At 65.1% G+C, this 57,671-nt stretch carries 44 protein-coding genes, 3 tRNA genes and 2 pseudogenes (2 of these 49 running past the window's edge); 13 read left to right on the top strand and 36 right to left on the bottom strand.

All coding sequences use genetic code 11. The features are described from left to right. A protein-coding gene (locus tag ACVW1C_RS40080) for a CinA family protein (protein ID WP_456762923.1) crosses the window boundary here: on the top strand, window positions 1–161 show its end. Its footprint begins 439 nt before the window's first position; the window shows 161 of its 600 coding nt (coding positions 440–600); the start codon falls outside the window, past its left edge; its stop codon occupies window positions 159–161. A 172-nt stretch (window positions 162–333) separates the two neighbouring features. Then, window positions 334–720, top strand: a complete 387-nt coding sequence (locus ACVW1C_RS40075; protein WP_456762922.1) for a BA14K family protein — start codon at window positions 334–336, stop codon at window positions 718–720. Window positions 721–820: 100 nt separating this feature from the next. On the opposite strand, the gene ACVW1C_RS40070 is transcribed toward ACVW1C_RS40075, so the two are convergent. The 3 genes from ACVW1C_RS40070 to lipA all read right to left on the bottom strand — a co-directional run bounded on the left by ACVW1C_RS40070 (window position 821) and on the right by lipA (window position 2,854). Next, entirely contained in the window at window positions 821–1,288 is a 468-nt protein-coding gene (locus ACVW1C_RS40070; RefSeq protein ID WP_456762921.1) for a type II toxin-antitoxin system RatA family toxin, read from the bottom strand. Then, window positions 1,288–1,827: a DNA topology modulation protein gene (locus ACVW1C_RS40065; RefSeq protein ID WP_456762920.1), complete on the bottom strand. Its 540-nt coding sequence runs from the start codon at window positions 1,825–1,827 to the stop codon at window positions 1,288–1,290. Before ACVW1C_RS40065 ends, ACVW1C_RS40070 begins: the two co-directional genes overlap by 1 nt. A 67-nt stretch (window positions 1,828–1,894) precedes the next feature. After that, the gene (gene lipA, locus ACVW1C_RS40060) at window positions 1,895–2,854 is read right to left on the bottom strand and encodes a lipoyl synthase (RefSeq protein ID WP_456762919.1); all 960 of its coding nucleotides are present in this window, start codon (window positions 2,852–2,854) and stop codon (window positions 1,895–1,897) included. Window positions 2,855–2,986: 132 nt separating this feature from the next. Here lipA and ACVW1C_RS40055 point away from each other — a divergent pair, with 132 nt between their 5' ends. Continuing rightward, window positions 2,987–3,592 (top strand): DNA-3-methyladenine glycosylase, encoded by a 606-nt coding sequence (locus tag ACVW1C_RS40055; RefSeq protein ID WP_456762918.1) that lies wholly within the window; start codon window positions 2,987–2,989, stop codon window positions 3,590–3,592. Window positions 3,593–3,610: 18 nt separating this feature from the next. On the opposite strand, the gene ACVW1C_RS40050 is transcribed toward ACVW1C_RS40055, so the two are convergent. The 7 genes from ACVW1C_RS40050 to ACVW1C_RS40020 all read right to left on the bottom strand — a co-directional run bounded on the left by ACVW1C_RS40050 (window position 3,611) and on the right by ACVW1C_RS40020 (window position 11,352). Continuing rightward, window positions 3,611–6,478 carry a valine--tRNA ligase gene (locus tag ACVW1C_RS40050; protein ID WP_456762917.1) on the bottom strand — a complete coding sequence of 956 codons (2,868 nt, stop codon included), beginning with the start codon at window positions 6,476–6,478 and terminating at the stop codon, window positions 3,611–3,613. 253 nt (window positions 6,479–6,731) lie between these two features. Then, window positions 6,732–7,469 (bottom strand): PopZ family protein, encoded by a 738-nt coding sequence (locus ACVW1C_RS40045; RefSeq protein ID WP_456762916.1) that lies wholly within the window; start codon window positions 7,467–7,469, stop codon window positions 6,732–6,734. Between the two features lie 335 nt (window positions 7,470–7,804). Next, a complete protein-coding gene (locus ACVW1C_RS40040; RefSeq protein WP_456762915.1) occupies window positions 7,805–9,187 on the bottom strand; it encodes a TolC family outer membrane protein in 1,383 nt (460 codons plus the stop codon). 215 nt (window positions 9,188–9,402) lie between these two features. Next, complete coding sequence (locus ACVW1C_RS40035) at window positions 9,403–10,068, bottom strand: protein-L-isoaspartate O-methyltransferase family protein (RefSeq protein ID WP_456762914.1); 666 nt, start codon at window positions 10,066–10,068, stop codon at window positions 9,403–9,405. Between the two features lie 135 nt (window positions 10,069–10,203). After that, window positions 10,204–10,383 carry a hypothetical protein gene (locus ACVW1C_RS40030; RefSeq protein ID WP_456762913.1) on the bottom strand — a complete coding sequence of 60 codons (180 nt, stop codon included), beginning with the start codon at window positions 10,381–10,383 and terminating at the stop codon, window positions 10,204–10,206. Window positions 10,384–10,516: 133 nt separating this feature from the next. Further along, a tRNA-Asn gene (locus ACVW1C_RS40025) sits at window positions 10,517–10,591 on the bottom strand. Between the two features lie 275 nt (window positions 10,592–10,866). Then, window positions 10,867–11,352 carry an anthrone oxygenase family protein gene (locus ACVW1C_RS40020; protein ID WP_456762912.1) on the bottom strand — a complete coding sequence of 162 codons (486 nt, stop codon included), beginning with the start codon at window positions 11,350–11,352 and terminating at the stop codon, window positions 10,867–10,869. Window positions 11,353–11,450: 98 nt separating this feature from the next. On the opposite strand from ACVW1C_RS40020, the gene ACVW1C_RS40015 reads away from it, so the two are divergent. Together ACVW1C_RS40015 and ACVW1C_RS40010 are read left to right on the top strand one after the other, a co-directional pair. Beyond that, entirely contained in the window at window positions 11,451–12,122 is a 672-nt protein-coding gene (locus ACVW1C_RS40015; RefSeq protein WP_456762911.1) for a TetR family transcriptional regulator, read from the top strand. 439 nt (window positions 12,123–12,561) lie between these two features. Continuing rightward, on the top strand, window positions 12,562–12,744 hold the full coding sequence (locus ACVW1C_RS40010) for a hypothetical protein (RefSeq protein ID WP_207839919.1): 183 nt from the start codon (window positions 12,562–12,564) through the stop codon (window positions 12,742–12,744). Window positions 12,745–12,787: 43 nt separating this feature from the next. Here ACVW1C_RS40010 and ACVW1C_RS40005 read toward each other — a convergent pair. The 6 genes and pseudogenes from ACVW1C_RS40005 to ACVW1C_RS39980 all read right to left on the bottom strand — a co-directional run bounded on the left by ACVW1C_RS40005 (window position 12,788) and on the right by ACVW1C_RS39980 (window position 22,897). Then, window positions 12,788–12,861: transfer RNA gene (locus tag ACVW1C_RS40005), tRNA-Cys, on the bottom strand. Window positions 12,862–12,916: 55 nt separating this feature from the next. Next, complete coding sequence (locus ACVW1C_RS40000; protein WP_456762910.1) at window positions 12,917–13,642, bottom strand: tRNA-uridine aminocarboxypropyltransferase; 726 nt, start codon at window positions 13,640–13,642, stop codon at window positions 12,917–12,919. A gap of 37 nt (window positions 13,643–13,679) precedes the next feature. After that, a complete protein-coding gene (locus tag ACVW1C_RS39995) occupies window positions 13,680–16,784 on the bottom strand; it encodes an efflux RND transporter permease subunit (protein ID WP_456762909.1) in 3,105 nt (1,034 codons plus the stop codon). Then, window positions 16,781–19,911: pseudogene (locus ACVW1C_RS39990) on the bottom strand (efflux RND transporter permease subunit). The gene ACVW1C_RS39995 and the pseudogene ACVW1C_RS39990 overlap by 4 nt, the downstream one beginning before the upstream one ends. Before the next feature lie 48 nt (window positions 19,912–19,959). Further along, a complete protein-coding gene (locus tag ACVW1C_RS39985; protein ID WP_456762908.1) occupies window positions 19,960–21,411 on the bottom strand; it encodes an efflux RND transporter periplasmic adaptor subunit in 1,452 nt (483 codons plus the stop codon). Then, window positions 21,401–22,897: an efflux transporter outer membrane subunit gene (locus ACVW1C_RS39980; protein ID WP_456762907.1), complete on the bottom strand. Its 1,497-nt coding sequence runs from the start codon at window positions 22,895–22,897 to the stop codon at window positions 21,401–21,403. Before ACVW1C_RS39980 ends, ACVW1C_RS39985 begins: the two co-directional genes overlap by 11 nt. 578 nt (window positions 22,898–23,475) lie before the next feature. On the opposite strand from ACVW1C_RS39980, the gene ACVW1C_RS39975 reads away from it, so the two are divergent. Next, window positions 23,476–24,510: a cysteine synthase A gene (locus ACVW1C_RS39975; protein WP_173642914.1), complete on the top strand. Its 1,035-nt coding sequence runs from the start codon at window positions 23,476–23,478 to the stop codon at window positions 24,508–24,510. A 110-nt stretch (window positions 24,511–24,620) separates the two neighbouring features. Here the strand turns inward: ACVW1C_RS39975 and ACVW1C_RS39970 are convergent, their stop codons facing one another. Genes ACVW1C_RS39970 through ACVW1C_RS39955 form a run of 4 tightly spaced genes read right to left on the bottom strand, consistent with a single transcriptional unit; the run spans window position 24,621 to window position 29,136 of the window. Beyond that, on the bottom strand, window positions 24,621–25,361 hold the full coding sequence (locus ACVW1C_RS39970; protein ID WP_166205262.1) for an amino acid ABC transporter ATP-binding protein: 741 nt from the start codon (window positions 25,359–25,361) through the stop codon (window positions 24,621–24,623). A gap of 11 nt (window positions 25,362–25,372) precedes the next feature. Beyond that, window positions 25,373–26,893: an amino acid ABC transporter permease gene (locus ACVW1C_RS39965; RefSeq protein WP_456762906.1), complete on the bottom strand. Its 1,521-nt coding sequence runs from the start codon at window positions 26,891–26,893 to the stop codon at window positions 25,373–25,375. After that, entirely contained in the window at window positions 26,890–28,095 is a 1,206-nt protein-coding gene (locus tag ACVW1C_RS39960; protein WP_456762905.1) for an amino acid ABC transporter permease, read from the bottom strand. The genes ACVW1C_RS39965 and ACVW1C_RS39960 overlap by 4 nt, the downstream gene beginning before the upstream one ends. 24 nt (window positions 28,096–28,119) lie before the next feature. Continuing rightward, window positions 28,120–29,136, bottom strand: coding sequence for an amino acid ABC transporter substrate-binding protein (locus ACVW1C_RS39955; protein WP_176531446.1), 1,017 nt, complete (start codon window positions 29,134–29,136; stop codon window positions 28,120–28,122). A gap of 329 nt (window positions 29,137–29,465) precedes the next feature. On the opposite strand from ACVW1C_RS39955, the gene metC reads away from it, so the two are divergent. From metC to ACVW1C_RS39930, 5 genes are all read left to right on the top strand, one after another. Beyond that, window positions 29,466–30,662 carry a cystathionine beta-lyase gene (gene metC / locus ACVW1C_RS39950; RefSeq protein ID WP_456762904.1) on the top strand — a complete coding sequence of 399 codons (1,197 nt, stop codon included), beginning with the start codon at window positions 29,466–29,468 and terminating at the stop codon, window positions 30,660–30,662. Between the two features lie 292 nt (window positions 30,663–30,954). Then, entirely contained in the window at window positions 30,955–31,758 is an 804-nt protein-coding gene (gene cpaB / locus ACVW1C_RS39945) for a Flp pilus assembly protein CpaB (RefSeq protein ID WP_456762903.1), read from the top strand. Between the two features lie 13 nt (window positions 31,759–31,771). Next, window positions 31,772–33,238: a type II and III secretion system protein family protein gene (locus ACVW1C_RS39940; protein WP_456762902.1), complete on the top strand. Its 1,467-nt coding sequence runs from the start codon at window positions 31,772–31,774 to the stop codon at window positions 33,236–33,238. A gap of 27 nt (window positions 33,239–33,265) precedes the next feature. Next, a complete protein-coding gene (locus ACVW1C_RS39935) occupies window positions 33,266–34,006 on the top strand; it encodes a CpaD family pilus assembly protein (protein WP_456762901.1) in 741 nt (246 codons plus the stop codon). After that, the gene (locus ACVW1C_RS39930) at window positions 34,003–35,271 is read left to right on the top strand and encodes an AAA family ATPase (protein ID WP_456762900.1); all 1,269 of its coding nucleotides are present in this window, start codon (window positions 34,003–34,005) and stop codon (window positions 35,269–35,271) included. Before ACVW1C_RS39935 ends, ACVW1C_RS39930 begins: the two co-directional genes overlap by 4 nt. Before the next feature lie 27 nt (window positions 35,272–35,298). On the opposite strand, the gene ACVW1C_RS39925 is transcribed toward ACVW1C_RS39930, so the two are convergent. Together ACVW1C_RS39925 and ACVW1C_RS39920 are read right to left on the bottom strand one after the other, a co-directional pair. Continuing rightward, entirely contained in the window at window positions 35,299–36,123 is an 825-nt protein-coding gene (locus ACVW1C_RS39925; RefSeq protein ID WP_456762899.1) for a tetratricopeptide repeat protein, read from the bottom strand. Between the two features lie 139 nt (window positions 36,124–36,262). After that, on the bottom strand, window positions 36,263–36,508 hold the full coding sequence (locus tag ACVW1C_RS39920; protein ID WP_021079298.1) for a PilZ domain-containing protein: 246 nt from the start codon (window positions 36,506–36,508) through the stop codon (window positions 36,263–36,265). 290 nt (window positions 36,509–36,798) lie between these two features. On the opposite strand from ACVW1C_RS39920, the gene ACVW1C_RS39915 reads away from it, so the two are divergent. Then, window positions 36,799–38,481: a Na/Pi cotransporter family protein gene (locus ACVW1C_RS39915; RefSeq protein WP_456762898.1), complete on the top strand. Its 1,683-nt coding sequence runs from the start codon at window positions 36,799–36,801 to the stop codon at window positions 38,479–38,481. An 18-nt stretch (window positions 38,482–38,499) separates the two neighbouring features. Here the strand turns inward: ACVW1C_RS39915 and ACVW1C_RS39910 are convergent, their stop codons facing one another. The 7 genes and pseudogenes from ACVW1C_RS39910 to ACVW1C_RS39880 form a co-directional block, all read right to left on the bottom strand. Then, a complete protein-coding gene (locus ACVW1C_RS39910; RefSeq protein WP_456762897.1) occupies window positions 38,500–40,242 on the bottom strand; it encodes a peptidoglycan DD-metalloendopeptidase family protein in 1,743 nt (580 codons plus the stop codon). A 261-nt stretch (window positions 40,243–40,503) separates the two neighbouring features. Further along, window positions 40,504–40,842 (bottom strand): lipid-A-disaccharide synthase N-terminal domain-containing protein, encoded by a 339-nt coding sequence (locus ACVW1C_RS39905; RefSeq protein WP_456762896.1) that lies wholly within the window; start codon window positions 40,840–40,842, stop codon window positions 40,504–40,506. Continuing rightward, on the bottom strand, window positions 40,842–41,618 hold the full coding sequence (locus tag ACVW1C_RS39900; RefSeq protein WP_456762895.1) for a glycosyltransferase family 2 protein: 777 nt from the start codon (window positions 41,616–41,618) through the stop codon (window positions 40,842–40,844). The genes ACVW1C_RS39905 and ACVW1C_RS39900 overlap by 1 nt, the downstream gene beginning before the upstream one ends. 67 nt (window positions 41,619–41,685) lie before the next feature. Next, window positions 41,686–42,531 (bottom strand): phosphatase PAP2 family protein, encoded by an 846-nt coding sequence (locus ACVW1C_RS39895; RefSeq protein WP_456762894.1) that lies wholly within the window; start codon window positions 42,529–42,531, stop codon window positions 41,686–41,688. 1 nt (window position 42,532) lies between these two features. Next, window positions 42,533–44,279: pseudogene (locus tag ACVW1C_RS39890) on the bottom strand (ArnT family glycosyltransferase). 61 nt (window positions 44,280–44,340) lie between these two features. Continuing rightward, on the bottom strand, window positions 44,341–46,383 hold the full coding sequence (gene pbpC, locus ACVW1C_RS39885) for a penicillin-binding protein 1C (RefSeq protein ID WP_456763292.1): 2,043 nt from the start codon (window positions 46,381–46,383) through the stop codon (window positions 44,341–44,343). Between the two features lie 107 nt (window positions 46,384–46,490). Then, entirely contained in the window at window positions 46,491–51,698 is a 5,208-nt protein-coding gene (locus ACVW1C_RS39880; protein ID WP_456762893.1) for an alpha-2-macroglobulin family protein, read from the bottom strand. A 289-nt stretch (window positions 51,699–51,987) separates the two neighbouring features. Here ACVW1C_RS39880 and ACVW1C_RS39875 point away from each other — a divergent pair. Continuing rightward, window positions 51,988–52,064 (top strand) — tRNA-Arg (locus tag ACVW1C_RS39875). A gap of 64 nt (window positions 52,065–52,128) precedes the next feature. Here the strand turns inward: ACVW1C_RS39875 and ACVW1C_RS39870 are convergent. The 7 genes from ACVW1C_RS39870 to ACVW1C_RS39840 all read right to left on the bottom strand — a co-directional run. After that, window positions 52,129–53,157 carry a tyrosine-type recombinase/integrase gene (locus ACVW1C_RS39870; protein WP_456762892.1) on the bottom strand — a complete coding sequence of 343 codons (1,029 nt, stop codon included), beginning with the start codon at window positions 53,155–53,157 and terminating at the stop codon, window positions 52,129–52,131. Further along, the gene (locus ACVW1C_RS39865) at window positions 53,154–53,438 is read right to left on the bottom strand and encodes a hypothetical protein (RefSeq protein ID WP_456762891.1); all 285 of its coding nucleotides are present in this window, start codon (window positions 53,436–53,438) and stop codon (window positions 53,154–53,156) included. The genes ACVW1C_RS39870 and ACVW1C_RS39865 overlap by 4 nt, the downstream gene beginning before the upstream one ends. Before the next feature lie 175 nt (window positions 53,439–53,613). Continuing rightward, the gene (locus ACVW1C_RS39860) at window positions 53,614–53,829 is read right to left on the bottom strand and encodes a phage head-tail joining protein (protein ID WP_456762890.1); all 216 of its coding nucleotides are present in this window, start codon (window positions 53,827–53,829) and stop codon (window positions 53,614–53,616) included. A gap of 2 nt (window positions 53,830–53,831) precedes the next feature. Then, complete coding sequence (locus ACVW1C_RS39855) at window positions 53,832–55,574, bottom strand: phage major capsid protein (RefSeq protein WP_456762889.1); 1,743 nt, start codon at window positions 55,572–55,574, stop codon at window positions 53,832–53,834. Between the two features lie 10 nt (window positions 55,575–55,584). Continuing rightward, window positions 55,585–57,000 (bottom strand): phage portal protein, encoded by a 1,416-nt coding sequence (locus tag ACVW1C_RS39850; protein WP_456762888.1) that lies wholly within the window; start codon window positions 56,998–57,000, stop codon window positions 55,585–55,587. After that, window positions 57,000–57,323 carry a hypothetical protein gene (locus ACVW1C_RS39845; RefSeq protein WP_456762887.1) on the bottom strand — a complete coding sequence of 108 codons (324 nt, stop codon included), beginning with the start codon at window positions 57,321–57,323 and terminating at the stop codon, window positions 57,000–57,002. Before ACVW1C_RS39845 ends, ACVW1C_RS39850 begins: the two co-directional genes overlap by 1 nt. Beyond that, window positions 57,323–57,671, bottom strand: the 3' portion of a protein-coding gene (locus ACVW1C_RS39840) for a MerR family transcriptional regulator (RefSeq protein WP_456762886.1). The gene runs 119 nt beyond the window's last position; the window shows 349 of its 468 coding nt (coding positions 120–468); the start codon falls outside the window, past its right edge — the gene reads right to left on this strand; its stop codon occupies window positions 57,323–57,325. Before ACVW1C_RS39840 ends, ACVW1C_RS39845 begins: the two co-directional genes overlap by 1 nt.

Here is a 57,671-nt window from a genome sequence, read left to right as displayed (position 1 = left end):
GGCAGCGCTCGGTGGTCGAGGCGCTGCGCATGCTGATGGAGCTCGCGCGGCCGCCGCAGGCCGCAAAGCCGCGCCGCGAGGCTACCAGCCGGTTACGGCCGCGCGTGGCCCGTTCGCCGCGAAGCCACGCCGCGAAACGCCGGCGGCCGCCACGCGGATAGGCCTGCGCGAGTCGAATCGCGCGAAGGCCAACCTCACACACCCCTGTGTCAACTGCGACCCAGTGCCGCCTATCTCAGGTGAAACTGCGACGTCGCTTCGCCGTTTTCTATTGTTCCAACTCTGCTGTTTGAATTGTTTGTCCAAGCAGCAAAATCCCACAACAAGGAGAAAATGATGAAGTTGGGAACTTTGGTCGTGGCCGCAATCACCTCAGGCGCCATGACGCTGTCGACGATTGCCCCCTCGTTCGCCGCACCGCTCGCGCCCGCGCGGTTACAGGGCCAGCCCACCTCCGTCGAGCACGTGCAGTATCGTCACTGGCATGGCGGCCCGCGTCACGGCTACCGCGGCGGCTACTACGGTCATCGCCATGGCGGTGGTGGAAACGGCGCGGCGATCATCGGCGGGCTTGCAGCCGGCGCGATCATCGGCGGCGCCATCGCGGCAAGCCAGGCCAAGGCCAACAACGACGCCTATTGCTCCCAGCGTTTCCGCTCCTACGACCCGGCTTCGGGCACCTACATCGCGTCGGGCGGCGTGCGGCGTTCCTGCCCGTAACGGCAGCGAACGCATCTACCGTCATCCGTCATGCCCGGCTTCGTGCCGGGCATTTGCGTTCCGGGAAAAAACAACCTCCTCGGCGGACGAGACGGCGTCGCTAGGTCGAGAGCTGGGGCTTGCCGTAGACTTGGTCGGCGCGCTTCTCGAACGCGGCGGCGAAGCGCGAGAATGCGGCGTCGAACATCGAGCCCATCAGCATCGCCAGCATCCGGCTCTTGAATTCGTAGTTCAGGAAAAAGCCGACATCGCATTCGGTCTCCGACTTCGGCTCAAAACTCCAGCGGTTCTCCAGATTGCTGAACGGACCGCGCAGATATTCAACCAGGATCGTCAGGTTGGGCCGGTCGAGCGTCACCTTGCTGGTGAAGGTTTCCCGCACCAGCTTGAACGAGACCGTCATGTCGGCGACCACGACCTCGGTCCCGTCGTCCTTGGGCGTCCGCTGGCGGATCTTGAGCGCCTGGCACAGCGGCACGAATTCCGGATAGCGCTCGACGTCGGCGACCAGATCGAACATTTGAGGTGCGGTGTGGCGGACCCGCCGCTTGCTTGAGAATCGTGGCATCAGTGGATACTCGCACGGTTTTGCTTCAGTGCGAGGCGCTTCAGATAATCGTCCGCCTGTGTCCGATCGGTGAAGCAGACCAGCGATTGATCGGCGCGCAAGCCCTTGAAATATTCGATCAGCTTCGGCCGCTGCTGCTGGCGATAGGTCCAGACATAGCGGAAGAATTCGAGATCGATCTTCTCCGGGCAACCTTCCGCCATCTCGGGGCGAACCTGGCCATAGCTGCCGGCGATCCGCCCCAAGATTCCGAGCATGCAGGTCAGCCGCGGCAGGTCGAACCAGATGATCGTATCGGAGAGCTGCCGGCGCAGTTCACCTGCACCGCTCTTCATGTAGTTCCCATCCATGATCCAGCGCGGTGCTCGCGTGACCTCGACCATACGGCGCTCGAATTCATCCTTGTCGGACGAGACCCAGCCCGGCTTCCAGAACAGCGCGTCGATCGACACGGTCGGGATGCCCGTCATGGCGGACAGCCGTCGCGCAAAGGTCGACTTGCCGGACCCCGACGATCCCATCACCAGAACGCGTTGCATTGGTCCAGTCCAAGGCTCGATCAAGCAACGGCGCGTATTGGCGCCGGCTCACCGCCATTTACAAAATCTAGCGGCCGCGAGCCGTGCGCGCCGCCTGCAACTTCGCAAAATCCTCGCCGGCATGATGCGACGAGCGCGTCAGCGGACTCGCCGACACCATCAGAAAACCCTTGGTATAGGCGACACGCTCGTAGCCCGCGAATTCATCCGGCGTCACGTAGCGCATCACGGCGTGATGCTTGCGCGTCGGCTGCAGGTACTGGCCGATGGTCAGGAAATCGACCTCGGCCGAGCGCAGATCGTCCATCACCTGCAGCACCTCGTGCCGCTCCTCGCCGAGGCCGACCATGATGCCGGACTTGGTGAAGATGGTCGGGTCCATCTCCTTGACCCGCTGCAGCAGCCGGATCGAATGGAAGTAGCGCGCACCGGGACGGACCGTCAGATAGCGCGACGGCACGGTTTCCAGATTGTGGTTGAAGACGTCGGGCTTGGCCGCGACCACGCGCTCCAGCGCGCCGTCCTTGCGCAGGAAGTCCGGCGTCAGGATCTCGATCGTGGTGGTCGGGCAGCGCGCGCGGATGGCGCGGATCGTCTGCGCAAAATGCTCGGCGCCGCCGTCGGCGAGATCGTCGCGATCCACCGATGTGATCACGACGTGGGTCAGACCCAGCTTCGAGACCGCCTCAGCGACGTATTCGGGCTCATGGGCATCGAGCGCGCCGGGCATGCCGGTCTTGACGTTGCAGAACGCACAGGCGCGGGTGCAGGTGTCACCCATAATCATGAAGGTGGCGTGCTTCTTGTCCCAGCATTCGCCGATGTTGGGGCAGCCCGCCTCCTCGCACACCGTGACGAGGCCGTTCTCCTTCACGATCCGCCGCGTATCGGCATAGCCGCGCGTGTTTGGCGCGCGGACGCGGATCCAGTCCGGCTTCGGCGGCGACACGGCATCCGGCCGGTTCACCTTTTCGGGGTGGCGCGGGCGGAGCTGAGTGGTGGAGATGGTGTCGACGATGGTGACCATTTGTGCCTGCAAGTCGCGAGAGGCCATAGCTAATCGGTGTTGACGCGGCTCGCAACCCGCCCTGCGACCCTAGCAGATCAGCCCATATATTGGCAGTCTTGCGGTCCGTTCCACGCCGATTCCCACCTCAAAATGGCTCAAAAACCCCGATCGACCCGTGCGACCGCGCCGCGCCTCGGCAAAGCTCTTAAACGCGCCTTCTTCGATCGCAGCGTCCACGAGGTCGCGCCCGATCTGATCGGCGCGACCTTCCTGGTCGGCGGCGTCGGCGGCATCATCACCGAGGTCGAGGCCTACCATCACACCGAGCCGGCGGCCCACTCGTTCAACGGACCGACCCCGCGCAACCAGATCATGTTCGGCCCGCCGGGCTTCTCCTATGTCTACCGCTCCTACGGCATTCATTGGTGCGTCAATTTCGTCTGCGAAGCGCCGGGCTCGGCCAGCGCCGTGCTGATCCGCGCGCTCGAGCCGACCCATGGCTTGGCCGCGATGCGCCGGCGGCGCGGGCTGGAGGATGAGCGCGCCTTGTGCTCGGGGCCGGGCAAGCTCTGCGAGGCGCTCGGCATCACCATCGCGCACAGCGAATTGCCGCTCGACCGCCCGCCGATCGCGCTCCACGCGCGGACCGAGACGCCCGACATCGTCACCGGATTGCGGATCGGCATCACGAAAGCCGTCGACCTGCCCTGGCGCTATGGGCTGAAGGGATCGAAATTCCTCAGCAAGCGGTTCTGAGCGTCACAGCGTTGGCCGCTATGACGCCCGCTTCAGCAGCTCGATCGCCTCGAGGATCTTGGCGCGGCGCTCCGTTGCTGCCGCGCGCTTTTCCTTCTCTTCCTCGACAAGTTCTTCCGGCGCGTTTGCGACGAACTTCTCGTTGGAGAGTTTGGCGTCGACCCGCTTGATGTCCGCGTCGGCCTTGCCGAGCTCCTTCTCCAGCCGCGCGCGTTCGGCCGCAAGATCGATTACGCCCTTCAGCGGCAGCGCGACGACTTCGCCGCGCACCAGCAGCTGCATGGCGCCTTCCGGCGCGGCGTCTGCGAAGGAAATCTCCGACAATCGCGCGAGGCGCTTGATGGTGTCGTTCCAGCGCTGGGCGCGGTCCCGCGTCTCGTCGGAGGTGGTCACAATCACTAGCGGCGTCAGCGTCGACGGCGGGATGTTCATTTCCGCTTTCACCGACCGCATCGCGGTCACGAGATCGACCACCCAGCCGATCTCGGCTTCGGCTGCGGGATCGCTGAACTCGTCGGCGTCGAGCGCGGCAATCACCGGCGGAATGATCGGATCGACCACCGGACCTGCGGTTGCGATTGCCGCCAGCTGCTCCCCGGTCACGCCCGACTTGCGCGGCCAGGGCGCCAGCACCAGGAGGCCGTCGCGCTTAGCCGTCACGGCCCACAGCTCTTCGGTGATGAAGGGCATGAACGGATGCAGCAGCTTGAGGATCTCGTCGCGGGTCCAGGCGATCATGGCACGGGTCTCGGCCTTGGCCGCGCCCTCCTCGCCCATCAGGACCGGCTTTGCGAGCTCGAGATACCAGTCGCAGAACACGTTCCAGACGAAGCGGTAGATCGCGCCGGCCGCATCGTTGAAGCGATGATCCTCGATCGTCTCGGTCACCTCGCGGGTGACGCGCGAGGTCTCGTGCGCCATCCAGCGGTTCAACGTTTCCTTGGCGCCCTTCGGGTCGAAACCGTCCGGCTTCACGCACTCGTTCATCTCGGCGAAGCGGCACGCGTTCCAGAACTTGGTCGCGAAGTTGCGGTTGGTCTCGACCAGATGCGGAGACAGGCGAATGTCGTGGCCCTGCGCCGCCTCGCGGGTCAGCGCGAAGCGCAGCGCGTCGGCGCCGAAATCGTCGATCACGCCGAGCGGGTCGATGACGTTGCCCTTCGACTTCGACATCTTGGCGCCCTTCTCGTCACGGACGAGACGGTGGATGTAGACGGTCGAGAACGGCGCCTCCTTCATGAAGTGGAGGCCCATCATCATCATGCGGGCGACCCAGAAGAAGATGATGTCGAAGCCCGTGACCAGCGTGTTGGTCGGGTAGTAGCGCGCGACCTCCGGCGTGTCGTCCGGCCAGCCCAGCGTCGAGAACGGCCACAGCGCCGAGGAGAACCAGGTGTCGAGCACATCCTCGTCACGCGTGATGAAGCCCTCGCGCTTGGCGGGGTCGACCGCCATGTCGTGGCCCTGCTCCGGCGTGATGACTTCCTGCTCGACGTAGTAGCCGAGCGCGTTGCCGACCGCCTCCTCCTCGGTTTCGGCGACGAACACCTTGCCGTCGGGCCCGTACCAGGCCGGGATCTGATGGCCCCACCAGAGCTGGCGCGAGATGCACCAGGGCTGGATGTTCTCCATCCACTCGAAATAGGTCTTTTCCCAGTTCTTCGGCACGAAATTGGTTTCGCCCGAGCGCACCGCAGCGATCGCCGGCTGCGCCAGCGTCTTGGCGTCGACATACCACTGGTCGGTGAGGTACGGCTCGATCACGACGTTCGAGCGGTCGCCATGCGGCACCATGTGGGTGTTGGGCTCGATCCGCTCGAGGAAACCGAACTCCTCGAACCTTGCGACGATCTTCTTGCGCGCGGCGAAGCGCTCGATGCCGTGAAACTCTGCCGCGAATTCGTCGGCGCCCGCCGGCAGGCCGCGCAGATAGTCCTCATTGCCGGTGAGATTCAGGCAACCTTCCTGGTCGAGCACGCTGATCTGCGGCAGGCCATGGCGCTTGCCGATCTCAAAATCGTTGAAGTCGTGCGCCGGCGTCACCTTGACCGCGCCCGAGCCCTTCTCCGGATCGGAATAGTCGTCGGCGACGATCGGAATCTTGCGGCCGACCAGCGGCAGGATGACATGCTGGCCAACCAGATCGGTGTACCGCTCGTCGTCCGGATGCACCGCGACCGCGGTGTCGCCGAGCATCGTCTCCGGACGCGTGGTCGCGACCACGATGAACGATTTGGGATCCTCGGGGCTGAAGCTGCGGCCTTCGATCGGATAGCGCAGATACCAGAGATGGCCCTTGACCTCGACCTGCTGCACTTCGAGATCGGAGATCGCGGTGAGCAGCTTCGGGTCCCAATTGACCAGGCGCTTGTCCTTGTAGATCAGGCCCTGGCGGTGCAGCTCGACGAACACCTTGACGACGGCACGCGACAGGCCTTCGTCCATGGTGAAGCGCTCGCGCGACCAGTCGCAGGAAGCGCCGAGGCGCTTGAGCTGGTTGACGATGGTGCCGCCGCTCTCGGCCTTCCACTGCCAGACCCGCTCGAGGAACTTGGCGCGGCCCATGTCGCGCCGGCCCGGCTCCTGCCGTTCCATCAGCTGGCGCTCGACCACCATCTGGGTGGCGATGCCGGCATGGTCGGTTCCGGGCTGCCACAGCACGTCACGACCGCGCATCCGCTCGAAGCGGCACAGGATGTCCTGCAGCGTGTTGTTGAGCGCATGGCCCATGTGCAGCGAGCCGGTCACGTTCGGCGGGGGGATCACGATGGTGAAAGGCGCGGCGTCCTTGCGCTCGGGCCGGCCGGCCTTGAACGCACCGCTCTCCTCCCAGAGCCGGGCCATCCGGAGCTCGATATCGGCAGGCTGGTAGTTTTTCTCGATCATGACAATGCGCTGTGGACCATGGGGGAAAGGGTAGAAAGCCGCCAGAACGCACCGAGTCAACCGGACCGGCACGTCAAAACGGTATTGAGAGCGTTTTCGAGCGAAGCAGACACCGGTTCGCGTGAAGAAACGGGTCGAAACAGGGAACCGGCGTTTCGGGTCTGATCCTATCAGAACCGCAACTCCGGGGCATTTGGGGGCTGAATGAGGGCTGCCAAGCCCCCTGCGGCGGGAGCGACCGCCCGCGGCGGGGCTATCGCCCGCGGGAGACCCGCTCGATCTCGGCCTTGACGATCCGCTCGACCAGCCCCGGCAGATTGTCGTCCAGCCAAGACTTCAGCATCGGCCGCAGCATCTCCTTGACCAGATCCTCCAGCGTCCGAGCATTGTTGCTCAGCACGGTGTTGGCCAGCGAGTTGAAGGCGGATTCGACCGCCCGCATCGTGGTTCCCGAGATGATCTGCTGCATCGGCGCGGTTTCGAGTGCCGGCGGTTCTCGCTCTCGAACCGGTTCTCGCATTGGCTCCGCCCCCCATGTGCGGGCTTCCGTGAACTCGACGTCGTCCTGCGGCTCGACCTTGCGGAACGGCGGCGTGGCCGCCGGCTCCGGCAGCGCCATGTCGTCGGTGAGCTCGAATACGTCGGCTTCGGGTTGCGGCGATGGCCGGATCTCGGCCGCAGGCGTCGCCTCCTCGAGGCTGGCGAGCAGCGAGTCGATGTCGTCCTGACTGTTGCTGGCCGGTGCCGACGCGGGCGGCGGTGGTTTCGGCGCTGACGCGGCGGGCTTCGCGGCCGGGGGCGCTGCGGGCGGCGGGCTCTTCATCGCGGGCTTGGCTGCTGGTGGCGGCGGTTCAACCTTCGGCGGCGGCGCAGCGGCGGCCGCAGGTTTCTCGGCCGCGGCCGGCTTCGCCTCGTCGTCGGCAATGATGCGGCGGATCGACGCCAGGATCTCCTCCATCGAGGGCTCTTGGACCTTCGCAGGTTGCGTCATCTCCGACTCCACATCGAAACTTATTTTACATCAAGCCCGAGAGGATTCGCCGGTTCCGATGAAGCGGGCGGAGATTTTCATTGCTCCCGCCCGACTTGTCCCCAGATCAAGCCCGCCCGAGGCTTTGTGCAAGCTTCGTGTCGCCCAATGCAGCGTAATCACAGGTGGCGTCGCACCTGCCATCACGCAACGCCGGCTCGCCGCGAATCGCCTTGCTGCCCGACAAAACGGTATGTCAGGCCAATTATCGATTGCAAGCAAACGCGCCAGTCTGTGGTCCTGATTAACTCAGAACGACAAACATGGCGCGACAAGCGACGTTGACGTGAAGGTGTTTAGCGGCCGTCGGGCGTGCGCACGCCGGCCCAGTTGTCGCGCACCTGCTGGTAGTGCACGGAGGGATCATAGACGTTGGTCGAAAGGCCCATCACCTGCGGTGACAGCCGGCCAATCGCGCTCAGCACGTTGTAGGATGCAACGACGCGGTCGTGTTGCGCGGTGACGAGTGCGTTGCGCGCATTGACCAGCGCTTGCTGCGCGTTGAGCACGTCGAGCGTGGTGCGCTGGCCGGCCTTGGCCTCCTCGCGCACGCCGTTCAGCGCGATTTCGGACGCGGTCACCTGCGCCTGCGCTGACGCGACCTGCGACTTGCCAGCGACCAACTGGCCCCAAGCGGTGACGACGTTGGCGCGCGCCTGATCCCTGGTCTGTTCGAGAACCAGACGCTGCTGCGCCAGCGATTCCTTCGATTGCCGGATCAGCGAGTATTCGGCGCCGCCCTGATAGATCGGCACCGACACCTGAACCTGCGCCGCCGCATTGAAGAGGCGGTTCACCGACAATTGTTGCTGGTAGCCTTCGCTCACCGTCGCCTGCAACCCGACCGTGGGCAACAGCGCGCCTTCGGCAACCTTGGTCTGCAGGAAGTTGACGTCGACGCCGTACATCGCGGACGTGACGTTCGGATTCTGGGTCAGGCTGAGCTCGACGGCGGCCGCAAGCGTCGTCGGCAAGAAACGATCGACCGGCGAGCCGGGCGCGAGATTCTGCGGTTCGTTGCCGATGATGCGGCGGAAGTTCGACCGCGTCGTCGTCAGGTTCGATTCCGCGGTGAGCTGCTGGGTCTTGCCGGCCGCAAGCTGGGCCTCGGATTGCGCGACGTCCGTCCGCGTCACCTCACCTACGTTGAAACGATCCTGGGTCTGCTTCAGCGTCTGCTCCAGCACCCGCGTGTTGCTGCGCTGGACCTCGACGATCGCAGCGTCGCGCAGATAGTCCATGTAAATGGTGGCGGCGCTCAGCATCACGGTCTGCTCGAGCACGCGCAGACCTTCGCGCGCCGACGACACCTGACTTTCGGCCGCGCGCACCTTGTGCGGGGTCTGCGCATTGTACAGCGACTGGTTCACCGTCAGGCCCGCACTGGCCGGATTTTGGGTGCCGTGAATCGAGGCCTTGATGCCCGTCGGCTGCTGGTCGGTGTACTGATATCCGCCGCTCACGGTCAGCGCGGCTTTCGGACGATAGCCCGAGAGCGCCTGGGGAACGTTCTCGTCAGTCGCCCTCACCAGCGCGCGCTGCGCGTTCAGCTGGGGATTGTTCTGGTAGGACCGCACCAGCGCGGCCTCGATAGTATCGGCGAGCGCGGGCACGGGGCCCATCTCCGCCAACAGAAGGACGGCAGTCGCAGCCGCGGTGATAAGCTTCACCCCACGCATCCCCGGTAATCCAATCATTGTAGTCGCCGTCTCCACACGCAAGTCAGTTCCGGCGGTCGCTTCAGACGAAGTGAGTCCCGCCTCACCTTAGTCCGCAGCTAAGGGCAACGGAACTACCCCGCAACGGAACGCGGTCGAAACTCTTCACGTGGGGCAAACGGGCCACACTTCTGATTCGGAATGGGATTTTATCAGCCAGTGCGCCGCGGTAGCGGTCAGAAGACGAAGGCCGGAACCCGTTCCAATTCAGGCAGCACGGGGGCCGTGGCGTCGAACAGCTCGCGATGCCCGAAATCCCCGTGGGAGCGAGTCACGAGGGTGGCACGCGGCGGTGGCGTCAGGCTGAATACCCCGACCAGCCGCCCCCCCTCCTTGAGCTGGCCGAACAGCCCGGTCGGGGTAACCTCGGTCGCACCGTTGAGAACGATGACGTCATACGGCGCTCCGGTGGCATCACCGTCGGCAGCGGGCGCGGACTTGACGGTCACATTCTGGATGCCGAGCTGGGCGAACGCCGCGGAGGCCTTTGCGGCCAGCGCCGGATCGCTTTCGGTGGCTTTGACCTCTCCGGCAAAGCGCGCCACGATGGCGGCGGCGTAACCGGTCGCGCAGCCGACGACCAGGACGCGGTCGGTCGCCTTGATCTCGGCGGCTTGCAGCATCTTGGCCAGCAACGCCGGCGTGATCAGGCAGCGCCTGGCCGCTCCGCCCTCGGTCACGTCGAGATCGAGGTCCAGATAGGCCAGCGCCTGCTTGCCGGCCGGCACGAACACCTCGCGCGGCACGGTCAGCATGGCTTCGAGAATACGATCGTCGGTCACGTCGCTCGGACGCACCTGACCATCCACCATGTACTGGCGCGCGGTCGAAAAACCGGTCATTGGCGGGACCCTGCAAGTCGCGGCATTGCCGCTGGAGAAGCTAAAACAGGGCCATCTTTTGGAACAAGCTCCGCCAAAACGCAACACGCCGTTGGCGCGCAAAACGCGCCCGCAAAATGCGCGCCGTGGTGCGCCCTATTCGATCGTGACGGCAAGCCGGCCGATCAGACGGACCACTTCATCGAGATGCTCGGAATCATGCTCCTCGACGGCCCTCGCGAGCCGGCGAACGCACTCGTCGTCACTCATGACGGGAGCATCGCTCGGAACAAGCGTCGGCTGCGGCATCGACAGGTCGATCAGGTTAATGGCCATCAAAATCACCTCTCAAGACCCGGCAGGACGAAGTCTCGACGGTTATTGAGTCGATTTGACGACGTTTCTTGTCTGTCCGTAGCGGACCACAGGCTTGTGATGGGTGTTGACGGGGTCTTGATGGGGCCAAAACTGGCTCCCCGGGCTGGATTCGAACCAGCGACCATTCGATTAACAGTCGAATGCTCTACCGCTGAGCTACCGAGGAATAGGCGAACCAAACGTTCGCGAGCGGGCAGCGTATAACAAAGCCTTTCGGCCTTGCAAAGAACCAAATGGGCCTCCGGCGAAACTTTAGCGAGGCACGGTAAACCTCTGCGGTGCAAGGCTTTGCCGGCGTTCCAGGGCGATGCAGGCCTGTCCCGGCTGTCCTGTTATTGGCGCCGCGGGCGCCTGGAAACACCGCCGGCGCGACCATTCCGCCGCGCCGCCGATTCTTCCGCGGCACGCCCCAAAATGCGAAGCGCTTCGCTCGGAAGCGCTCTATCGCGCGGCGATGGCGGCAATGAACAGCGCCGTCGCCGCAAGCGAGGCGATGGTCCGCACGTGGTTCCAGAAGGTCCAGTCGGTCAGGTAGCGCGCCCAGACCGGCGCGGCCGCGGTGCTCGCGGGATCTGTGGCCGCAAGCTGATCGTTCAGCGGCACGTTGAAGACGACAGTGACGACGAACATCCCGACGACATAGAGTCCGCCGCCGCAGATCATTGCAAGCGCGCCCGGCTCCTGCCATCGCAGCCCGCCGAGCACGACCAGCACGGCGCAAGACAGCGTGGTGCCGAGGAAGACCGGCATGAACAGCGAGCGCACGATGTCGATATTGATCGCGCTCATCGCCGAGATGCCGGCGGCCTGGCCGATGCGGCCGAGCGCGCTCATGACGAACGCCGAGAACGCGAAATAGAGCCCGGCAAGCAGGCCGCAGCCGAGCGCGGAAAACCACAGCAAGCCCGAGGTCAGGATATTGCGCATCGCTCCACTTCCACCTCCAAACGCGAGAGATACTCGTATTTGTAAAATGCGATAAACTCTCGTATTTGAGACGTCAACCTCGATTGCGGAGGAGAGAGATGGCGAGACGAAAGGCCGCGCCTGGGGCAGCGGCAAGGGCCGCGCCCGGGGCGGAAGCGCCCCTGCCGGGGCTGGCGCGGCTTGCCCCGACGCAGCAGCGCAGCCGCGAGCGGTTCGAGCGCATCCTCGCCTGCGCGACCGAGATCATGGCGGAGAAAGGCAGCGAGGCCTTCCGCATGAGCGACATCGTCGAACGCAGCGGCGTCGCATTCGGCTCGCTTTATCAATATTTCCCCGACAAGGCCGCGATCATCGGCACGCTGGCGGAACGGCATAATGCGGTCGGGCGCGATTGCGTCAGGCGCGATCTGGCCGCGGTCTCGTCCGCGCGCGACCTGCACCCGGCGCTATGCCGGATCGTCGATAGTTACTACGAGATGTTCATGCGCGAGCCTGTGATGCGCGACATCTGGCAGGCGACGCAGGCCGACCGCGCCCTGCAGAAGCTCGATTCGGACGACATGGCCGTGCTCTCCGGCCTGTTGTCCGACGCAGTCGGGCGGGTTGCGCCCACCTTGCCGGCCGCCAGCCTCACCACCTTCTCGGGACTGACGATGACGCTGATCGCAGCCGCCGTGCGTCACGCGATCACGCTGCCGCCGCGGAAGGCACGACAGGCGCTCATGCAGTTCAAGACCATGTTGCCAGCAGACCTCGCCGGGCTGGCATGACCGCGGCCGCGCCGATGTCGGGAATTTCCCCGGCGCCGAGGCGATAGCCAGCGGGCGTCGACGATCTACCGCGTTCGGGAGCGGCTCGCCGCACCGACGCGTCCCGCTGGCGGACCATGCCGGAAAAGAGCTGAGGATCGATGCGACATGGCCTCGCCGACCATCTTGCGAAGCTTGCCTCCACTGTCACGTCTCCCTAAAATTCCTGCGATATTTGACGGCTATGAATACTGCCGGGAAGCCCGGGAAGAGTTTTTCGCAAGATGTGAATTGTCTCACACGAGGTACGGCCATGCCGACCTAGGTTCACCACGGGGTCATCAGCCATTTGTTTACCAAAGCGGGCGCCATCGTTCTTTTCATAAAATTCGAACGAATCGCTCAATCCGGACCGAAGACAGTTTTGCGATCATGGCGCTCTCGAACCTCGGAGAGCGCGATGAGCGAAGTCGAATTTGATCTGCTGCTGGACGTCGTGCGAACGGCGATCGCGCCTATTGCTCAGGAGGATTTCGTGGCCCAACCGTCGCCCCGTATTCAGCCGCCGCCGCGCGCGGCGAATGACAACCAGGCGCCGTGGCCGCTGATTCCGTTTCCTGAAGGCTGGTACGCCGCAAGCTAATGCGGCTTCTCATTTGTCGGCTGCAAGCCATTGATGAGATGAGTGGAGGCCACGACCAGAATTGAACTGGTGTACACGGTTTTGCAGACCGTTGCGTAACCACTCCGCCACGTGGCCCCTTGCGGCGCACTTCATATACGCCCTCACTGCGATAGGCAACCAAGCCGGACAGCTAACGTCGGCGCTTCCGGAAGTCCCGCTTCTTCGGTTTTGGCGCCAATTCCGGCATTTCGGCCTGCACTTCGCGGAATCTCGCCAGCATCCGCTCGAAACTATCAGTTAACGCTGCCGCGATATCCGGCCGCTTTTCCAGCCCGGCGAGCAGGATCGCGGCCGCCTCGATGGTGGACAGGCCGTCGCGCCGCGGTTCCCGGCGCAGCTTGCCGTACAGCGAGGGCCGTTTCGGCCCGAGAATCACCCGCTGGCACTTCAGCATCCAGGCATTGCGCCACCATAGCGCCTTGGCCTGGCTCCAGGTGCCGTCGAGCAGCACGATGCCCTCGATGTCGGAGAGGATCGCGCGCTGGTGCGGCTCCAGCTCGCCCTTGCGGTTGATCGCGACGATCTCGGCGTCGGTATCGAGATCCTCGACCTTGGCCGAGCCGAGATAGAGCACCGCCCAGCGCGACGGATCGGCCACCGGCCGGCCGAGCGCCTTGGAGAGGCTGGGCCAGGACAGCCCGATCCGCACCACGGCATCCTCAAAGTGCCGCGCGGTGAGCCGCGCGGTGCCGAGCGCCCTGTCCTGCTCCTGCGGGTGCTGCAGGATCAGGAGTTGAATCCGGCTTTTGATCGGCGTGACGCTGTCGCAGATGCACAGCAGCATCGGCTTGCCGCAATGCGAACACTCCGGGATCTCGGTGGCAAGTTCGGTCTTTGCTTCGGTCGGTTCGGACATCGCTTCGCTATACGCGTGCGGAGCCGTTCAATCCAACCTATTCCGCTGGAGCGTGCACGCCCGACGGCGCCGGGCGCCCGCGCAACCGGTCGATCAGCAGATAGATCACCGGCGTGGTGTAGAGCGTCAGGATCTGCGACACGAACAGGCCGCCGATGATCGTGATGCCGAGCGGCCGCCGCAGCTCGGTGCCCGGGCCGGTTGCAATGACCAGCGGAATGCCGGCGAACAGCGCGGCCATGGTCGTCATCAGGATCGGGCGGAAGCGCGCGCGGCAGGCCTCGAAGATCGCATCCCGCGACGACAGGCCCTGATGCCGCTCGGCCTCGAGCGCGAAGTCGACCATCATGATGCCGTTCTTCTTGACGATGCCGATCAAGAGGATGATGCCGACAAAGGCGATCACGGTCAGCGGCGTGTTGGTGACCTGCAACGCCAGCAAGGCGCCGAGGCCGGCCGACGGCAAGGTCGAGATGATCGTGATCGGATGCGCCAGGCTCTCATAGAGCACGCCGAGCACGATATACATCGCGACCAGCGCGCCGAGGATCAGCAGCGGCTGCCGCCCGCTGGTCTTGTTGAAGTCGCCGGCATTGCCGTCGAAGCTGCCGCGAATGCCTTCGGGCATATGCAGTCCGTCGACCGCCTGCTGGATGTTCGTGGTCGCGACCTCCAGCGGCACGTCCGGCAGCAGGTTGAACGACACCGTGGTCGAGGGGAAGCCGCCGGAGTGATAGACCGCGAGCGCCGACAGTCCGCGCTGGTAGTGCACGAGCGCCGACAGCGGCACCTGCACGTCATTGGCGCCGGCGACGTAGATGCGCTCGAGATTCGACGGGTCGCTCTGGAATTTCGGATCGATCTCGAGCACCACCACGTACTGGTTGCGCTGGGTGTAGATGTACGAGATCTGCCGCTGCGAGAACGCGTTGTTGAGCGCGTTGTCGATATCCTGCACGCGGACGCCGAGGCTGGAGGCGATCTTGCGGTCGATCACGAGGTTGAGCTGCAGTCCGCCGGGATCGCGGTCGGCGGAGACATCGGTGATGCCCTCCACCGTCTCCATGCGCTTGGCGACGAGCGGCGCCCATTTCTGCAACAGGTCGAGATCGGTCGAGGCGAGCGTGTACTGGTAGTCGGAATCGCTCTGCCGGCCGCCGGTGCGGATGTCCTGGGCGGCGAACATGAACAGGCGGATGCCCGGCACCATGAACAGATTACGGCGCAGCCGGTCGATCACCTGGGCGGTCGACAGGCCTCCTCGTTCGTCCGGCGGCTTTAGGCTGATGAACATGGTCCCGCGATTGGAGGTGGCGCCCCCCGGGCCGCCGCCGGAGCCGACCGACGAGCCGATGCCGGCGACCGCGGGGTCCGCCATCACGATGTCGGCGAGCCGCTGCTGCAAACCGAGCATCGATTGGAACGAGATGTCGGCGGAAGCGCGGGTCGCCCCGATCACGAAGCCGCTGTCGTCGGTCGGGAAATAGGCCTTCGGCGTCTTGACGTACAGCACCACCGTCAGCGCGACGGTGGCGAAGAACACCACCAGGGTCAGGAAGGGATAGCCGAGCACGATGCGCAGGGTCGACGCATAGAACGCCACGACCCGCGACAGCGTGCCCTCGATGACGCGGTCGTACCAGGTGGCGCGATCCGAGGTCGCCTCCTTGATGTAGTGCGCGCAGATCATCGGCGTGATCGTCACCGACACCAGGGTCGACACGATGATGGCAAACGTCAGGGTCAGCGAGAATTCGCGCAGCAGGCGGCCGACGATCCCGTCCATGAAGATCAGCGGCGTGAAGGCCGCGATCAGCGACAGCGAGATCGACAGCACCGTGAAGCCTATCTGCTTGGCGCCCTCGACCGCCGCCGGATATGGCGCCATGCCCTGCTCGAGATTGCGGTACATGTTCTCGATCATCACGATGGCGTCGTCGACCACGAAGCCGACGGAGATCGCGAGCGCCATCAGCGACAGATTGTCGATCGAGAAGCCGGCAAGCCACATCCCGGCGCAGGTGCCGGCCAGCGCCAGCGGCACCGAGACGCCGGCGGCGATCGTCGGTACGATCCTGCGCAGGAACACGAACACCACGACCATCACGAGCATGGCGGTCGCGAGCAGCGTGAACTGCATGTCCTGGACGCTGGCGCGGATCGTTCCGGTACGATCGACCAGGGTCGAGATCTCGACGCCGGCCGGGATCCACTGCTTCAGTTCCGGCAGCATCCTGCGAACGCCGTCAACGGTGTCGATGACGTTGGCGTCGCCCTGCTTGGTGATCTGGATCAGCACCGCGGGCTGCTTGTTGAACCAGGCGATCGAGCGCGAGTTGCGGACGGAATCCTCGACCTCGGCAACATCCGAGAGGCGGACGAAATTGCCGTTCGAACTCTTGATGACGATATCGCGGAACTCGGCCGCGGTGCGCATCTGCTTGTTGATCGAAAGCGTCTCGCTCAGCCGGTCGCCATTGAAGATGCCGACGGGGCCCAGCGGATTGGCATTGATGATCGCAAGCCGGACGTCGTCGGTCGCGATCCCGGCATTCGCCAGCGACACCGGATTGAGCGCGATGCGCACCGCCGGCTGGTCGGCGCCGCTGACCGTCACCTCGCCGACACCAGGCACCTGCGAGATGCGCTGCGCCAGCACGGTGTCGGCGACGTCGTATATCGCGCTGGTCGAGATCGTCTTCGAGGTCAGCGCCAGCACGAACACGGGTGCCGCGGCCGGATTGGCCTTGCGGAACTTGGGTAGCGACGGCAGGTCGCTGGGTAGATCGGCGAGCGAGGCGTTGATCGCGGCCTGCACGTCGCGTGCGGCGCGGTCGATGTTGCGGCCGATCGAGAACTGCACCTGGATGCTGGTGGTGCCGAGCGAACTCGTCGAGGTGATCTGGTCGACGCCCGAAATGGTGCCGAGCTTGCGCTCCAGCGGCGCCGCGACCGTCGCGGCCATCACCGAGGGATCGGCGCCAGGCCGCGACGCCGACACCCGGATGGTCGGGAAGTCGACATTCGGGACCGACGAGACCGGCAGGAATTCGTAGGCGACGATCCCGACCAGGAACAGCCCGATCGCCAGCAAGGTGGTGCCCACCGGCCGGCGAATGAAGGGCTCGGAGATCGAGATCACTGCATGCCCTCGGTGGCGCCCGCGATCGGCGGGCCGCTGGGACCGGGCTCAGGCACGGCCCGCTCGATCCGGCGGTTGAGCCGGTCGAGCGCGAGATAGATCACCGGCGTGGTGTAGAGCGTCAGCAGCTGGCTCAGCAGCAGGCCGCCGATGATCGAGATGCCGAGCGGGAAGCGCAGCTCGGCGCCGGTGCCGCTTTCGATCGCGAGCGGCAGCGCGCCGAACAGCGCTGCCAGCGTCGTCATCATGATCGGCCGGAACCGCAACAGGCAGGCCTGCACGATCGCGTCATAGGACGACATGCCCTGATGCCGCTCGGCCTCCAGCGCGAAGTCGATCATCATGATCGCGTTCTTCTTGACGATGCCCATCAAGAGGATGATGCCGATCAGGCCGATCACCGAGAGGTCCTGCCCGCACAGCATCAACGCCAGGATGGCGCCGACGCCGGCCGAGGGCAGCGTCGACAGGATCGTGATCGGATGGATGTAGCTCTCATAGAGCACGCCGAGCACGATGTAGATCGTGATGATCGCCGCCAGGATCAGCCAGGGCTGTCCGGCCAGCGAGCGCGCGAATTCGGCGGCATCGCCGGAATAGATGCCGACGATGCTGCCGGGCATTCCGATCCGGGTCTCGATCGCCTTCACCGCCTCGACCGCGTCGCCGAGCGCCTCGCCCGGCGCCAGGTTGAAACTGAGCGAGACCGACGGGAATTGCGCTTGGTGCGAGATCGCAAGCGGCGCCGTGGTGCGGACCAGCGTCGCCACCGCCGACAGCGGCACCTGCGCGCCGTTCGCACCGGGGAGAGATAGAGCTTGTCGAGGATCGAGGGATCGCGCTGATACATCGGCAACGCCTCGAGCACCACGCGGTACTGGTTGGCCTGGCCGTAGATCGTCGAGATCTGCCGCTGCGCGAAGGCGTCGTTCAACGTGTCGGTGACGCCTTGTAAGCTGACGCCGAGCTGGCCGGCGCGCTGGCGGTTGATGTCGAGCGCCGCACGCAGCCCGCCATCCTGCGCCTCCGACGAGACATCGCGGAAGATCGGATCGCGCCGCATCTCGGCGACCAGCTTCTGCGACCATTGCGAGACCTCGGCGGCATCGGTCGCGGTCAGCGTGTACTGGTATTGCGAGCGGCTCGCCTGGGTCGAGATCTGCACGTCCTGCACCGGCTGGAAGTAGACGGTCATGCCGGGGACCGTTGCGATCTTCTGCTTCAGCCGCTCGATCACCTTGACGACGCCGTCACGTCGCTGGTCGAGCGGCTTCAGCGTCATCACCAGACGGCCGACATTGGTGGTCGGATTGACCGAGCCGGCGCCGATCACCGAGACCACGCCGACCACGTCGGGGTCGGCCTTGATGAGGTCGGAGACCGCGCTCTGGCGGCGCTGCATCTCGGCGAACGAAACGTCGGGGCCGGCCTCGGTCACCGCCGTGATCGAGGACGTGTCCTGCAGCGGCAGGAAGCCCTTCGGTGCCAGCACATACATGATGAGCGTCAGCGCGATGGTCGCGAACGTCACCAGCAGCGTCGCGCGCTGGCGCTGCAGCACCCAGAGCAGCGTGCGATGATAGAATTCCACCATGCGGTCGATGAAGCGGCTGACTGCGGCAAGGCCTGGGACCGCCATCTCCTCATGGATGTTCTTGAGCAGCCGCGAGCACATCATCGGCGTCAGCGTCAAGGATACGATCGCCGAGGTCACGACCGCGATCGTCAATGTCAGCGCGAATTCGCGGAACATGCGGCCGACCAGGCCGGACATGAACAATAGCGGGATGAACACCGCGATCAGCGACACCGTCAGCGAGATCACGGTGAAGCCGATTTCGCTGGCGCCCCTCAGCGAGGCCTCCATCACCGTCTCGCCGCCTTCCATGTGGCGGACGATGTTCTCGATCATCACGATGGCGTCGTCGACCACGAAACCGGTTCCGATGGTCAGCGCCATCAGCGACAGATTGTCGAGGCTGAAGCCCGCGAAATACATGACGCCGAAGCTCGTGATCAGCGACAGCGGCAGCGCGACGCCGGCGATCAGGGTCGCGCGTAGCGATCGCAGGAACAGGAGCACCACCAGCGTCACCAGCACCACGCTCAGGATCAGCGTGAACTGCACGTCGTGGACCGAAGCGCGGATCGTCACGGTGCGGTCGGAGACGACGGTCAGCTTGACGCCGGCCGGGACGGCCCGTTGCAGCCGCGGGATTTCGCCGCGGATCTGCTTGACGACGTCGATGACGTTGGCGCCGGGCTGGCGCTGGATATCGATGATGACGGCCGGCGTGCCCTGGTACCAGCCGCCGGTGCGATCGTTCTCGAGCCCGTCGACGATCTGAGCGACATCGCCGATCGTCACCGGCGAGCCGTTGCGATAGGCGATGATGATCGGCCGGTAGGCGTCGGCCGCGGCGATCTGGTCGTTGGCGGCGATGGTGTAGGATTGCTGGGCGCCGTCGAGCGAGCCCTTCGGCCCCGACACGTTGGCGCCGGCGATCGCGTTGCGCAGATCCTCCATCGCGATGCCATAGGCCGCAAGCCGCGCCAGGTCGGCCTGCACGCGCACCGCGGGCTTCAATCCCCCGAGGATCGAGACCCGGCCGACGCCGGAAATCTGGCTCAGGCGTTGACCCAGGATGGTATCGGCAAGATCGCTCATCGCCCGCAGCGAGATCGTGTCCGAGGTCAGCGCCAGGGTCATGACGGGCGCGTCGGCCGGGTTCACCTTGGCGTAGACAGGCGGGTACGGCAGCGTCTTCGGCAGAATGCCGGCCGCGGCATTGATCGCGGCCTGGACGTCCTGCGTGGCACCGTCGATGTCGCGGTTGAGGTCGAACTGCAGCGAGATCTGGCTGACGCCGAACGAGCTGGTCGAGTTCATCGACGACAGCGACGGGATCTGCCCGAGCTGCCGCTCCAGCGGCGCCGTGATCAGCGAGGCCACCACGTCGGGGCTCGCGCCCGGCAGTTGCGTCGTCACCTGCACGGTCGGGAAGTCGACCTGCGGCAGCGCCGAGACCGGCAATGCCCAATAGCCCAGCGCGCCGCCGATCATCAGGGCGATGCCGAGCAGCGAGGTGGCGATCGGCCGGCGGATGAACGGTTCGGAGACGCTCATGGTTGCGTGCTCGCTGTTAGGTCGGACATTACGAAGTCAGGATTCCGGTCATGGCTGCGCCTTCGGCGCGCCGCCCGACTGTTCGCTCCCCGCCGCCGGCGCGGGCGCCGGTCCGGTCTGCCCCTTCTGATCGCCCTCGCTGTGGTCGCGCCGGCCGCGATGCTCGCCGCCCTGCCCATCCTGCTTGGCGTCCTTGCTCTGGTCCTTGCTCCGCCCCTCGCCTTGCGCCCCGCGCTTGCCGTCCGGAGTACGGCTGCGCGTGCGCGGCGCGAGATCGGCCGCCGGCGGCCCGTCGTCCTTGCCGACCACGACCTTGGAGCCATCAGCGAGATTGGCAAAGCCCGTCGTCACGACGCGGTCCGACGTGGTCAGGCCGCTGGCGATGACGGCTTCATGCTCGTTCTGCTGCGTGACCGTGACCGGCTTGGCGGTGACGGTATTGTCCGCGCCGATCACATAGCTGAACGTCCCGGCCGGGCCGCGCTGCACCGCCGAGGTCGGCACCACGATTGCCTGCGGCAAGGTCTCGACCTTGAGCCGGACATTGACGAACTGGCCGGGCCAGAGCTGGTAGCTGGCATTCGCGAGTTCGGCTTTCAGTTTCAGCGTGCCGGTGGTCGGATCGACCTGGTTGTCGATGCCGGTGAGCTTGCCGGTATCGACCACGGTGACGCCATCGTTGCCGAACACGTCGACCGCGAGCTGGCCCTTCGCCGCCGCGGCGTTGACCCGCATGATCTGCTGCTGCGGCAGGCTGAACCACACCGCGATCGGCTGCAGCTGGGTCAGGATCACGAGCCCGGTGGTATCGGAGGCGTGGATGATATTGCCCTGGTCGACCTGGCGCAGGCCGGCACGGCCGGAGATTGGCGCGACGATCTTGGTGTAGCCGAGCGTGGCGCGCGCATTGTCGAATTGGGCTTGGTCGGCCTTGATGACGGCCTCCTGCTGCGCGACCAGCGCACGCTGTGTGTCGGCCTGCTGCTTGGAGCCCGCGTTGGTGGCAGCGAGCTGCTCGTAGCGGGTGAGGTCGATCTTCTGATTAGCGAGCAGCGCTTCGTCCTTGGCTTTCGTGGCCAACGCCTGGTCGTATTGCGCCTGATAAATCGCAGGATCGATCTCGCCCAGCACGTCGTCCTTCTTGACGTCCTGGCCCTCGACGAAATTCACCTTGAGCAGCTTGCCGTCGACCTGCGAGCGCACCGTCACGGTGTTGAGCGCCTTCACCGAGCCGACGCCGTCGAGATAGACCGGCACGTCCTGCACACGCGGCGTGGCCGCGAGCACCGGGACCGGCAGATCGGGCCGCGCGCCCGCGCCGCGCCCGCCGCCTCCGCCTTGCTTGGGCTGGAAAGCGAGCCAACCGAGGTAGCCGAGCCCGCCGAGGATCACGAGCGTGATGAGCAGGGACACCATGCGTCCAAGCAGGCGCGAGACCAGGCTCCGCTTGCGTGAGGCTGAGGTTTTCTCGTCGTCCGTCGAGTCGGGCTTAAAGAGCATCGACCGGTCTTTCCATCTTCGGTTCCCAGCCGCCCCCCAAGGCCTGATACAGGCTCACGATCGCCAACAGCCGGGCCAGCTGGGCCTGGGAATAAGCGTCTTCCGCCTGGAATAGGGTCAGCTGCGTGTTTAGCACAGTTACGATGTCGGCGGTGCCGGCCTTGAGCTGCTGCTCGGCCAGGTCGAAGGCACGTCGCGACGACGACAGCACGTCGCGCTGCAACTGCAGCCGCCGCGTGGTCTCGCGGATCGCGACCAGCGCGTTGTCGACATCGGTGAACGACTGCACGACCGTCTTGCGATAGGTCTGCAGCAGCTCATCCTGCCGCGCCTTTGCGTTCTCGAAATTGCCGAGGATCCGGCCGCCGTCGAAGATCGGCTGGGTCATGCCGCCGACCAGATTGAAGAAGGCCGCATGCGGCTGGAACAGCGAGACCAGCGCCTGGCTTTGATAGCCACCCGTCCCGGTCAGCTGGATGCTCGGGAAGAACTGCGCCCGCGCACTGCCGACATTGGCGGTGGCGGATGCGAGCTGCGCCTCCTGCCTGCGGATATCGGGACGCTGGGTGAGCAATTCGGAGGGCAAGCCTGGCGTGACGCGCGGGATCGCGACGGAGTTGAGCGAGCCGCCGGCAACGCGTACGCTCTCCGGCGGCCGCGACACCAGCACTGCGAGCGCGTTGATGTTCTGGTCGAGCGTCTGCCGCAGCGGCGGCACCAACGCGCGCTGGTTGGCCAGCACGCTCTCCTGCTGTGCGACATCGAGATCGGAGCCGGTACCGGCCTTGAAGCGATCCCGGATCGCGTTGAGGATGCGCTCGGCGCTGGCGATATTGCGCTGTGCGGTACGCAGCCGGTCCTGGGTGGCAAGCACCGTGAAATAGGCGTTGGCGACGCTCGCCAGCGTGGTCAGCGCCACCACCTCGCGGTCGAACCGGTTGGCGACGGCGGTCTCCTCCGCCGCCTGCGCGGCATCGCGATTCTGGCCCCAGAAGTCGAGCTGGTAGCTCGCGCTCAGCGATGCGCCGTAGTTCACCACCTCGCGCCCGCCGTTGGTGAGACCACTTGCGCTGGAGCCGGAGGTGCGTGAATAGGTTTCAGACCCGTTGAGATTGACGGTCGGCAGCAGCGCCGCACCCGCCTGCCGCGCCAGCGCGTCGGCCTGCCGGAAGCGCGCCACGGCCGCGGCGATGTCGAGGTTGACGGTCTGCGCCTCCTCCATCAGCTGCGTCAGCTCCTTGGAGCGGAAGCCTCGCCACCAGTCGAGCGTGGGTAGCGCGTCGCCCGGCCGGCCCAGCCGCGCAGCCTTGTAGCCCTGCGGTACGTCGAGCGCCGGATCGGGGATGTCCTGGGTCAGAATGCAGCCGGCGGAGGCCGCGACCAGGCCGAGCGCGACCAACGAGCGTCCCACGAGCCGTCGCATGCGGACGGCGAGGCCGAACCGGCCTCCAGGCACCATCACGGACGCGGGCTGGGTCACACCCATTCTCCGCCGAAGCCAGACTTCGCCCGTGGCGCACGAACGACGCGGTCAGCAATGGTCTGGGTGACGTGCACGGGGTAATGCTTCCAATGGAACCTGGCTGTCCCATCCTACCCTTGGGAAGATAGGGCGGACAGCCCTGTCACGATTGCGCGACGTCGCATCACAAGCGATTCGCGGCTACCCGGAATGCCGACTTTTCCCTATTTTTACGGCATTTCCGCGCGCTTCAGACCGGTGCCGGAAGGCGTCATTCTTACAAAGATTTCATGGGGATTTCTCGGCCCTGTTGCTCCGAATCCGCAACATGCGCCGGAGCGACAACGATCTCGCTGCGCCAGGCGACGCCTCGTCAGGCCTTGACTTGGTCGATCGCGCGCAACTGACGCAAAAGCGCCGGCCGCAGAACGATTCTGCCAGACGACCGGTCCGCGGCAAAACAGCCTCCTCATATGGTGCGCGCCAATCGGGTTCAGCGTGGTGACCCGCCATTTGCCGCAGTGCAAAAGCCCTTCCCTTTTTCGATCAGCACACTAGGTTCGCCGCAAGCAAGACACAGACCGGCAAAGAAATTCCCCGACATGGCATTCAACAAAGACGTCATTGAAGCGATCGGCAACACCCCCCTCATCAAGCTGAAACGCGCATCCGAACTGACCGGCTGCACCATTCTCGGCAAGGCCGAATTCATGAATCCCGGCCAGTCGGTGAAGGATCGCGCCGGCAAGGGGATGATCCTGGAGGCCGAAAAGCGCGGCGATCTGAAGCCCGGCGGGCTGGTGGTCGAATCGACCGCGGGCAATACCGGCATCGGACTTGCGGTCGTAGCCAGTGCGCGGGGCTACCGCACCCTGATCGTCATTCCGGAGACGCAGAGCCAGGAAAAGAAGGACATGTTGCGCCTGTGCGGGGCCGAGCTCGTCGAGGCGCCGGCGCTGCCCTACTCCAATCCGAACAACTATCAGCATCTCGGCAGGCGTCTCGCCGAGCAGCTGCGCAAGACCGAGCCGAACGGCGTGCTGTTCGCCGACCAGTGGAACAACCTCGACAATCCTAAGGCACATTACGACTCGACGGGACCGGAGATCTGGCAGCAGACCAACGGCAAGGTGGATGGCTTCATCTGCTCGGTCGGCACCGGCGGCACGCTGGCCGGCATCAGCCGCTATTTGAAGGAAAAGAACAAGGACGTCGTCACCGCTTGCGCCGATCCGCACGGCTTTGCGATGTACGAGCTGTTCAAGAACGGCCAGGTCAAATCGACGCCGGGCGACTCGATCACCGAAGGCATCGGCCTCGGACGCAAGACGCCGGTGATCGAGACAGCGAACGTCGACGATGCGTTCCTGGTCTCCGACGAGGAAGCCGTGACCATCATCTACGAGCTACTGGAGCACGAGGGCCTCTGCCTCGGCGGGTCGACCGGCGTCAACATCGCGGGCGCGATCCAGCTCGCCAAGCAGCTCGGCCCCGGCAAGACCATCGTCACCATTCTGTGCGACTCCGGCAACCGCTATCAGTCCAAGCTGTTCAACCCGGCCTTCATGCGTTCGAAGAATCTGCCGGTCCCGGAATGGCTGGAAAAGCGCAGCAAGATCGAGCTGCCGTTCGTCTGACGAACGACGTCCCCGCAAACGTCATTGCGAGGAGCTATTGCGACGAAGCAATCCATGCTTCCGACGCGGATGATTGGATTGCTTCGCTCCGCTCGCAATGACAGCGGAAATCACCGCAATATCTGGCTCAGGAACAGCTTCGACCGCGCATGCTGCGGGTTGGCGAAGAATTCCTGCGGCGTGTTCGACTCGATGATCTGACCGGCGTCCATGAACACGACGCGGTTGGCGACCTCGCGGGCAAAGCCCATTTCGTGGGTTACGACCAGCATGGTCATGCCCTCCCTGGCGAGATCGACCATGGTGTCGAGCACCTCCTTGACCATTTCCGGGTCGAGCGCCGAGGTCGGCTCGTCGAACAGCATCACCTTCGGGTTCATGGTCAGCGCGCGGGCGATCGCGACGCGCTGCTGCTGACCGCCCGACATCTGGCCGGGAAACTTGTTGGCCTGATGCGGGATCTTGACCCGCTCGAGGAACTTCATCGCGGCCGCCTCGGCATCCTTCTTCGGGATGTTGCGCACCCAGATCGGCGCCAGCGTGCAATTGTCGAGCACGGTGAGATGCGGGAACAGGTTGAAGCTCTGAAACACCATACCGACCTCGCGCCGCACCTCGTCGACCCGGCGCAGGTTCGGGCCGAGCTCGATGCCGTCGACCACGATCTCGCCCTCCTGGAATTCCTCCAGCGCGTTGATGCAGCGGATCAGGGTCGACTTGCCCGAGCCGGACGGGCCGCAGATCACAATGCGCTCACCCTTGCCGACCTCAAGGTTGATGTCGCGCAACACGTGGAAGTCGCCGTACCATTTGTTGAGCGCGGAAATGTTGACGATCGGGGTTGTGGACATGGTGACCTTGTTCAGTGGCGGCGGTGAGCGTTGAGCCGATGTTCGACGAACAGCGAGTAGCGCGACATTCCGAAGCAGAACACGAAATAGATCATTCCCGCAAAGGCGAAGCCGGTAAAGGCCGTCGTAGGCGTCGACCAGTTCGGGTCCGAGAACGATGCCCGCAGGGAACCCAATAGATCGAACAGCGCCACGATCGACACAAGCGAGGTGTCCTTGAACAGCGAGATGAAGCTGTTGACGATGCCGGGAATGACGTAGCGCAGCGCCTGCGGCAGCACGATCAGCGACGTCGTCTTCCACCAGGACAGGCCGAGCGCCGATGCGGCTTCGGCCTGCCCGCGCGCCACCGCAGCTAAGCCGCCCCTGATCACCTCCGCCATATAGGCGCCGGTAAAGATCGCCACGCCGATCAGGGCACGCAACAGCCCGTCGACGGCGAAATTGCCCGGCACGAACAGCGGCAGCATGTAGGTCGCGAAGAACAGCACGGTGATCAGCGGCACGCCGCGCCAGAATTCGATGAAGGCGATCGAGAATATCCGGATCAGCGGGATGCTGGAGCGGCGGCCGAGCGCGAGCGCAATCCCGATCGGCATCGAGGCAACGATGCCGGTGATCGCGATCACCAGCGTCACCAGGAGGCCGCCCCACAGTCGCGTGTCGACGATGGGAAGGCCGCCGCGATAGAGCCCCATCAGCTTGATGCCAACGGCTATCCCGGCAAACGTCAGCAGGCTGCCGATCAGCGCTCTGCGGCCGGTCCGCATGCCGCCTTCGAGCACAAACAGCACGGCGGAGACGATCACGGCGGTGACCAGGAAATCGCCCCAGACCGGCAGCGACGAGAGCTGCAACTGGTCGCGCAGCCAGGTCAGCGGAAAGATCAACCAATGGATCAGCAAGCCGACCAGGACAAGCACCTTGCCCAGTGCCCATGGCAGCGGGGCGATCGCCGAGCTCTTGCTGAGATTGACCAGCAGATCGCCGGCGCCGCCTACGCTCTGCTCGAACAGCTGCAACACGCCGGCGGTCCAACTCACGCCGAAGCCCGCGATGCCGCCGCCATGCAGCAGGAAGAACGCCACCACCGGAAATGCGAAGAAGAACAGGCCGGAGTTGATGCCCTTGGCCGGCAGGCGCGGCATCAGCAGCGGCAGCAACAACGCGGCGCCGAGCCCATAGGTCAGATTGACCCGCCAGCGCTGCGCTTCCGGATAGAAGCCATAGATCAGCTGCGTCAGCTTGGCCTCAATATAGGGCCAGCAGGCACCGACCTCGTGCCCCGCCTTTTCGGCGAGGCAAGCGGTGCGATCCTTGCCGGCCCAGACCGCGTCGACCAGAAGGAACTTGACCGTCGGGACAACGATGTACCAGGCCAGCAATAGCCCGAGGATCGTGAGCAGGATGTTGCCCGGCGAATTCAGCAGCCGCGTTCGCAGGAAGCCGATGAAGCCGGTGGTCTTGGCCGGCGCCGCACGCTCGGCGACCAGATCCTGCCGGACAAAGGACGGGGCGGACAGATCGGTCATGCCGCCATGCTCCGGTTGATGCGCCAGCCATAGACGCTCATCAGCGCGCTCGTCGCGAGCGAGAGCAGCAGGTAGACGCCCATCGTCATGGCGATGATCTCGATCGCCTGCCCGGTCTGGCTCACCGCGGTGCCGGCAAACACCGAGACCAGGTCCGGATAGCCGATCGCCACCGCCAGCGACGAATTCTTGGTGAGATTGAGGTACTGGCTGGTCAGCGGCGGCACGATGACCCGCATCGCCTGCGGCACCACGATCAGGCGCAGCGTCGCGGCGCGGCTGAGGCCGAGCGACGCGCCTGCCTCCATCTGTCCCTTGTGGACCGACATGACGCCGGCGCGGACGATCTCGGCGATGAAGGCCGCCGTGTAGGTCGACAACGCGACCGTCAGCGCGACGAATTCGGGGATGACCCGCGCGCCGCCGGCGAAGTTGAAGCCTTTCAGCTGCGGCAGCTCGAACTTCAACGGCCAACCGAAGATCAGCATGGAGACCAGCGGCAGACCTATCAGGCAACCCAGCACATAGGGCCAGATCCGGATCATCTGGCCGCGCTGGAACAGGGCGCGCCGCGCGTGGTGCCGCAAGCCCAGCGCCACGACGATGCCGACCGCGAGCGCGGCCAGGAACGGATAGAGGCCTGGCTCACTGACCGGCAGCGGCACGATCAGGCCGCGATTGTTGAGGAAGAACGTACCGAGGATCGAGATGCTCTGCCGCGGCGCCGGCAGCGCCGCGAGCACAGCGAGGTACCAGAACAGGATCTGGAACAGGACCGGCAGGTTCCTGACGATCTCGACATAGATGCCGCCGATCCGCGACAGCAGCCAGTTCGGCGACAACCGGCACAGCGCCACGACGAAGCCGATCACGGTGGCAAAGACAATGCCGATCACCGAGACCAGGATCGTGTTCAACAAGCCGACGGAGAACACCCGCCAGTAGGTGTCGGAGTTGTTGTAGGCGATCAGGCTCTGATTGACGTCAAAGCCTGCATTGTAGTTGAGGAAGCCGAAGCCCGACGCAATGTGCTGGGTCTCCAGGTTCGTCCGCGCATTCGCCACGATCTCGTAGGCGATCCAGGCCAGGATCGCGGCGAAGGCAATCTGGGCGGCCAATCCGTTCCAGCCGGTCTTGCCGCCAAGCGCACGCTTCAGCCTGAGAGCAAATTGCAGCGGTGGTTTGCGGGGCGCGATGCTCATCGCGGCAGCCGTTGGCCGGACCGATCAACGGATCGGCGGCGCGTACTGGATCCCGCCCTTGTTCCAGAGATTGTTGACGCCACGGGCGATGCCGAGTGGCGAGCCGGTGCCGACATTGCGCTCGAAGGTCTCGCCGTAATTGCCGACCGCCTTGACGATGCGCACCACCCAATCCTTGGTCAGGCCGAGCTGCTCACCCAGATTGCCGTCGGTGCCGAGCACCCGCTTCATCTCCGGCTTGTCCGATTTGAGCATCGTGTCGACGTTCTTCTGGGTGATGCCAAGCTCCTCGGCATTGATCATCGCAAAGAGCGTCCACTTCACGATGTCGAACCACTGGTCGTCGCCGTGGCGCACCATCGGTCCCAGCGGCTCCTTGGAAATGATTTCCGGGAGCACGATGTGATCGGCGGGGTTGGCGAGCTTCAGACGGCTGGCATAGAGCCCGGAGGCGTCGTCGGTGAAGACGTCGCAGCGTCCTGACTCATAGGCTTTGACGGCTTCGTCGATGCTGCCGAATGCGATCACCTCGTACTTCATGTTGTTGCCCTTGAAGAAGTCGGCGAGGTTCTGCTCCGTCGTGGTGCCGGTCTGCACGCAGACCGACGCGCTGTTCAGTTCGAGCGCCGAATTGACCTTGAGCGACTTCTTCACCATGAAGCCCTGCCCGTCATAATAGGTCACGCCGGTGAAATTGGCGCCGAGCGAGGTATCGCGCGACACCGTCCAGGTGGTGTTGCGCGACAGCACGTCGATCTCGCCGGATTGCAGCGCGGTGAAGCGATCCTTGGCCGACAGCGGCACGAACTTGACCTTGGTCGGGTCGTCGAGCACCACGGCGGCAATGGCCCGGCACACGTCGACGTCGATCCCGGTCCAGTTCCCTTTGTCGTCCGGTGATGAAAAGCCAGGCAGGCCCTGGCTGACGCCGCAGGACAGCTGGCCCCGGTCCTTGACCGTCTTGAGGGTTTGCGCCGAGGCGGACTGAACCGACAAGGCAGCGGCAGCGGCAAGAAGGACAGCCAGGGATACGCGTTTCATGGGTAGGCCTTTCAGGGTCGTCCGTTGGACGTTTTGCTTTGCGATCGCCTCGCGTTCACGGGCCATCCCAATGATCCCTTGCAGCAAAAGATGCTGATCTGACAGTCAGTTTGACGTGCAAACCGGCCAGGCAACGGATCGTAGGTCGCGGCAGGCCCCTCAACGTGCGGCGACTGGTAGTTGCGGCGCATCACATAGCGACTGACGAGCCGGGTCAAGGGGTTGACGCACGTCTTCTACCTCTTGTTAGTAACACCTCCCGGCGTGGCCCTGTCTTCCCGACGCGGTACGGCTGCGGCAAAAAGTCTAAAATCTAACGGCAGCAAACCATGACCTCCTCCGACGGCTCCACGCCCTCCCGTCCGCACGACGCCGCGACCCGCCTGGTCACGGCCGGCCGCGACACCAAGGCCCAGAAGGGCTTCGTCAATCCGCCGGTGTTTCACGGCTCGACCGTGCTCTATCCGACCGCGGAAGACCTCCACGCCCATCGGGCCGAATTTACCTATGGCCGCCACGGCAGCCCGACCACGCGGGCGCTGCAGGACGTGCTGATGGCGCTGGAGGGCCCGCAATGCGCCGGCGTCGGCCTCGCCCCGTCGGGCCTCGCCGCGATCAGCACCACGCTGCTCGCCGTGCTGAAGGCCGGCGATCACCTGCTGGTGTGCGACAACGCGTATCGGCCGACCCGCAATTTCTGCGACAACATGCTGAAGCGCTACGGCATCGAGACCAGCTATTTCGATCCGCTGATCGGCGCCGGCATCGAGACGCTGTTCAAGCCGAATACCCGCGCGGTGCTGGTCGAGGCGCCCGGTTCGCAATCCTTCGAGATGCCCGACGTCCGCGCAATCTCGGCCGTGGCGCATGCCCGCGGCGCGCTCATGATCGACGACAACACCTGGGCGACGGCGCTCTATCACCGCTCGCTCGAACAGGGTGTCGACATCAGCATGCAGGCTGGCACGAAGTATATCGGCGGCCACTCCGACATCATGTTCGGCACCATCTCGGCCAATGCAAGGGCCTGGCCGCTGGTGCAGGAGGCGATCCGCCTGCTCGGCGTCTGCGCCGGCCCCGACGACGTCTATCTCGCGCTGCGCGGGGTCCGGACGCTGTCGGTGCGGTTGGCGCAGCACCACCGCTCCGGGCTCGAGATCGCACGCTGGCTTGCTGCGCGGCCCGAGGTCGCTCGTGTGCTGCACCCTGGCCTCGAGACCGATCCCGGGCATGCGATCTGGAAGCGCGACTTCACCGGCGCCTCCGGCCTGTTCAGCATCGTGCTGAAGCCCGTGCCGCAGACCGCGGTCGATGCGATGCTCAACGCGCTCACGCTGTTCGGCATGGGCTTTTCCTGGGGCGGCTTCGAAAGCCTCGCCATCCCGTTCGACTGCAGCGACTATCGCAGCGCGACCAAATGGTCGCCGGGCGGCCCGACGCTGCGGCTGCATATCGGACTCGAGAATCTCGACGACCTCAAGGCCGATCTCGATCGCGGTTTTGCCGCGTTGAAGGCCGCGCTCTGATCTTTCCACGCCGGCTGCGTTAGACGACATTAACCACGACCGACCGGCCAAGACGCTGCCGCCGCCGCGTTGCGACTAACGTCGCACGCGTTGCGCACGCACGATCTCCGGGATTCTGCGGAGATGCGACGCCGCCGATAACTCGCCGTTCACCATCCCCACCAATCCCTTAATTGTCCGGACCTTCCAGCAAGTTCCCTTATACTTTTGCGGCCGTACTGATGCTCCCGGGAAGGGCTGTCAGTGCCGCGAGGACGTGACTGCCCTGCGTTAAGGGCATTCAGACAATCGCATGAAGACGGCACGCATCGTGGTCCTCGGCATTGCCGGCGTCGCAGGCCTCGCGGCCATGTATCTCGCGAGCGTTGGCGATCGCAAACCGGCGCCGGTCGCGCCGCCAGTGGCACAACTACCGACCGTCGAGGTGCTGGTGGCGAAGTCCGATATCGGGCTCGGTCAGTCGGTCAAGCCCGAAGACGTGCAATGGCAGCGCTGGCCGGCCGAAACCGCGAGCAGCGCGTTCATCCGGCACGACACCAATGCCGACGCCATGAACGACGTCATCGGCTCGATCGCACGCGCTCCCTTCATCGTCGGCGAGCCGATCCGCGAGCAGAAGCTGGTCAAGGCCAATGGCAGCGGCTTCATGGCCGCGATCCTGCCCTCCGGCATGCGCGCGATCTCCACGGAAATCTCGCCGGAGACCGGCGCCGGCGGCTTCATCCTGCCCAACGACCGCGTCGACGTGATCCTGTCGCGACGCGACAAGAATCCCGATCAGCAACAGGGCAGCCGCGATATCATCACCACCGAAATCCTGCTGTCCAACGTCCGCGTGCTGGCGATCGACCAGGCGCCGAAAGAGAAGGACGGCAACAACTCCCTCATCGGCAAGACCGTGACCCTCGAGCTCAAGCCCGAACAGGCCGAGACGCTCGCGCGGGCACGGCAGAGCGGCACGCTGGCGCTGGCGCTGCGCAGCATCGCCGACGTCAACGAGAAGACCGACGAGACCAGAGATCAGGCCCCGAAGCGGGGCGAGAGCATTCGGGTGGTGCGTTTCGGCATCCCGAGCTCTCAGACGACACAGAAGTGATGGGGGCTTCGATATGACAATTGCTGCAAAACAACTGGCGAGGCGGACCACGCTGGTCCGCTCGCTGTCAGTCTCGGCGGTCGCCGCCCTGATGCTGATCCCTGCCCTCGCCAGCGCGACCGATCCCGACAAAAATGCGGACGTCGCGGTGACGAGCAGCATCGCCGCCAAGACGCGCTTCGTCTCGCTCGGCGTCGGCAAGTCGGTGGTGGTCGACCTGCCGCGCGAAGCCAAGGACGTCCTGGTCGCCGATCCCAAGATCGCCAACGCCGTGATCCGCTCGGCCCAGCGCGCCTATATCATTGGCGCGGCGGTCGGCCAGACCAATGTGGTTTTCTTCGACGCCGACGGCAACCAGGTCGCCTCCTACGACATCGCGATCAAGCGTGATCTCAACGGCATGCGTGCCGCGCTGAAGCAGATGCTGCCGGGCGTCCAGATCGAGGGCGTCGGCGAAAGCGTGGTGCTGACCGGCACGGTGGCGAGCCCGGTCGAGGCCCAGCAGGCCGGCGACATCGCAGCCAAGCTCGTCGGCGGCCCCGACAAGGTCGTCAACTCGATTGTGGTGCGCGGCCGCGACCAGGTAATGCTGAAGGTCACCGTCGCCGAAGTGCGGCGCGACGTCGTCAAGCAGCTCGGCGTCGATCTCAGTGCCAACATGAACTACGGCACCGCGGCGGTCGTCTTCAACAACACCAACGCCTTCACCGCCAACAACGGACCGCTCGCCAACAACATGCTGACCGGCGCGGCCCTGAACAAGCTCGGCGTGCCGACCGTCACCGCGACGCTGCGCGCGATGGAGAGCGCGGGCGTGGTGAAGACGCTGGCCGAGCCCAACCTCACGGCGATCTCCGGCGAGTCCGCGACCTTCGTGTCAGGCGGCGAGTTTCCCATTCCGACCGGCGTCACCTGTCAGACCTCGTCGACAGGCACGATCGGGAATTGCGTCCAGACCGTCAGCTTCAAGAAGTTCGGCATCTCGCTCAACTTCACCCCGGTGGTGCTGTCCGAGGGGCGCATCAGCCTGAAGGTGATGACCGAGGTGTCCGAAGTCTCGATGGACAACGCGTTGACCGGCGGCCAGGGCGGCACGACCATTCCCTCGATCAAGACCCGCCGTGCCGACACCACGCTGGAAGTGCCCTCCGGCGGCTCGATCGCGATGGCCGGATTGATCCAGGAGCAGACCAAGCAGGCCATCAACGGAATGCCTGGCGTCGATCAGATCCCGGTGCTCGGACAGCTATTCAGGAGCCAAGACTTCGTCAACAACGAGACCGAGCTCATGGTCATCGTGACGCCCTATGTGGTGCGCGCGGTCGCACAGAAGGAATTGTCGCGTCCCGATGACGGGTTCGCCCCGGCCTCCGACGCGCAGTCGGCGCTGCTGGCGCGCGTCAATCGCATCTACGGCGTTGCCGCCCGTGCCGAGCCGATCGGCGCCACGCCGGTCAATTTCGGCTTCATCATCGACTGAGGCGCTGAAGGGTTGGGGGATGCCATGATGACACGCAACACACGAGCCGGCCATGCGAGGATGCTGTCGCTGTCCGGCGCCCTCGTCGCCACCGCGATCGCGCTCGGCGGCTGCAATTTGACCGGCGACAATATTGCTACCGGCACGGTGCCCGACGACTACCGGCAGCGGCATCCGATCGCCATCACCGAGGGCGAGCAGTCGATCGTCGTGTTCGTGGGCCGCGCCCGCGGCAATCTCACCGAAACGCAGCGCGACGATGTCATGGGACTGGCCCGCACCTGGCGCCGCGACGGCACCGGCGCGATCGCGGTCGACGTCCCGGCCGACACCTCGAATGCGCGCTCGGCGCAGGCGGTGTATCAGGATATCCGCGGCGTGCTGGCGTCGATGGGCGTGCCCGCCCACGCCATCGTCAGGCGTTTCTATCGCGTCGACGATCCACGCGCGCTGCCGACCATTCGCCTCAGCTATTCGAAGATGGCCGCGGTCGCCGGACCCTGCGGCTTGTGGCCGAGCGACCTGGGTCCCTCGATCTACAATCCCAGCTACAACGAGAACAAGCAGTGGGACAATTTCGGCTGCGCCACGCAGCACAATTTGGCTGCGATGGTCGCCAATCCGTCCGACCTCGTGCAGCCGCGGACCGAGACCGCATCCTACACGCCGCGCCGGTCGGTCGCGTTCCAGAAATACGGCAAGGGTGAGTCCACCGCGACCACCTACCCCGAAGCCGATAGAGCCAAGCTGAGCGACGCCGGGAAATGACCGAACCACAAGACGAGCCACAGCACGCCAACGACCACATCGCGCCGGCGCCACGGATTTCCGTGCAGGCCTTCTGCGCCAGCGTCGCGACCGCCACGACGGCGCGCGCCGCCGCCGAAGACCGCCGGCTCGCCAAGGCTCACCTCTCGGTCCACATGGGCGGCATCGCCGCCGCCATCGACGCCTATCACAAGGCGCCGACGCCCAACGTCATCATGCTGGAGACCGAGCCGGACATCGATTTGCTCGCCGGTCTCGACGAACTCGCCACGGTCTGCGATCCCGGCACCCGCGTCGTCGTGCTCGGCACGCGCGGCGAGACTGCACCGTATCGCGAATTGGTCCGGCGCGGCGTCAACGACTACGTCATCGGGCCGGTCAAGGTGCTCGACATCGTGCGCTCGATCTGCGGCCTGTTCTCGTCCTCGGAAGCAGTCTCTGTGGGCAGGCTGATCGCGGTCGCGGGCGCCAAGGGCGGCGTCGGCGCCTCGACCATCGCTCACAATATCGCCTGGACCATCGCGCGCGACCTCGGGCTGGATTCGGTCGTGGTCGATCTCGACCTCGCCTTCGGCACCGCCGGCCTCGACTACAACCAGGATCCGACGCAGGGCATCGCCAACGCCGTGTTCTCGCCCGAGCGCCCGGACAGTGCCTTCATGGAGCGCCTGCTGGCAAAGTGCGGCGATCACCTGAGCCTGCTGGCGGCACCGGCCACGCTCGACCAAGTCTACGATTTCGGCGCCGAAGCATTCGATGCCATCTTCGATACGATGCGCATGACAACGTCCTGCATCGTGCTCGACGTTCCCCATCAATGGACCGCCTGGACCAAACGCGTGCTGGTCGGCGCCGACGATATCCTGATCGTCGCCGAGCCGGACCTCGCCAACATGCGCAACACCAAGAACATGATGAACCTGTTGCGGACCGCGCGTCCGAACGACCGCCCGCCGCTCTATTGCCTGAACCAGGTCGGCATGTCGAAGCGCCCCGAGATCGAGGTCAAGGACTTCGCCAAGACGATCGAGAGCCAGCCGATCGCGACCATCCCGTTCGATTGCAGATTGTTCGGTGAAGCCGCCAACAACGGTCAGATGATCGCGGAAGTCTCCGCGCGTCACCGCACCACAAAAACCTTCCTGCAGATCGCGCAACGCCTGACGGGCCGCCCCGATCTCGCCGAGACGCGCGAGTCGTTCCTGTCGCCGATCCTCAGAAAGCTGCAGTCGCGTCGAAGCGATGGACGCCGCGCCGCCGGCTAGCCTGCCAGACTTTCGCGTGAGAACGCTCTAGTCGCGGCGGCTGGCCGCGACCGGGATCTTGTCCGTATCGCTGCGGCTCGCATCCCTGCGCGTCAACAGCCGCTTCAGCGCGGCGACATTGGCTGATCCCTGATCGGGCGGCAGATCGGCCTTCATGATGGTCTCAGCCTCGGCCTGGCGGCCCTGCAGGCCGACCACGACGGCGAGATTGGTGCGCACCCGCATGTCGTCGGGCGCGCGATCCCGGGCTCGGCGCAGCGTTTCCTCGGCCTTCGGCAGATCTTTCGACAGCAGATAGGACAGGCCGAGATTGGAGAGCACCGATGGATCGTCGGGCACGATCTTCAGGGCGCTCGCGTAATATTGGCGGGCCTCGTCATGGCGCTCGAGCTGATCGAGCACGGCACCCTGCGCCGACAGGATGCGCCAGTCCGGGTCTTCCGGGGTGTGGGCGCGCCCGAGCACGTCGAATGCCTGCTGGAAATTTCCGTTGTCGGCGAGCGCCCGTCCGTAGCCTGCGAGCAGCGCCTTGTTGCTGGGCTGCGCCAGCACCGCCTGCTCCATGACCGCGACCGCCTGCGCCCGCTGGCCGGTGGCGCGCAGCGCCCGGGCGTATTTCAGCGCGGAGTCGGTGTCCTTGGGGTTGGCGCGGACGCGCTCGTGGTAGGTCGCGATGTCGCGCCGCGGGTCGGCTGGGGCCGGCGTGGATTCCGCCGTATCGCCCAATGACCCCGTGATGTCGGACGGACCTGAGGTCTGACAGGCGGACAACCCGATCAACAGGAGCGCGGCACATGCCGAGCCGGCGAGACGGTGCATGCGGCCTGAAGGTCGGGGCAGTTTGTCAGACATCAAGGAGACTCGGAACAGCGAAGGTTCCGGGATGCTCACAGCTTAACCCTAAGTTCCGGTTAAGGATGCCATCATCTCGCCGTCATCCGGCCCAGAAGCGGTGCCGGACGTGGCGCGAACCGCCAGCCTGTCGGCTGGATTAGTCGACGAACTGGGCGCCGAATTCGTGCCCGATCCGCCAGGCCAGGCGGCACTGACGCGGACTGCCGCTCGACAGGATGATGGTGAATTCCGGCGGAATCTCCAGATATTCAGCGATCACCTTGACGCCGCCAGCCGAGATATCGGTGATCATGCAGTCGCGAGGCAGCGACCCTGTGCCCAACTGAATTTTGGCGACGCTCCGGCACTCACGGCGTTCGCTCTTGCGGCGATTGACAAACATCCTGATCCCCAAGCCCTTTTCTGGATAGCTTCTCGGCTGGACAGCTTCTCGTTCCTACCGTCATAACGGGGAAAGATTGGAAACTGCCTAGCGGAACCAATCGCAATTGAGCGGTCATGTTCGAGATTCGTTTACCGGCTCCAGTGACCTCAGTGCCTCATTTGGCGGCCGCGCTTGTCATAGGCCCTTCCGACAAGCCGGTTCCAAGGGGAACAAAAAGGGGTTGATCCCAGGTCATTTGGCGATAGCGTGACCCCTTCGACTCGAATTTGCCGGGATATCCAGGAAGTATGGGAAGTCTTGTTCTGCTTGATCTGATGGGGGGCGTCGCGCTCCTGCTGTGGGGCCTGCATATGGTCCACAGCGGGATTCTGCGGGCCTTCGGGCCCGATTTGCGGCTGTTGCTGGCCCGGGCACTGAACAACCGCTTCACCGCCCTTGGCGCCGGCCTCGGCCTGACCGCCCTGCTTCAGAGCTCGACCGCGACCGCCCTCATCACCAGTTCCTTCGCCGCCGAGGAGATCGTCAGCCTGGTGCCGGCGCTTGCGATCATGCTCGGCGCCAATATCGGCACCACGCTGATCGTGCAGGTGCTGTCGTTCAACGTCGCCGCCGTGGCGCCGGTGCTGTTCATCACCGGTCTCGTCGCATTCCGCAGCGGGCCGCGCTCCCGGATCAAGGATCTCGGCCGCGTCTCGATCGGCCTCGGCCTGATGCTGCTCGCGCTGCATATCCTGCTCGATACGATGGTGCCGGCCGAGAATGCCCCGGGCATCCGCGTGTTCCTGAACGCGATCACCGGCGATCCCGTGCTGTGCATCCTGATCGGCGCAATCGTGACCTGGCTGGTCCATTCCAGCGTCGCCAGCGTGCTGCTGGTGATGTCACTGGCCTATTCGCAGTTCATCTCGCCCTATGCCGCGTTCGCGCTCGTGCTCGGCGCCAATCTCGGCAGCGCCATCAATCCGTTGATGGAGGGGGCGCGGCGCGACAATCCGGCGAGCTACCGGCTGCCGGTCGGCAACCTCGTCAACCGTATCGTCGGTATCCTGCTGGTGGCGCCGTTCCTGCGCCCGATCACCGAGCATGTTTACGCCTGGCAGCCCGATCTCGCCAAGGCGACCGCGCTGTTCCACATTGCCTTCAATGTTGCGACAGCGCTGCTGTTCATCGGCGTGCTCGACCAGATGGCACGTCTGCTCGAGCGGCTGTTGCCCAAGCGGGCGCAGGAGACCGATCCGTCACGGCCGCGCTATCTCGACGAGGGCGCGCTGGAGACGCCGTCACTCGCGCTGGCCGATGCCGCGCGCGAAGTACTGCATATGGGCGACCACACCGAGGCGATGTTGCGCAAGGTCATGGCGGCGATGCTGACCAACGATCGCGCAATGGTCGACCAGGTGTCGAAGATGGACAACACCGTCGATCGGCTGAACGAGGCGATCAAGCTCTACGTGACAAAACTTACCCGCGGCAGCCTCGATGAGCGCGAGGGTCAGCGCGCCATGGAGATCGTCGCGTTCGCGATCAATCTCGAGCATATCGGCGACATCATCGACAAGAATCTCAGCGAACTCGCGACCAAGAAGATCAAACACCGCCTGCAATTCTCGGCCGAAGGCGCCGAGGAATTGTCGGCGTTTCACAAGCGCACGATCGACTCGCTGCGGCTCGCGTTCGGCGTGTTCATGTCGGGCGACGCCGCCGAGGCGCGCAAGCTGCTCACCGAAAAGGTGGCGCTGCGCGCCGCCGAACTTGCCGCCGTCGAGCGCCATCTCGTGCGCCTGCGCGAAGGCCGGCCCGAGACCATCGAGACCACCTCGCTGCATCTCGACGTACTGCGCGACCTTCGCCGCATCCATTCGCATATTTGCTCGGTCGCCTATCCGGTGCTCGACGCCGCCGGCGTGACCGCTGCCGATCGCGAGAATGCGGTCGAGGCGGCCGAACTTCCGGCGCCCGGGCGGCCGTGATCAAACTTGCTTCCAAGACTACGTAGGCGGCCGGTGTTCGGAGCCAGGCGGCCGCTGCGGAAACGCGGAGGCCGCCGCGAGCTGGTTGATGCTGTCCCGCTGGCGATCGAAAGCCCCAAGCAGGTCGCCTTGCAGCAGCCGACCGCCTGACAATTTCATCCGCAGCGGATCGACGTTATGGCCGTTGATCCGCACCTCATAATAGAGATGCGGCCCGGTCGAGAGCCCGGTCGATCCGACATAGGCAATCGTCTCGCCCTGACGAACACGGTCTCCGATCTTCAGCCCGGGCGGGAAGCTCGCGACGTGGGCATAGGTGGTCTCATAGCCGCGATCGTGCCGCACGCGGATATACTTCCCGTAGCCGTGCTCGTAGCCTTCGGTCTCGACGACGCCGGCGCCCGCAGCCGCAATCGGCGAACCATAGGGCGCAGCAAAATCGACGCCCTCGTGAAAGCGGCGGTCGCCGAGGATCGGATGGATGCGCCAACCAAAGCCGTCGCCGAGGCGCCCGCTGACCACCGGCTTGCGCAACAGGAATTTGGTGATGGACTGACCATCCTCATCGTAGAAGTCGGAGCTGCCATCATCCGGGGCCGTGAACCGATAGTAGCGGCGCGCCTGCCCGCCGGCCGTCAAGTCGATGAAGACAAGCTCCGGCTGGCCAATTTCGTTGGGGGCATAGATGATGTTGGCGACGTCGGCGTCGCCGAGAGGCTCGTCCAGATCGAAATCGCGGCCGCAAAGCCGCAAGAGTTCGGCAACGATCCCCTCGTCGACGTGATTGGAGCGTGCAAGCGCATTAAGCCCGTCACGTAGCGTCTCGCCGGGGACGGAGTGGGTGTCGATCGACTGACGCAACAATCTCCCGTTCGACACGACGACATCCGGCTGTTCGGGCACGATCGCCTGGTACTGTCCGCCATCGGTGCGACCGACCGCGGACACTCCTGAGTCTGGCCGTTCGATCGACACTTTCGCGACATGGCCGCGCGGCGACCCGGTGTCTCCGTCTTGTGCGATGATCGTGATCTTCTCGCCACCGGACAGCGTCTCTTGACTGCCAGGCGACGGGAAAGCGGCGAGGATCGCCGGTGCGTCCTCGGCAGCCGCGGCCAACGCCCGCAGGACGGCGGACAGTGTGTCACCGCTCCTCGCGATGACGACATGTCGATGGTAACGCGACGAGGAAGGCGACTTCGGAAGGTTGGTTACGTTGACAGCCTCCCCGATCGGAGAATGCGGCTGCGGCACATCTTCACTGTCGGCATAGGAGCTGATGCGGCCCGGCAGCCCGCGGCGTGATGGACCCGCCCGTATGATGGCTGGTAACTCCGACAGCAATTGCGGGTTCGCTCGCTGCTCGTCCTTGCCGTCTGCCGGTGCTTCGCGACGATGGTCCTGTTGTGGTTCGGGATCGATCTCCGCGAGCCGCGCTGACACGCGGGTAAATCGACGGACCGAGCCGGCATCGCTCAGCTGCTCGATCTTGAGCGCCGAGGGACTGCCTTGCGAGCCTGGTCTCCGATCCAGACGATCGCCGCGCCGCGCCTCATCAACCACTTGCCCCGTGAAGCGTGGAAGTGAAACGACCGGCGATGCTGCGAATCGCGTGCGATAGCCGAATGCACCGCGCAGCGCGCCACCAAGGAGCGCGACGGCCGCGGTCCCGATCAGAATCGTCCCGGCCATCCAGCGCATACTGACTGCACGCCGGTCCGGCAGGCCGCGCTCGCCGGTCAGCGGCGGTTCGTCGAGCACCGGGACATCACGGACGCTCGATGGATAACCACGCGCTCTGGTCGGTTCGCCACGGCCGGTCATCAACGCCCCTCATCCCTTGGCGCATGGTCTCGGGATGCAGCCACGCCCACAACGAAGCGTAGATGCCATACGCCTTGGGGCGATTGTTTGACCGTCGCTCTGTTTCGATCACAATGTCGAGCGGAGCCCGGTGCCGGACTCCATCGAGATAATCGAGGAGGCCCAGCATACCGCTCGCCGCACTGACGACCACGACGATCAGCTGTCGAGCGTCTTCGACGCCTTGCCGCGGTTCTTCACGATCAGCATGATGTTGCGGATGTAGATCAGCGTCGCGAGGCCCTGCCCGATGATGATGACAGGCTCGCGTTTGGCGAGCCCGTAGATCAGCGTCATCAAGCCGCCGCCCATCGAGAAGAACCAGAACGCCATCGGCACCACGCTCTGGCCGGCGCGCTCGCTGGAAATCCACTGCACCAGGAAGCGCGCGGTGAAGAACAATTGCGCGATCAGGCCGAACGCCAGCCAGAAGTCGAACTTGGCGACGAACACTTCGTAGAAATAGGCGCTGAGCGCCTGGCCGAACTGAATCAGCATCACTTCACCTCGGTCACATCAGGCACGTCAGTGCCTGTCACTTCAGTGACGACCGGCGTCGGCTTCTTGCGGCGGATCAGCCACCACACGCCACCGAGATCCATGATCCCGATCCAGAGCCGGTCGAAGAATCCATAATTCGACACGCCGGAATGGCGCGGGCGGTCGACGACATCGACATAGGCGATCGCGAGCCCCTCGCGGCGGACCAGCGCCGGAAGGAAACGATGCAGCCCGTCGAAATAGGGCATCGCCAGAAACACCTCGCGCGGAAACGCCTTCAGGCCGCATCCGGTGTCGCGGGTGCCGTCGCGCAGGATGATGCCGCGCACGGCGTTGGCGATCCGCGATTGCAGCTTCTTGAAGCCGGTGTCCTTGCGTCCGACGCGCTGGCCCGCAGCGAGGCCAACCCGGCCATTGCCGCTCTCGATCGCCGCGATCAGGTTGGGCAGGAAGGCCGGATCGTTCTGGCCGTCGCCGTCAAGCGTTGCCACGATCGCGCCGCGCGCGGCGCGCACGCCGCTGCGCACGGCGGCCGACTGGCCCGAGGAGGCTGCGTGGCGAAGCTGCCGGAGATTGGGCCGCTGCGCCATGATCGCGCTCAGCCGTTCGCCGGTGGCGTCGGTCGAGCCGTCATTGACGTAGACGATCTCGTAGGCCCAGCGGCCGTCGAGCGCTGCCGCGATCTCGGCGATCAGCGGCGCGATATTGTCCGCCTCGTTGCGCACAGGCACGACGATGGAAACGGCGACCGGCGTCTGGTCGGAAGCAGGCAAATCGGCTCTCGTGGTTGGTGTTGGCAGCGGCTGGAACCCGCCCGATCCGGCCGCCGGGCGACCGCTTTTATGGGGCGAAAGCGCTCCTCGCAACCCCTTTGAGGCGCCCTTCCGACGGTCCCGGCAGCGCCAACACGGTGCCATCGCGATCGATGGCGAAACCAAGGCGGCGGGCGGCGAACCAGTAGCGCACCGCCATTGCGCCGATCACGCCGACCAGCGCGCCGGCCACCACGTCGCTCGGATGATGGGCCAGCAGCACGAGGCGGGTCGCGACGATGATCAGCGCATAGACCAGCATCGCGACCCGTGCGCGTGGCCATACCGCCGACACGGCGAAAGCCAGCGCAAACGCGGTGACCGAATGTCCCGACGGAAAGCTCGAATAGGCCTCGGTGTCGGCGAAATGCTGGAAGTTGAACGCGTTGGCCTTGCCGCCGACAAAAGGCCGCCCGCGGCCGACGATCCATTTGATCAGCTCACCGACCGCCACCGACAACATGACCGACAGGAACAGGTATTGCAGCCTCGTTCCGAGGCCGAGCAGTGTCGCGCGCGGCACACCGCGCAGCGCAGGTGCCGCCAATGCGACCGCAATCAGCAGCAAGCCAAGCGCGCACAGCACATATTCGTCCTTGCCGAAATCGGTGAGTATCTTCACCCACCAGAGACCCGGCGTACCGCGTGGCGGCATCAGGCTGATCTCGGCGACATCGACCGCATACATCAGCGTGATGATCACGGCGCCAACGCCGACGACGAGCAGGAGCGCGTGGCGCCCGGAGCGTCGCGCCGCCTCGGCCCGGCGCGAATGCGACGGTGCACGCACCAGCTGGGCGAAGGACAGCCACACCAGCGTCAGCAATCGTCCGAAATAGTTGGCGGATTCCGCCGTGGCTGGCGGCGCCGCCATGTCACTCCGTCCCTTCGGAACGGAAGATCGCGATCGAAACGGCCTTGCCCTGCGAGATGTTGTAGCCCTCGATCCGCACCGGCGCGTTGTAGCGCAGGCCGATCGCCTCGGCGCGTTGCACGAAGGCGCGCTCGGAGCGCTGTTCGACCAGCGCAAAGCGGCAGGAGCCTTGCCTCAGGAAATCCGCGGCGCCCGATCCGTCGGTGAGCAGCGTCGAGGTGTCGGTCATGAACACGAGGCTCGGCTCGTGGAAGCCGGCAGCCGCCGCCTTCGGGCCGATGCAGGTCACGTTGCGCAGCGCGCGTGCGACCTCCTGGCTCGGAAACACAGTGGTGAGCCGCGGCAGCACCACGCCATAGGTGGCGCCGGCCATCAGCGCCGCGGCGATCACCGCATTGAGCAGCGAGCGCTCGGCGCGGCTATCCTCGAACATCCACCAGGCGATCAGGCCGAACACCATCGCCACCGCGAACAACGGCCAGGCCGGAAACACCGGCTGATGGATCGCCTTGATGGCGCCAACGATCACCAGCACAGCGCCGAATGCGGGGATAGCGAACCACCCACGCAGCGCCGCGCAACAGCCAAGGGGAGCGCGACAGCACACGCCGCTCCAGCGCGCCAACGGTCAGGATCGCGATCGCCGGATAGAGCGGCAGCACGTAGTGCGGCAGTTTGGTCAGCACCGCCTCGAACACGATCCAGGACGGGATCAACCAGGCCAGGAGAAACTGGGCACCCGGCTCGCGCCGCGCGCGCCAGACAGCCGGCGCCGCCAGTCCAGCGAGCGGCGCGCCGGGCCAGAACGTGATCCAGAACAGCAGCAGATAGAGCCCGGGCGGCGCGCCGTGCGACTCCTGCGCCCCAAGCTTGCTCAGCATGTCGCCGCCGACGGAGTCGGCAAAGAAGGTTTCGCCGGCGCGCAGGAAGATCAGCACGAACCACGGCAGCACCAGCACGAGGGTCCACATCAGGCCCCAGACCGGGCGCATGCGCCAGAACCAGGCCGCCGATCGATCGAGGATCGCAAGCCCGGCCATGGCAAGGCCGACGAACATCAGGATCAGCGGGCCCTTGAGCAGGATGCCGACCGCCAGTGCCGTCCAGAAGATCGCAGGCGGCCCCCATGATGGATGCGCCGGATCCTCGCCACGTTGCCAGGACAGATACACCCGCGCCATCGCGCCCATCGCCGCGGTGACCGTCAGCAGCAGCATGGCGTCAGTCTTGGCGAGCCGCGCCTCGACCCCGAGCAGCACGCAGCTTGCCATCATCAAGGCAGCCAGCACCGCCCCCTGTCGCGTCACGAAGGCAAGCGCTGTCCAATAGGTCAGCAAAACGGCGCCGACGGCGCCGATCAGGGACGGCAGGCGGTACACCCAGATGCGGACCTGGGCGCGCGGCACCCCGAGCGCAGAGATCGTCTTCAGCGCCGCCGCCTGCATCCAGTAGATGCCGACCGGTTTCTTGTAGCGAACGTCGTCCTGGAACCGGATATCGACGAAATCGCCGCTCTCGACCATCTGCTTGGTCGCCTGGGCAAAGCGAACCTCATCACGGTCGATCGGCGGGATGGTGAAGAAGCCCGGCAGGAACAGCACCAGGCAGGTCAGCGTCAGGAACAGGATCGAACGCCATTGGCTGGCCGTCGCGAACTCGAACGCCATGAACAGCCTGCGGCTCGAATGCGCAGGTTTTACAGACTGTTGCCCTGCTCCGAAGCGCCGGGGTTGGAGGCTATCCACCATAGGTTTCGCATACGATGAAACCGCAGCGCAAACAACCGTGCTGTTCCGCTTTCCCGCGCGATCATTGCACGCGGATCACAACGGTATCCGCTGCCCCTGTGGCGTCGATGACGGTGAGCCGCGCGAAGCCCGGCCCCGGCGGGTCGATCAGGCGCTGCCGCCGGCTGTCGATGTCCCCGGCTGAGACACCGTTCACGAGGACCGTCAGCGGCAGCACCCCGCCGGCGACCTTGACCGGCATCGCTGCATGACTGCCGCCCTCCGATTGATCGACGTCGATGCGTGAGCCGTTCAGTGGAAACTGGATGTGTGGCGCCTGGTCGTTGCCGCTGCGAACCAGTTCGCCGAGCGGCCGGAACCGGCGCAGCGGCGGCGGCAGTTTTGCGTTGGAGGCGACCAGCACGCCGCGCGGCGGCTTCGGCAACGCCGCCGGGATCTTGCCGGTGCGTGCAAAGGCATCGAACAGGATTGGCGCCGCCGCCGTGCGCCCAACCAGCCCCGGCACCGGCGCGCCATCCGGGCGACCGACCCAGACGCCGATGGTGATGCGGCCGTCGAAGCCGACCGACCAGGCATCGCGATAGCCGTAGCTGGTACCGGTCTTGAACGCGATCCGGTTATGCACGCCGTTCTCCGGCGGCGGTGTGCCGAGCAGGACATTGCCCACCTGCCACGCCGCGGCCTGATCCATCAGCCGCATCGCTTCTCGGCCGTCATTCGGCTGCACGATCTCGCGCAGCGGCTTTGTCGCGCCAAGCCGCGCCAAACCGGAATAGAGCTGGGCGAGATCCTGCAGCGTGATGCCGACGCCGCCGAGGCCCATCGCAAGCCCCGGGGCCTCGTCCTTCGGCAGCACGAGGTTGGTGCCGGCCTGCTTCAGCCGCGACGACAGCCGGCTGGCGCCGACCCGGTCGAGCAGCGCGATCGCCGGCACGTTCAACGACAATTGCAGCGCCTTGCGGATCGGCACGGTGCCCTGGAACGTCATGTCGAAATTTTCCGGCGCATAGGAGCCGAAGCGGATCGGCCGATCCTCGATCAGACTGTCGGGATGGACAAAACCGTCTTCGAAGGCGAGACCATAGATGAACGGCTTCAGCGTCGAGCCCGGCGAGCGCACCGCGCGCGTCATGTCGACCTGCCCGGCGCGCCGCTCGTCGAAATAATCCGCCGAGCCGACCCGCGCGAGCACGTCGCCCGTCTCATTGTCGACCACCACGATCGCAACCGAGACGTCAGATCCCTGCGCGATGGCGCGGTCGCGCGCCAGCGCCTCCAGGTTCCGTTGCAGCGAGGCATCGAGCGTCAGCTTGATGACGGGCGCATCCTTCATCGTCGCGATCGCCTGATCGGAGGAATGCGGCGCCAGCATCGGAATCTGCTTGCGCAGCTTCGGTACCGGCGTGGCCCGGGCCTGCGCGGCGTCTTCCTTCGCCACCACGCCGTCCTCGACCATGCGGTCGAGCACGCGGTCGCGCGCGGCGTGGGCGGCTTCCGGATGGCGATCGAGCCGCCGCCGCTCCGGCGATTGTGGCAGCGCCACCAGCAGCGCGGCCTCGGCGAGCGAGAGCCGCTTCGGCTCCTTGCCGAAATAGGCGATCGAGGCGGCGCGCACGCCCTCGAGATTGCCGCCGAACGGCGCCAGCGCGAGATAGAGATCCAGGATCTGGTCCTTCGACAGCTGCTGCTCGAGTTCGACGGCTCGCACCATCTGCCGCAGCTTGGCGTAAACCGAGCGCTGGTGCCGCGGTTCGATCAGCCGTGCCAGCTGCATCGTGATCGTCGAGCCGCCCGACACGATATGGCCGCTTGTGAGCAGCTGGAGCGCGGCGCGCGACAGCGCCAGCGGATCGATGCCGTGATGCTCGTAGAAGCGTTTGTCCTCATAGGCGAACAACAGCTTCAGATAGGTGGGGTCGACCGATGCCTTGGCATCGACCGGTAGCCGCCAGCGTCCGTCCGCCATTGCATAGGCGCGCAACAGTTTTCCATTGCGGTCGATGACCGTGGTCGAGACCCGCTGCGCCTGCGCAAGCGGCAGCGGCCCGAGCGAGACCACCCAGGCGGCAAACGCGCCGGCGATCGCAACGAGCACGACGGCCATTACGGCAACGACGCGAAGCGCCCGTCTGTTGCCGCCGTCATGCCCGGGCTCCCCCGGGGATAACGAGGCAAGCTTTGAGCGCGCGTCCTTGCTCATTCCACGATCACTCATTTCGCCGGCTTCACCTCGACCGCACCGGTGCCGCTGCGGCCGTAGCGCGAGGGATTGTACATGTCCTCGACATAGGCCTGCGGCAGCACGTATTTTCCCGGCGACACCGCACGCACCACGTAAGCAACCGTGAACACCGACTTGTCGTTGGCGCCCCGGTCGATCGCCGCGGTGAAGCGGTCATCGCGGAACTCGGTGTTCTTCGGCTCGACACCGTCCTCGATCCACTCGAGCGTGCCGGAATCGCCTGACGACACCAGGTTCGGGTTGTCGATCTCGAGCCCGGCCGGCAGATAGTCGGCCACCATGATGTGACCGAATTCCGGTTTCGCTTCCGTCACCTTCAGCACAACCGCGAAGCGGTCATTCTGTTTCGCCTTGCTGACGTCGGCCGGCTTGCCGTCGAGCGTGAAATAGCTGCGCTCGATCTTGAAGCCGTTGGAGGCCGCGGGTTCCGGCGTCACCGGCGAGCCCGACACCGAGATCACCGCCTGTACCGGCGCGTCACCGGTGTTGGTGATCTTGAGCGGCTGGCCCGTCATCTCCTCGGCCTTGTAGCTGCGATAGACCGCGGTCTTGACCGGCTGGCCGTTGATGTCGAGCGCCATCGTCTCCCTGGCGAGCGCGCGTGCCGCCAGCACCATCCACGCATTCTCCTGTGTCGATGTGTAAGGCGACAGCCCCCGCGCCGCTTCGACCCGAAGCACGGCCTGGGTCAGCGTGGTGCGCGGTGCATTGCCCTCGCCTGCGAGCGAAACCAGCGCCGCCGCATCGCGCAGCGCCGAGCCGTAATCGACCCGGCCGAACTCGATCACCGGTTTGGGGTTCAGCGCATCGAGCGCGGCACCATAGACCCGCTCCGCCCGCGCCTTGTCGCCGACCAGGGCCAGCGCCGCGGCCAGCTGCGCCTTGGAGATCGGCGTCGCCAGATTGTTCAGCTTGGTGTCGGCAAGATAGCGCAGGTCGCCGATCGGCGCGGCGCCGTTGCGGGCGAGCACGTAGAGGCCGTAGGCCAGATCGCGGCCGCCGTCCTTCTCCGGCTCGTTGGCATTGACCACCGAGTTCCTGACGCGGTCGAGGGCGTTCTTGAACAGCACGTCCGGCACCGCAAAGCCCTTTTCGCGGGCCCGGGTCAGGAAGTCGGTGACGTAGGCGTCGAGCCAGGCGTCGTCGCCGCCCGCCGACCACAGGCCGAACGAACCGTTCGAGCCTTGTCGCGCCAGCAGCCGCTCGATCGCGTCGCGGATGCGCTGGTCGACCGCGGTGTCCATCGCAAGATGGGCGCCGGCGGCGAGATCGTTCACATAGAGCAGAGGCAATGCGCGGCTCGTGATCTGCTCGGAGCAGCCATAGGGGTAGCGATCGAGCGCCTTCAGGATGCTCGCGGCATCGAGCGCGGTCGACAGGCTCGCCGAGATCGAGACGCTGCCGGTGCCCGGCACCAGATCGGAGAACATATCGGACGTCAGCGTCAGGCTCTCGCCCTTCGCCAGCGTGCGGATCGAGCGGCGCGCCAGCACCTGGGTCGCCGGCTTGACGTCGAGCGCATAGTGCCGCGCCAGCGTCATCCCGCTCGGCCCGGAAATGTCGACGTCGAAATCGGCGCGCCCCGCGCCGCCGGCCTCGAGGCCGAGCGACAGCGACGTGCGCTGCTTGGCGGCAAGCTTCACGGTCGTGGTCGGATTGCCCGAAGCCTTGATCGGGCCGCTCGCCTTGACGCTGACGGCGTAATCGCCGGCGGCGCCTTCGACATTGTCGATATCCATGCTGATGGTGCCCTTGTCACCGGTCAGCAGGAAACGCGGTAATGTCGCGGTCACCACCACGGGATCGCGCACGATCACGTCAATATTGGCGCGGCCGAGCTTGGTGGCGCTCCACGCCACCGCCATCACCCGCGCCGTGCCGGCGAATTCGGGGATATCGAAGCTCACCTCGGCAGTGCCGTCGGGTCCGACCGTGACGATGCCGGAATAGAGCGCGAGCGGCTTCTGCGTCGGCGGCGAGCCCTGCAGCTCGGCGCCGGCGGCGTCACCACCGCTGCGGATCTGACCCTGGGTGCCCTGCATGCCGTCGATCAGCTGGCCGTAGAGGTCGCGGATCTCCGCCGTCAGGCGGCGCTGGCCGAGATAATAGTCATCCGGCGCCGGCGGCTTGTAATTCGTCAGGTTGAGAATGCCGACATCGACCGCAGCCAGCACCACCTTGGCGTCCTCGCCGGGATTGAGCCCGCCGAGCTTGACCGGAATCTTCAGCGTCGTGCCCGGCCGCACCAAGGCGGGCGGCGAAAGCTCGACGGCAAGCGTGCGCGTCTTCTTGTCGATGCCGAACCATTTTAGCCCGATCGCGCGGCCCGGCATGCGCCCGGCGGCGGCATCGAGCGGGCGGCGCAGCGTCGTCATCACGTAAGCGCCGGTGCCCCAGTCCTTGCCGACCGGGAGCTTGACCTGCTGGGTGCCCTCCTTGACGTCGACGCTTTGGGTCGTCAACAGGCGGTCGCCCAGCACATAGACCGTGAGCTTCCCGGCGGTGCGCGCGTTGACCGACACCGTCATGGTGTCGCCGGACTGATATTCCGGCTTGTCGATCGAGGTTTCGAGCAGATCGGGCGTGTCAGCGCTGCCGTCGGAATACCAGCCGACATCGAACTGCACCGAGGTCACCGGACCATCGGCATCGGTCGATTTCACATCGAGCCGGTAGCGGCCGGGCTGCGGCTGGAAGGTCAGGCGCATCGGCTTGTCGGCCGCGAGATTGACGTCGCCGTCGGCGACGCGGCGGGTCGATTTGACCGGCTCATACTGCCAGGACGAATTCTGCCGGTACCACTGGTAACGCGACTCCAGCTTCAACAGCTCGTAGCGCAGTCCGTTGCGCGGCAGCTGCCTGCCGTCGGGCGCGACGAACACGACGTCGAACTCCGCCTTGTCACCCTCGGCCACGCTCTTGTCGCCGAACAGCGGCTTGACGCCGATCAACGAGGCCACCGGGGCCACCGGCAGCACGATCTTGCGCTCGACCGAGCGACCGCCGGTCTCCGCCATGCGGATGAAGATCTGGGCTTCCTGCGGACGGGTCGAGGCCGGGACCTTTTCGAGCTTGACCGGGAAGCTCGCCGCGCCATTGGCATCGGCCTCCGGCAGGTCCTCGATCGGGGTCCGCTCGTTGCTCGCGGTCTGCTCGTCGTCGACGCCGAACTGGTAGCCGGCATAGCCGGGCCGGCCGGCCGCGCTAGGCGCGACCAGCATGTCGCCTTCGAGCTGCAGCCCCGAGGCCGGTGCGCCATAGAGGAAGTGGCCGGATACCTGAAGTTCCACTGGAACTTCAGCTTTGATCACCTTCTCCTTGCTGGTCAGGTCGAATTCGATCCGCTCGGGGATGTAATCCTCGACCATGAAGGTGGTCTCGCCGACCGACGAGCCCTTGGGATCGGTAAAGACACGCGCCCGCCAGGTCCCCGTCGGCACCGCGGAGTTCAGCGCCACCGCCAGCATGCGGCCGCCGGCGCCCTCGTCGGGCAGCACGGTGCGGCGGAATTCGACGCCGTCGGGCCGCTCGATCACCATGGTCAGCGGCGTCCCGGTCAAGGCATTGCCCTGTCCATCGCGCAGCAGCGCGGTCAGATAGACGGTCTCGTTGGAGCGGTAGACGCCGCGCTCGGCGTAGACGAAGGCGTCGGCGCCGGCCGGGATCGCGCGCCCTGCGACGCCGCGGTCGGTGAGGTCGAAAGCGTTGGTCTTCAGGCTCAGGAAGGCGTAGTCGGCTTTCTCGCCCGTCACCGTCAGCAGTGCCGGCGACAATCCGCCCTCGCCGCGCGCCAGCCCCTGCTCGAACAGCACATGGCCTCCTGCATCGGTCTTGCGGGTGGCCAGGATCTCGTTGTTGCGGGCGACCAGCTTCACTTCGGTATTGGCGACCGGTTCGGTCGAGGCCAGCGAATTGACGAAGACGTGGATACCGTCGTTGCCGGAGAAGGCCGACAGGCCCATGTCGGAGACGATGAACCATTGCGTCGCCAGCGTGCCATCGTCATCGCTGCCCGGCCCCTTGGCCGCGGCGGTCATGACATAGACACCCGGCTGCAGGTCGCCGAGCGCCTGGTCGACCGGAAATGCGGTCACGACGTCCTGGTTCAGCGTGGTGGCGGTGGCGAGCTCGCCCGACCACACCTTGACGCCGCGCTGGTCGCCGAGATCGGAGAGTTGATAGCGGTTCAGCGTGCTCTGGAAGTCGCTGTCGATCACGGTGTTGATCAGGTTGCGGTCGCCGATCCGGAATACGTTGACCGTGACCGCCGGCGTGTTGACGCTGACCACCGGGATACCGCGCTGGCCGGTCCGCGGCAGCACATAGGCCCGCCCGGTGAACCGCACGAACGGCTTGCGGTCACGGACATAGATGTTGAACTCGGCGGATTTCGGCAGGGTCTCCTTGACGGTCGACGGCAGGCCGGCGCGCAGATTGATGTTGTAGCGCTCGCCGTGCTTCAGCCCGTCGACGCAGAGCTGCTGGCCTTCCGCCGACAAAGCCGGCTTGTCGGTGCCGGCCAGCGCGAGGTACGGCGCGAAGTCGACGCGCTTGGCCAGCTCCTCGGAGAACTGGAAGCAGGCCCGCGGCGAGGCCGCGTCGGAATCGACGGTATAATCGAGCAGCCGGAAGCCGTGCTCGTCGCGCATCTTCTCATACTGGCCCCGGACATCGGCGACCTCGCGCAGGTCGAGCGACAGCCGCAGCGCGTCGAGCGCCGGACGCCACAGCTTGCGCTCCGCGAGCGCCTTGCCGAGCACGGCCAACGAATCGGCCTCCTCGCCCGCATTGCCGGCGCGCTGATAGGCGATGTAGGCGGCAGTGGAGGCGCGCTCCATCAGGAAGGTCTGTTCGCTGGAGCTGGCCGAGCGGATCTGGAACACGGTCTTGGCAAGCCGCAGCCAGTTGGCGCCATCCTCGGGCGCGGTTGCCGCGATCTGGCCGAGGATCGTGAGCCCGCCGCGGAAATCATTGCGCTTGAAGGCTGCGTCCGCGTCGGTGCGCAAGGTCGCGGCCGACTTGTTGACCGCGCCCGCCTCGCTCTTGATCTGGGCTTCCAGCTTGATCGCGGAATCCGCGAGGTCGTCGCGCCTGAAGGCCTTGTCCGCGGCCTGGGCGCTCACCAGGCCGAGCGCCAACGTGGCGCAAATTGCGGCCGCACGAACCAATCCGATCATGATGGAGCTCCTGAACGCCCCGCGGTCGAACGCCGCGTTGGGGCTAAAAAATGCGCGAAAAGGTGACGGAGTGAAGGCGCTGACATGAACGGACGAAAACGTCGCAGATTGCATTGCCGACATTCCTTCGACCTGCCCCGGCGGCAGCGTCATGCCGGCTCGGCGGGCGGGTCTGGCCAACGCAGGACGGGACCCCTGCTCGCCTTTGTCGTCTGACCACAAAAATCGGTTCGGACGGACTTGGCGGAAAGGCGGATTTTTCATAATGCGGGTGCTAAAAGGCGGCCACGGTCCCGTAGCTCAACTGGATAGAGTAGCGGATTTCTACTCCGCGGGTTGCAGGTTCGAATCCTGCCGGGATCACCAGCACCAAAATCGGGTATTGATTTCACAACGCTTTTCGTCCGAATTGGCTAACCAAGTCGGTAGGTTAGCCACTCGTTGTTCGCATTTTGGCCCCAGCGCTCTCGGCCAATCGGATGCGGTTCGCCTCGTCCACATACCGCTGAGCCTCCCCGATCGTCTTCCAACCGTGCCACGCCATCAATTCGAACGCGCTTGCACCGTTCAAAGCGTGACGAACGGCAGAGGCTTTGCGGAGCCCATGCGCCGCACAATGGTTCAGCTTGGCCCGATCACACCATTCCCGAAACTTGTTGCCGAACCCGGCAGCGGTGAACGGCTTGCCCCGCTCGGTGACCAAATAGGCAAGATCGGTCTTTGAATGCAGTTCGATCTCAGCGACCAAATCGGGCAACATCGGAATATCAAACTGTACATTGGTCTTCTGCCGACGCATCGACAGCTTGCCGCCCCGCACGTGCTGCCGCCCCATGCGAACCACATCGGCGCGAGCGTGGCCGGTTTGCAACAACAGTTCAAGCGCCAATCGTGCCTTGGTACCCGGCGCGTGACACTCTCGATATTGCGCGATCTCTTCCTCTGTCCAAGTGTGGTGCCCCTTGGTCTTCATCTTCGAGAGTTTGAGGGCAACCAACGGATCATTCTTCATCAAGCCATGGCTCATGCAATGCTCAATGAAACCGCGCATCGCCTTCTTAAAGTTGCGTTGAGCGGCGGGCCGCTTCTTGTTGATAATGTTCTGTAGCGCAGTCGCGGGCATCTGCGCGACGCTCTTCTCGCCATGCTCTGAGCGAAACACTTCAAGCACGGCGCGGCGGGTTTGTTGCGTGCTCTTCGCCAACCCATCAGCGAACGCGCTCGACTGATAGTAGCTGACGAGCGCGGCGCTAACGGAGCCCACCTTTGTACGCTTGGCGCCAATTTCGATCGCAGCGCCCTCCTTCAAGGCGCGTTCGTACACTTCCATGAACTGCGGCGACCACGGCAGGCCGGGAAGCGCAACCGACTTCTGCCCTGCCCGGCGAAAGTAGAACCGCGCGTGACCATGGCGGTCGATGTAACCATGCGTATAGCGCGGCAACTTGTTGGGCCTCATTGCACCGTATCCCATTCGTTGGACTGCCCACCCGTACGGCTCACCGGCTCGCCAAACGTCAACGTCACGCTACCGTCCGCATTCAAGGTCGCGCTGCTGACCGCAAGTCCAGCCTCGTTTGCCTGACGCATCGCGCGCGCGAGCGTCACGGACCGCTTGCGGACACGCTTTTTCTTGGGCGGGAAAGTCTTGATGTCCCATCGCTCCCGGTATTCGCCGTCGGTAAGACCGCGCTTCCCGAAATCGCAGAACGCTTCCCAGGCGTCGTTGCTGCTGCCCATGATCTCCTGCCTCTCACCACCGTCTGCGTGGCTCGACGGATATCGTCGAGATGTTGGCGGCCTTGCCGACCTTGACCCCGTCATGAAGAACCTGACGCAGGCAGGGAGATCGACTTGTCGTTATTGGGCTGGCCGCATCGCCCTCATTTGTTGATCGTTCTCGATCATCCCAGCGTCAGTAACCTTTCGTCGAGCGCACGACGCCAATCGTCGGCGCCGCCGTGCCCTCAATCTGCGCGATCTCGCTCTGAAGCGATGCGATGGCCGCGCGCATCTCGTCCCCGGTAACGTATGAAGTCGAGCGACCGTCGTACTCGACCGTACGCACGCCGGAGCGGTATGCGCGCTTCAGCGCGTCGAGTTGCGTCTGCAATGCAGCGAGATCGGCCATAATCACGCGCCAGCGTTGGTGACGAGGCCGCGATGCTCAATCACGCCACAGCCGAAATCCAATCGGACCTTGGTCTCGACGCCATCAACATCGAAGCCGACACGCGTCTCAATCTGCGGGCCGGGAGCACCGGCCAAGTAAGCGTATTCGAGGCACGGCAACAGCGCTGGATCAGCGGCCAGATACCAGCGCGTCGCGCTCGTCAACCGAGGCTCAACAATCGGCGTCAACTTGGTGAACGGGTTCACGTCGGTGAACGTGATCGGGTTCGTGGTTACGGCCAGTTGATCGGCGGTTGTCTCCAACGCGCTCGGAACGAGCAGGAAAGCAGGTACAGCCGAGATGATGCCGCCACCAGGGCCGGTCTGCGAGCGCATCAAGAGCCGCGCCTCCGACAGCGAGGTCACGTTCGGCGCCGCCGCGCTCGCAATGTTGCCGTGCGCCGCATTGAACAACGCGATGCTGTCGCTCATCGTCGGACCGAGGCCCGAATTGGATTGCAGCAAGTCAACTAGCTTCTGGTTTTCGAATTCCGCCGCCGCAAGCCCAAGGCGGCGTGTGATGTCGCCCACACCGCCGAGATCATCATTGATCAGCGCTTGCCGCGAGATCGCGAAAATCTTGCCGAACGTCGCAATGCGGTAGCTTTCTGCCGTGTCAACAAACGAGCCACGCTCGAATTCACCGGCCTCGTTGACCTCGGCAAGCGTGAAGCCGGAATGATCAAGCTGGATGCGCGACTTGGCGCGGAAGTCCGGCGCAGTCGTTTCCCGCGCAATGCGGCGGATACCGCTCGGCGCGACCTGATACGCGTCGCGCAGCGATTTGTTCATGAGGTTCGCCAGCAAGGCCGGATAGTCCGAGGTCGTCTGCAACGCGCGAGTGACCAGGGACGGCGCGGCCATGCCAAGCGTCGAGATGCCTGCGCGATGCAGACATTCGCGTGCAACGTCGGCGCAGGACATGCCGACATACTGGCGGGCCTGCGGCGACGGCGTCGAATTCGGAGCGATCCGGAGATAGAGCGCTTCAGCAGCAGCGCGCTGGAACACGTCCGGGTTATCGATGGTAGTCGAATTATGCATGTTGTTGCTCCCGCTGCGAACGGTGACAGCCCGGTCCAGCACGTCGTTGAGGAAAGCCCGGCGCGCGTCGACGATGCTCGCGCCAAGCTCGATGATGGAGTTGACGCGATCGACAGGGACGCCGACGCGCCGACCGAGTTCACGGATGGCGCGATCATCGTTGGCCGCGCGGGTGCGCGCGGTCGGATCGGCAGGCACCGCCACGAAGCTCGCCTCGCGGACCGACCAGCGGACGGCCGTCATGGTGCGCTGGCCGCTGGCATCCTTGCCAGCACGCCACTCGTCGACCTGATAGCCAACGGAGAGATTGCGGATGATGCCGTTGCGGATATCGGTCACGACCGGCGCGATCTCGGGACGCGACGAGAAGCGCAGGCGGGCGACCACTTCGCTGCCATCGATCCACACATCGTCGATCGTGCCGAGCACGTTGTCGATGCCGCCCTGTTGATGGCTATCGAGCACCGACGCGCCACGGGTGACGCCGAGGTCCAAGCCTGCGGGATCGAGGACTTCCATGAAATCGCCACGCACGTCACGACGCCGAACCGGCGTGGTCGACGCAATGACGGCTTCGATGGTCATGGCCTCGGCGTCAAAGGTGCGCGGGCGCGGGATCGCGTCGCGACGGGTAAGATCAACTGCGCTTTCGCGCAGCAAGAGTGCTGAGTTACGCATTCTGCGTCTCCGTTTCGGATTGGTTGGTGATATTGGTGGCGCTCGCGGACAGATCGTCCGCCGCGAACGGATCGGCTTCGATTTCGGCATCCACGTCGGCGGGATCGCGCCCGCCTTCGCTGATGATCTCCTGGCGCGAGCGCAGCTTGGCAGCGACTGCGAGCGTGTCCGCCTTGGCCTTCTTCAACTCGTCGATGGCAGGCCAGCCAGGGAACAGGAACGCCGCGCTATAGCGCTCCGGGTTGGTTTCGTAGTCGGGCGCGCGCATCCGGCCGGACAGCACTTCGAGCAGCACCAACCGATCCCAAATCGGGTTCAGCAACTGCGCCACGATGTGATTTTGCTGGATCGCCCTCACCCGGCGCTGGAACGTCGCCAAGCCGAGCTTGCCAGCGGAAAAATTGATCGCGCCGAAATCGCCCGTCGCCATAAACGGCGGTACGCCTGCGCCCGCGCAGATTTGGCGCGAGATGTAGGACATGACTTCCGTGACGGTCGACATCTCAGAAACCGGCGGGAAGGAAACATCCGCGCCGGGGGGCAGCGTGATCGTGCTGCCCGCGTCTAGATACAAGCTGGCCGGATCGGTCTGACCGTCAAGGGTCAACTCCCCGTTGGGATCGCGGATGATCATCGTGACCAAGCAAGACACGCGCGCCTTCATGATCGCCGCGTCGACCGCGCTATCGAGTTGCATTGCGAGCGGCGCCGTGGCCGTCATGGGCGAGATACCGCGCGGCACGCCCGGAAAGTGCGGCTCGAACACGTGGCAGATATCGAGCGCCGAGATGCGTACGGCGGGCTCGATGCTAGCCCAGGGCGCGTCCGGCGGCGTCTTGAAGACCCAATACGCGACGCGGCGCCCTTCCCCGTCGAACTCGACACCGGCAACGATCATAGGCAAATCGCCGGTCATGCCGAGCGACGGGATTGTCTTCGAGCTATCGACTTGATCGGCGGTCAACAAGCGCAGCTTCAGCCGCATCGTGACCGGATCGGTGACGAGTTGGGTAAAGCTTTCGCCATCGACATAGAAGCCGCGAGCGACGCGGGACAGATAGCCGCCGAGCGCCATGCCGCCCTCAACGGTGCAATCCTGAACGAAGCTGTTCCAGGCGCGGTGCAATTGCGCGGCGATCTCGGGATCGGGATGCGCGGCGCGCACGGTCGGACCGTCGGCAATGATGGCCGTGACCGCATGCTGCACGATCGAAGCAACCAAAGCGTTATTTTCCGTTTGGTGCGCGACCTTGCGCGACGCCAATCGACCAGCGGCAAGCTGCTGGCTGATCGGCGAATGCAATGCGTATTGCGTCGGCCAGCGGCCGGAGCCGCCGGTGATGTCGTAACCGCTGAACGCGCGGGTGAAAGCGCGGAAAGCGTTGCGTGTGCGGCGGAGGACGTTCATTACGACGCCGCCGCACGGATCATGGGCGTGCGCTGGTGCAGGCGCACAAAGAAATAGGTCGACACGTGTTCGACAGGAATACCGCATACGTCCGCGATCTCGGCGAGCGTCACTTCGTCATCGCCGTCGACGCGAACGCGCAAACGCTTGATCTGGCGGCGCAGCTTCGACATAGCGGCCCCGGTCTTGACGTGCTCGCACACGGTCTTGCTGGTGAGCAAGCCCGACAGGGTGTCTTGGAAAATATCGCCGACCAAGCTGATCGGCTTGCCGAGGGCGTCGGCAAGCTCAGCGATCGTGAGTTGTTCGCCTTGGATATTCATTACGGTTCCTTGATTTTGAGAGCGTTGCGCACATGATCGATAACGGCGGCCAGATCGATCGTGATCATGACGCCGCCAGCCTTGCTCAACATGTTGCGGAAATCGTCCGGTTCGAAGAAGTAGCTGTCCAAACGGCGCTTCTCGTCGCGGCCCTTGGAGTTCAGGTGATAGCCGAAAATCGATGAGACCTTTTCGCCGCTCAGGAGCGCGACGATCTGCACACGCACCGACGAATGATCGACAGTATCGATCGCGTCCTTGGTGCTGATGCCCCGGTCGGTGAGCATCTTGACCGCGCGCGCAATGCAGACATCGGTCAACGAAAAGTATTTCGAATGCTTCGTGCCC

The organism is Bradyrhizobium sp. USDA 4011 (genome assembly GCF_054063415.1).
The sequence above is the reverse complement of the archived record's forward strand: the minus strand, read 5'-3'. Positions and strand labels throughout refer to the sequence as shown.

Excerpts from the sequence above, each read along its gene's own strand:
- ACVW1C_RS40075 (WP_456762922.1), top strand. The coding sequence starts at position 334 with ATGATGAAGTTGGGAACTTTGGTCGTGGCCGCAATCACCTCAGGCGCC.
- ACVW1C_RS40010 (WP_207839919.1), top strand. The coding sequence starts at position 12,562 with ATGAGCGAAGTCGAATTTGATCTGCTGCTGGACGTCGTGCGAACGGCG.
- ACVW1C_RS40045 (WP_456762916.1), bottom strand. The coding sequence starts at position 7,469 with ATGACGCAACCTGCGAAGGTCCAAGAGCCCTCGATGGAGGAGATCCTG.
- ACVW1C_RS39865 (WP_456762891.1), bottom strand. The coding sequence starts at position 53,438 with ATGGGCAGCAGCAACGACGCCTGGGAAGCGTTCTGCGATTTCGGGAAG.
- lipA (WP_456762919.1), bottom strand. The coding sequence starts at position 2,854 with ATGGTCACCATCGTCGACACCATCTCCACCACTCAGCTCCGCCCGCGC.
- ACVW1C_RS39880 (WP_456762893.1), bottom strand. The coding sequence starts at position 51,698 with ATGATCGGATTGGTTCGTGCGGCCGCAATTTGCGCCACGTTGGCGCTC.
- pbpC (WP_456763292.1), bottom strand. The coding sequence starts at position 46,383 with ATGGCCGTCGTGCTCGTTGCGATCGCCGGCGCGTTTGCCGCCTGGGTG.
- ACVW1C_RS40050 (WP_456762917.1), bottom strand. The coding sequence starts at position 6,478 with ATGATCGAGAAAAACTACCAGCCTGCCGATATCGAGCTCCGGATGGCC.
- ACVW1C_RS39930 (WP_456762900.1), top strand. The coding sequence starts at position 34,003 with ATGACCGAACCACAAGACGAGCCACAGCACGCCAACGACCACATCGCG.
- ACVW1C_RS39985 (WP_456762908.1), bottom strand. The coding sequence starts at position 21,411 with ATGCTCTTTAAGCCCGACTCGACGGACGACGAGAAAACCTCAGCCTCA.
- ACVW1C_RS40065 (WP_456762920.1), bottom strand. The coding sequence starts at position 1,827 with ATGCAACGCGTTCTGGTGATGGGATCGTCGGGGTCCGGCAAGTCGACC.
- ACVW1C_RS40030 (WP_456762913.1), bottom strand. The coding sequence starts at position 10,383 with ATGGCCATTAACCTGATCGACCTGTCGATGCCGCAGCCGACGCTTGTT.
- ACVW1C_RS39960 (WP_456762905.1), bottom strand. The coding sequence starts at position 28,095 with ATGAGCATCGCGCCCCGCAAACCACCGCTGCAATTTGCTCTCAGGCTG.
- ACVW1C_RS39870 (WP_456762892.1), bottom strand. The coding sequence starts at position 53,157 with ATGAGGCCCAACAAGTTGCCGCGCTATACGCATGGTTACATCGACCGC.
- ACVW1C_RS39860 (WP_456762890.1), bottom strand. The coding sequence starts at position 53,829 with ATGGCCGATCTCGCTGCATTGCAGACGCAACTCGACGCGCTGAAGCGC.
- ACVW1C_RS40035 (WP_456762914.1), bottom strand. The coding sequence starts at position 10,068 with ATGACCGGTTTTTCGACCGCGCGCCAGTACATGGTGGATGGTCAGGTG.
- ACVW1C_RS39975 (WP_173642914.1), top strand. The coding sequence starts at position 23,476 with ATGGCATTCAACAAAGACGTCATTGAAGCGATCGGCAACACCCCCCTC.
- ACVW1C_RS39970 (WP_166205262.1), bottom strand. The coding sequence starts at position 25,361 with ATGTCCACAACCCCGATCGTCAACATTTCCGCGCTCAACAAATGGTAC.
- ACVW1C_RS40015 (WP_456762911.1), top strand. The coding sequence starts at position 11,451 with ATGGCGAGACGAAAGGCCGCGCCTGGGGCAGCGGCAAGGGCCGCGCCC.
- metC (WP_456762904.1), top strand. The coding sequence starts at position 29,466 with ATGACCTCCTCCGACGGCTCCACGCCCTCCCGTCCGCACGACGCCGCG.
- ACVW1C_RS40055 (WP_456762918.1), top strand. The coding sequence starts at position 2,987 with ATGGCTCAAAAACCCCGATCGACCCGTGCGACCGCGCCGCGCCTCGGC.
- ACVW1C_RS40000 (WP_456762910.1), bottom strand. The coding sequence starts at position 13,642 with ATGTCCGAACCGACCGAAGCAAAGACCGAACTTGCCACCGAGATCCCG.
- ACVW1C_RS39905 (WP_456762896.1), bottom strand. The coding sequence starts at position 40,842 with ATGCTGATTCAGTTCGGCCAGGCGCTCAGCGCCTATTTCTACGAAGTG.
- ACVW1C_RS39850 (WP_456762888.1), bottom strand. The coding sequence starts at position 57,000 with ATGAACGTCCTCCGCCGCACACGCAACGCTTTCCGCGCTTTCACCCGC.
- ACVW1C_RS40040 (WP_456762915.1), bottom strand. The coding sequence starts at position 9,187 with ATGCGTGGGGTGAAGCTTATCACCGCGGCTGCGACTGCCGTCCTTCTG.
- ACVW1C_RS40020 (WP_456762912.1), bottom strand. The coding sequence starts at position 11,352 with ATGCGCAATATCCTGACCTCGGGCTTGCTGTGGTTTTCCGCGCTCGGC.
- ACVW1C_RS39845 (WP_456762887.1), bottom strand. The coding sequence starts at position 57,323 with ATGAATATCCAAGGCGAACAACTCACGATCGCTGAGCTTGCCGACGCC.
- ACVW1C_RS39940 (WP_456762902.1), top strand. The coding sequence starts at position 31,772 with ATGACAATTGCTGCAAAACAACTGGCGAGGCGGACCACGCTGGTCCGC.
- ACVW1C_RS40070 (WP_456762921.1), bottom strand. The coding sequence starts at position 1,288 with ATGCCACGATTCTCAAGCAAGCGGCGGGTCCGCCACACCGCACCTCAA.
- ACVW1C_RS39915 (WP_456762898.1), top strand. The coding sequence starts at position 36,799 with ATGGGAAGTCTTGTTCTGCTTGATCTGATGGGGGGCGTCGCGCTCCTG.
- cpaB (WP_456762903.1), top strand. The coding sequence starts at position 30,955 with ATGAAGACGGCACGCATCGTGGTCCTCGGCATTGCCGGCGTCGCAGGC.
- ACVW1C_RS39920 (WP_021079298.1), bottom strand. The coding sequence starts at position 36,508 with ATGTTTGTCAATCGCCGCAAGAGCGAACGCCGTGAGTGCCGGAGCGTC.
- ACVW1C_RS39935 (WP_456762901.1), top strand. The coding sequence starts at position 33,266 with ATGACACGCAACACACGAGCCGGCCATGCGAGGATGCTGTCGCTGTCC.
- ACVW1C_RS39965 (WP_456762906.1), bottom strand. The coding sequence starts at position 26,893 with ATGACCGATCTGTCCGCCCCGTCCTTTGTCCGGCAGGATCTGGTCGCC.
- ACVW1C_RS39980 (WP_456762907.1), bottom strand. The coding sequence starts at position 22,897 with ATGGGTGTGACCCAGCCCGCGTCCGTGATGGTGCCTGGAGGCCGGTTC.
- ACVW1C_RS39925 (WP_456762899.1), bottom strand. The coding sequence starts at position 36,123 with ATGTCTGACAAACTGCCCCGACCTTCAGGCCGCATGCACCGTCTCGCC.
- ACVW1C_RS39955 (WP_176531446.1), bottom strand. The coding sequence starts at position 29,136 with ATGAAACGCGTATCCCTGGCTGTCCTTCTTGCCGCTGCCGCTGCCTTG.
- ACVW1C_RS39895 (WP_456762894.1), bottom strand. The coding sequence starts at position 42,531 with ATGGCGGCGCCGCCAGCCACGGCGGAATCCGCCAACTATTTCGGACGA.